The following is a 57,671-nucleotide window of genomic DNA, read 5'->3' on the forward strand; positions in this document are numbered from 1 at the left end:
ATTGTATCGAGTTTGCAATTGGGATTTTGTATATAATCCCCGTTCATATTCAGAGACAACTTGTCGTTTGAATGCCTCACTGTATTCTTGGACAGGGGACGATGTTTTTTTTAGATTCATAAGGATGACTAATTTTATGGTTTTTTAGTCAACCTTTTTCAGGACGAGACATCCATAAAAAAAACCTGCATTTCTGCAGGTTTTTCTTTTATTTCAGATTATTCTAGTTCTTTTTCTTCACTTTACTGGCTTTTACCTTTTTCACCTCATCTTTAATGAAAGGATATTTTTTCTGCATATCCTTCGCTAAAGAAGCGTCAAGTTCCAATGCTTTTTGAAGAGATTCAAAACCTTTATCCTGATCTTTCAGATTGTAGTAGCAATTGCTCAGCTGATAAAAAAGTTCTGCTCTGTAATGCTTTTTTATGGCTCTGTTCAAGACTGTTACCGCATCTTCATACTCTCCTACCAACATCAAAACTTCTGAATAGGCATACCAGTTGTAAAACCTTGAAGGTTCTGCATCTACCAGTTTTTTAAGACAGGAAAGGCTTTCTTCAAATTTTCCTGAATCAATGAATAAGAACGCTAATCTCTTTTGATAATCAAGATTGTTTTCATTCAGCTGGGTAGCTTCTTTGGCAAAATGCAATGCTTCAGACATTCCGCCCATTTCTTCGTAAAGATAAGATTGTTCCATCATGGCAAGATAAAACTGAGGGTCTTCTCTTAATGATTTCTGGAATGCATTTAAAGCCAAAATAGGCTGTTTTAAGGCCTTATTACATAATCCGATCTTATAAAAAGTAAATGCCTTTGTGTATTCCAGCTCCAGCATTTCTTCATACGTTTCGATCGCCTTCTGGTATTGTCCCAAAGCTTCATAACAAGCTGCTTTATTGGCATATACTCCTACAGAGTTTGAGTTGATTGCCAGTAAATAGTCGTAGCCTCTTATCGCTTCATCATAATTTTTTCTGTTAAAATAGAATTGTCCGTATTCAAACCAGGCGGTTTCAGAATAAGGGAATTCATCTAAATATTCATTAAGAAAGGCAATAGCCTCCTCACTCTTATTCAGGTCACTGAAGCACACCATAGCATTTTCCAGCGAATATTCATCCGTAGGATCTTCCTTCAGTGCTTTCCTGTAATGTTTAAGAGCGTTAAAAGGATCTCCGAGATTCACATATTCGTCCGCAATAAAGTTGTGGAGAAAGTTTTCTTCTTCCTCTAATGTCAAAGCTTTTTTGCAGATTTCAATGGATTTTCTGGGATTTCCTAGGTTCGAATAATACTTGGCGTAACAAACCAAAAAGTCTGTATTCTCCATAGAAGCGCCTTTCAGTTCGTCAATAAGTTCTTTCGCCGTATTATAGTCTTCCCATTCCAGAAGGATTTCAAGTCTTTTGATCTTAATATCCAACGAATTAGGGTGAAGCTTCAGTCCATAATTAACAGCCATGTCAGCGTAATTAAAATCACCAAGCTCCAAATAATAAACAATGATATCTTCCAACTCTTCTGTATCAAAGTAGAATTCGTCATTGTTTTCCATCATTTCCTCGAACTTTTTTACAAGTTCATTTCCAAAATACTCTTCCAATAGTGTCCTCTTTGTCGGCCTGATGTCTGAATTTGCTTACAAACCTCGGCAAACGTTTAATTAATAATATATCTGAAACTGATATTCAAATATTTATGCAAAGTTGCAACTTTTTTTTGAATATTCCATTTCATAAATTTCTATTATAAAAATAGTAAAAAAAGAAAACCGATAAAAGGATTGTGGATAAAAAAACGGAAATTGGGGTTAAATTCTTATGACCAGGCGTTTTCCACTTTGTATCTCAGCATTCCATACGGTTTCGATATTTTTAATATCAACATCCTGTGTTTCCATTTTAATTTTTCCTTCTGCTGCTGCCTGAAACATTTCAGGGATGATTTTTGAGAACAGGAGGTGAGATTCTTCTTTCGTCCAACTTCCCAATCCTGATCCGGAAATCTGAATATCCGTTCCTCTGAGAATCTGTGAAGACAGCTGTATAGTATCTCCGCTCATCCCTCCGATCGTTACAAGTTTTGTTTTGTGGGAGAAGGTTCCGTCACCTTTAAGGGCAGACAATAACACTTCTACAGAATGTCCCCAGATATAGTCTATGATAGCATCTATAGGGGTTACCTTATGAATTTCTTTTATTTTTTGCTTAAAATCATGATCTTCCAGTCTGAGTGAAATCACCTCATCGGCACCTAATTCAAGTAAAGACTGCAAAGATTCTTCATTTCTTCCGGTAACGATGATCTTACCAGCTCCGTATAATCTGGCCATCTGAACAGCTATTCTTCCTGTAATTCCTGTTGCTCCGTTAATCAGAATGGTATTTCCCGGCTGCAATCCTGCTTTGAACTTCAAGGCCATTGCAGATCCCATTACTGCATTGGGTAAGGCTGCTGCTAAAGAAAAATCCAGTTCTTCAGGAATTGGAATGATCATTTTTTTATCAGCCACGGCCTTTTCCGCTATCGTCCCTTTTTTGCTGAAAAAATACACTTTATCTCCGTTTTGAAGATATCCTGCTCCATCTGTTCCGATAACTGTCGGCTGGTGTTCCTGGTTTTCAGTTGAATAGTGATTTCCACCTGCTCTGGCCCTGTCGAGGTTTTTAATCGACGCTGCTTTTACAGAAATCAAAATTTCATTGTCCTTTACTTCAGGGGGCGGAAAATCTGCATATTGTGGAATACTTCCTTTTTCAAATACTACTGCTGCTTTCATTCTTTTTAATTTTTACGTAAAATTAGGAGGGAAGAAGGCTGCGAAGCGATAACATTTGTTATGAGTTTTGGATTTTGGGAAAGGAAGCTGGGGGTTTATAAAGACGGTAATAGAGTTAAAACAGTTAAAACGCTGCGGTCGCTAGGAAACATGATATTGTTATTATTTGCGAACATTGCATTTAAGATGAGTCAGAATTTATGCAGTTTCTTTTTAAACTTCCGGCTTCCGGCTTCCATCTTCCCGCTTATTTCAATCTTTCTTTCAATATTTTACTTTTGATTCTGCTGAGATGTACGGTTGTAATCCCAAGATAGGAAGCTATATAATGCTGCGGAACTCTTTTGATAATTTCCGGTTTTTGCCTGACAAGGTTCAGGTATCGCTGCTGTGGTGAGTCTTTAATGAATGAAAAGAAATGTTTCATATAATCGAATACTCTTTCAAAAAGAGCATCCATAAAGAAATTTCTGAGCTCTGGATTTTCATAAACTTCTTCTAAGAAAGCTTCCACATCAGGTTTGTTGATTCTGTATAAAATACATAGTTCTATGGTCTCAAATGACACCATACTCGGCAGGCCTTTTTTAAAACTTTCAAGGGATGAAAACATGGTACTTTCAAGAAAAAACTGGAATGTTATATCTTTTCCGTCGTTATTGTACCAGGCTCTTACCATACCTTTTTCAATATAATAGGCATTACAGGACACCTCGCCTTCTTTTAAAAGCAAAGTTTTGGAAGGAACTTCCATGCGTTCGAAACTGCCCAGAAATTTTCTCCACTTTTCTTTGGGGAAAGGAAATCTGTCTTTGATATGTTCAAACATTTCTGATATAAAAAAGAACGGACAATATGCCCGTTCTTCCTATATTATTAGATTAAACTCTTGATTTTAGCAATGATATCATCTCCCAACTGATCGGCTTCTTCCTGAGATTGAGCTTCAGTATAAATTCTGATGATTGGCTCTGTATTGGATTTTCTAAGGTGAACCCAGTTGTTTTCAAAGTCTATTTTTACACCATCTACTGTAGAAACTTCTTCATTCTTGTATTCCTGCTCCATTTTGCTTAAGATCGCATCTACATCAATCTCCGGTGTCAGCTCTATTTTCTTTTTACCCATGAAATAGCCCGGATATCCTGCTCTCAGTTCAGAGACAGTTTTATTTTCTTTGGCTAGATGCGTTAAGAACAGTGCAACCCCCACTAAAGAATCTCTTCCGTAATGTAAATCAGGGTAGATAATTCCTCCGTTTCCTTCTCCTCCAATGACTGCATTTTTCTCTTTCATCAAAGTAACAACGTTTACTTCTCCTACAGCACTTGCAAAGTATTCTGAGTTGTGAGTCTGTGCCACATCTCTCAAAGCACGGCTTGAAGAAAGATTGGAAACAGCTACTCCATTTTTATGTTTCAGTAAGTAATCTGCAACGGCAACCAGGGTGTATTCTTCCCCAAACATTTCTCCTTTTTCATCAATAAGGGCCAATCTGTCTACATCCGGATCTACAACGATTCCCAAATCTGCATTTTCTTTCTTCACCAATTCGCAGATATCTCCCAAATGTTCTTTTAAAGGCTCAGGATTGTGTGGGAAGTGGCCTGTAGGCTCACAATACAATTTAACGGTTTCACAACCTAATTTATCTAAAAGCATTGGAATAGCAATCCCTCCTGTAGAGTTTACCGCATCCAGAACAACCTTAAAGTTCTTCGCTTTGATCGCATCCACATCTACCATTGGCAAATCCAGGATCTGCTGAATATGGATATCGAAAGCATCGTCTCTTGTTTCATATTTTCCAAGATCATCAACTTCTGCATAGTTGAAGTCTTCACTTTCTGCCAGCGCCAGAACTTCAGCACCGTTTTCACCGCTGATGAATTCTCCTTTTTCGTTTAATAATTTAAGGGCATTCCATTGTTTTGGATTATGAGAAGCGGTAAGGATAATTCCTCCGTCTGCATTCAGCTCAGGCACCATTACTTCAACAGTCGGAGTTGTAGAAAGGCCAAGATCTATCACATTAATCCCCAATCCCTGTAATGTAGCTGTAACTAAGGAAGAAACCATTTGGCCGGAAATTCTGGCATCTCTTCCGATGATAAGAGTAAGATCTTTTTTGTTTTTATTATTTTGAAGCCAGGTTCCGAAAGCGGATGCGAATTTTACAACATCCAGGGGTGTTAAGTTATCATTTACTTTACCACCAATGGTTCCGCGAATTCCGGAAATAGATTTTATTAATGACATGATGTTTTTTAATTTATTTTGTTTTCTCTAAATTTTCCAACGCAAAGATACTTAAAAGACCCTTCAACTTATAAAACCGGAATCTTTTTTTGGACTTTATCATAGGTATTTTTCACAACTTTCGGTGGCGCAAAACGATACCCTATATATAACAGTCCATAAAGGTTATTATTCTCTACACTCTGGCTGTTTTTCTGATCGTAGGCATAGCTTTTAAAATTTATTTTACCTCCGAACAGAAACCGGTCAGTATTATAACCCACATGAAGACCGCCCTGCATTCTTATAGTTGCATATTGGGCATTTTGTTTTGTTGATCCGTTATCAAGCTCTCTGTAACTGGAGAATTTACCTCCAATCCCAATAGCCAGATGAGGCGAAATATTTACTTTTTTTCCAATAACCCAATTATAGAAATATCCCATGTTTCCTCCTATATTGTATTGTATTTCTTTGTTTTTTACTCCGTCAATCATATTTCTGAAAATGGTAAGATCATAATCTATAAACGGTACCCAGCTTCCGCTGCTTTTCTTCTGCCATTCTCCTTGTGTATAGATACTTCTTGCTGAAAAATTTTTATTAAGAACATAGGATGTAGACCCACCAAAGGTTTGTACCCTTAAATCCGGAAACTGAATATAGGGATCTCGTCCTTCCTGCCATTCCGGAGACAAGTCTTTCATGTTTTCCACATAAAAGCCTTTTACATTTTTATAATAAACATTTTGAATAAATCTTCCCGGAAAAAATCTGAAGCTTAAGTCGGAGTAAGAACTTTTCCCTTTCATTTCATCATCATTATTTCCCTCTAAAAATCTGGGAGCAAATGATACTGTCGCACTTATTATTCTATAATCAATTGAAAACGATGTTTTCGTTTTATTGTTGATGGACAGGTCCATATTGAATGCATTCTTACCTTCTCCTGATGAGAAAACATAGCTTTCAATATTGGTATCAAGATTCACACGGATCATTACCTGGTCTGCGTAAGACTTGGTATTTATGGTATCTGTTTGTGCCTTTCCGAAAATGGCCAGTAAAGAAAATACTATTAATAATCCTGCTTTTAAAAAGTTCAACCCGAATAATTTATATTAGAAAAATGAAATTACTACATTTTTTTCAATATCCGTAGAACCCAATATTAAGAACAGCCGCAATCTTTATCGCAGTGAGTTCTTTTGGAGCTGAATTTCTTTGGAGCGAAATTCTTTTTAAGTACTTTAAATAAAGAGTAACAGGCGAATGCTACAATTAAAAAAATAAGTACGTACTGAATAATTAATGATGAGTCCATTACTTTAAAATCTGATATACTATCATCGACACAAAATATGCCAAACCTGTCATCATGACTACCTGAAAACTGGTCCATTTCCAGCTTTTGGTTTCTCTGTAGACTACTGCAAGTGTAGAAACACACTGCATTGCAAATGCGTAGAAAAGAAGCACCGAAATTCCGGTTGCAAAACTGAAGACTTTTTCTCCGTTGGGTTTTACATCTCTTCTCATTTTATCAATTACTTTCACTTCCGGAGCATCATCTTCCAGGCTATAGAGCGTAGACATTGTTCCCACAAAGACTTCTCTTGCCACGAAACTTGTAAGAATTCCTACACCCATTTTCCAGTCGTAACCAAGAGGAGCAATTACAGGTTCTATTCCTTTACCCATTTTAGCAAGGTAAGAATGATCCAGGTGAACGTCTGTGGCTACAAACTCGTTTGTTTTTTGGCTTGGCCCGAAATAGCTTAAAAACCAGATAATGATACTTACGATGAAAATTATTTTTCCGGCTCCCGTAATGAATTCCCATACTTTTCCTAAAACCATTTTAAAATCATATCCGAAAAGCGGCTTTTTATAAGCAGGAAGATCCATTACGAGATATGTTTTTCCTTTGCTTTTAATAAATCTTTTGAGAATTGATGCGGAGAATAAAGCGACCAGGAAGCCAAGAAGATACATCCCCATCAATACCAGTGCCTTATATTTTATTCCTAAAAATGTTCCTTCTGAAATAATCAGTCCGATAATAATACTGTATACCGGAAGTCTCGCAGAGCATGTCATAAAAGGCGTTACCAATATCGTAAGCAATCTTTCTTTTACATTTTCAATATTTCTTGTAGAGATCACCGCCGGGATCGCACAGGCAGTCCCTGACACAAGGGGAACGATACTTTTTCCGTTAAGCCCAAAAGGACGAAGTAATCTGTCCATCAGGAATACTACTCTTGCCATATATCCTGAATCTTCAAGCAGATAAAGGAAATACAGGAGAATTCCAATCTGTGGAGCAAAAACCACAATTCCTCCGATTCCGGGAACAATTCCATTTGAAATTAATGAATTAATGGGGCCTTCAGGAAGATGTTCGCTGGTAAAAGCAGCCAGCCAGGAGAATGCATCTTCAATCCAGGTCATCGGGTATTCCGCAAGGAAGAAAACACTTTGGAAAATAATCAGCAGAATTGCTAAAAAGACTACATAACCCCAGAATTTATGAACTAAAACTTTATCCAGTTTTTCGGTTAATAATTCTTTGAACTGAGCCTTTTTAGAGATGACATCAGCCAGAATTTTGTCCACATTCTGATACCTTCTTACGGTTTCCTGAACCTGCAGCCTTTTCGGTACTAAGCTTTTAGAATCAGGTTCATTCAGCTGTTCCATTACTCCGCTGATTCTTCCAAGATCAGTTCCCAATGAAAGGCTCATCCAGGCTTTATATTCATTATCGAAACCTTTATGTGCCGCCAGTTTCTGAATAAAATCTCTGTGTTCATTCGGGGTTTCGAAAGAAACTTGATCTGTTTTTACAAACTCGTTATTATAAACAGCTTCCCTTACTGTATCAATTCCGATCTGTTCTTTGGCATTGGTCTGAATAATTTTTATCCCTAATGCTTCGGAAAATTTTTGAATATCGATGGTAATTCCTCTTCTTTCTGCCTGGTCAATCTGATTAACAATCAATATCATAGGAATTCCAAGATCCTGAATCTGCTGAAACAGAAGCAGTCCTCTTTTTAAACTTAATGCTTCAAGAATATAAACAACTCCTGCATAGTTTTTCTGCTCATCAATAAGGTATTTGGAAAAAATAGCCTCATCCTCTGAACTCGGGTATACACTGTAAGAACCTGGAAGGTCTATCACCTCTACTTCTTCGTTTTTGTAAACATAGTTCCCCGAATGACTTGCAACGGTAACGCCGGCGTAGTTCCCGGTCTTCTGCTTTTTGTTGCAAAGCGTGTTGAAAACCGTTGACTTTCCTACATTAGGATTCCCGACTAAAAGTATCTGTTTTTTCTTGTTTTCCTGCATTAATTCAATTCTTCAACAATGATGTAATCTCCTTCTTCCTCACGAAGAGCAATCCGGCTTTTTTCTGCTCCAAATTCTACATACATTGGCCCGCTGAACGGAGCCTGATACAAAATTCTGAAAATGGTCTCCGGAAGAAGTCCCATTTCAATAATTTTATTGGGCATTTTAAGATGGTCGTTATCATATCCCAATATCTTCCCCATTTTGTTTTTAGGGAATCCACTTAATTTATGTAATCCTTTCTCTTTCAAAGCCTAATTTTTAGTCCTGCAAATATACGCTATTTAAATTTAATCTAAATAACGTTTTAGCATAAAAGAAATCACCCCAAACACATTGCTGTATCTGGGGTGATTCAAAATATAATTTAGTTGATATGAAGTCTTATTTTTTCTTCTTGTCAGAAGGCTGTTCTTTTTCTATTGGATTGTCGTTAGCATTGTAAAAATCCTTATACTGCTTTTCCTGCTTTTTCATCATATCTCCTACCGTCCCATCCATTCCAGGGATGGTTTTAGACATCATTTCCTGTGTCATCATAGGTCTTACAGAAGAAAACGGATCTTTTTTAAAGTCATTAAAAGTTTTTTCAAATTTTTCTCTTGTTAACTCATTTACTTTTCCTCCTGAAGCATGCATTAAGTTTTCAATGTAAGAGAATTCCGTATAATCTTTCACTTTTTTATTTCCCTGCAATACCCAAGAGTAATTTTTATCAGCATCTTCAATTTTTACAATTAAACCGGGAAGCCCGTAAAACTTATAAGGTCCGTCCTGAAATGGAATATCTGTACTAAACCAAGCAGTCCAAGTTCTTCCTCCAAAATCAGTTGTCGCCTTTTGTGCGTTATATTCTCCTATTTTTTGTTTATCAGCCAAGATATTCCAATTGAATTTTAATTCTTCACTATAACCAATATTTGTTGGAGTAAATCCGTTAGCTATCTTATCCACGTATTGTACTTTCATACTTGGGTAAGACTTATATATTCTGGATGAAATTTTTGGTGTTTTAAGAGATTTTGAAAAGTCTCTCATCATTCCTGATTTCTTAATTGCTTCCATTTCAATTTTCATGATAGAATCTTGAGCAATCACTGTATAATCCTGATAAATAGATCTGTTTTTATCTGTAATATCTAAAATTGTAATGACTTTATCCAATTTTGCTGAATCTTTCTTAGGCTTAAAAGTCAGTTCATAAAAGAAACGGTTGGCTGTTTCTTTCGACTCCTGAGCGCCTGCAAAAGCAAACAGAGTGATCAAAAATATAGAGAATAACTTTTTCATTGTAACAAGTTTATATAATTAGTAATCATATGTCTTCTTTTGTTACAGTTTTTTTCAAATTTTATTTTCCAGTAAAAATATTCTTCCTTTTCAATCTTTACTACTTAAAAAATTATGATTCTGTTAGAACAGTTTCATTTTTAAAACGCTTACCTTTAAGTTTCTAAAAAACAAAATATTATGGACACTTTATCTCAATTAAAATCCGAACTGGAGGGAGAATTTCAAACCACAAAAAAATTTATTGAACTATTCCCTGAAGGGAAAAATGATTATGCTCCGCATGAAAAAAGTATGAAAATGATGCCCCTTGCCACCCATCTTGTAGAAGTTTTTGAATGGCCGAACACAATTTTAAAAACTTCTGAACTGGATTTTGCCAAAGGAGACTACAAACCTACCGTTCTTTCTACAAGAGATGAACTGATGAAAAAACTGGAAGATGATTACCAGTCAGCAAAAACAGCATTAGAAAACAGTACAGAAAACGATCTGAATCCCAGCTGGACGATTAAAAATGACGGCCATGAGCTGGCAAGCTGGAGCAAATATGGGGCAATACGCCATGCCTTAAACCAGATTACTCATCACAGGGCTCAGCTGGGAGTGTATTACAGATTGAACAATATTCCTTTGCCGGGAAGCTATGGGCCTTCAGCAGACCAGCAAAGTTTTTAATTAACATCTCAATATATCTCAACAAAAAACCAATCCACATGGATTGGTTTTTATTTTATTTAAAGTTGAATTTTACAGTAAACATCACTTGACTAGGGCGGAGTTGCATACTTCTTTGTGTGATATTTGTATTATCAATATCGATTCTTTCAAACACTTTCTTGTCTGCAATATTCATCCATTTTAGTTCAAAGTCAACTTTCTTTTTAGTCCATGAGAACTGATACGAAAGATCAAAGAAACCATTGTTATATTTTACATCTGCAGATTTTGAATTGATCTGATCCCAGTAAAATCCTATAGTATGATTCTCTAACGGATAAAAGAAAATGTTCAGGTTATGGTTATACCCTTCTGTCTTTCCTTGATTTCCTGTAAGGAAGATGTTAGATGTTTTATTCCATGTTTTAGAAGCATTAAAATCTACACTCATCCAAGAGAAATAGGTATTATTAAATTTAAATCCTAATGTGTTGCCATTATTTTTGTTATCAATAAGATCTGTATTTCTTATAGATTGAGATTTCGTTGTGGTATTATTATAACTGAATGATGCATTTGTTTTAAACTTCGGAAAATATTTTCCAATTTCTGCATAAAAACTGTTATTTATTCTTTTGTTTTCTTTTTCTATATATTCAATTTCACTAAATCCTGATTCATTAACTATGCTTGAGGCCAACAGGTTATTTTTTGCATCACTTAGTCTATAGCCTACATTAAAAAACAGATTGTTCAGCGGATTTCTGTACTCCAATCGTAATCCTCCATTTTTTGTATTGGTTTCCGGTATCGGATTTTTAGGATTCATTTTATTAAATCCTCCCGGACTTGTCAGAATATACCCTGCATAAGCGGTCTGAATATCTCCGAAATTATTGCTGATTCCTCCATTCAAACTGGCTTTAAAGAATGAAGCAAATGAATATTGCGCAAAAACATTAGGGGTAAATGTAACCTTGTTTAAAGATTTTGAAACATTTCTAAATGCATCTTCGGCTTTAATATTATTAAAATTAACAGGAAAACTTGAAAATAAGCTCCATGATTCAGATTTATAATTAATTCCCACAGAAGCAGATGGATTCATTCTCGTAAATTTCAAATCATTTTCATAAATGTTCTGATTAAAATTTGGTGGAACATCATTTTGAACAGAAGGATTTGGAATTGCTTGTCCATCAAAGTTTGTCGTCAGTTTATCTGTAGAAAAGTCAAATCCTACCTGCGGAGTAAATGTCCACCCTTTTGAGGAGAAACTGACATTGGCAGAATGCGATGTATCTAAAGATTTTATTCTGAACTGTTGTAATACTGAAGTGCCCGGTGCAAAATTTACAATACCATATTGATCTTTTTCATTCGGGTCATTGGGGTTTGCCTTTGGAAGTTTGTATGGCAACTGTAAATAACTCGCAGGAGAAATTTCTAAAATCTGCTTATCATTCTGATAGCTGATATAGGATTTAAAATTTACCATCTTTTCTTTCCAGGGAATAATCGTACTTAAAGAGTTCTGGAAAGATGTTGTAGGTGATTCTAAAGCTTCGTTTCCTATTCTGTAACCTTGCTTATCATTTCTTTCAGCAAAAGCCCTATCTGCATTCCAGAATTGAGAGAATGTTGTTGTGTTTTTGAAAAATCCTTTTTTTGCATTTTTTGTAAAGATTAATTCTCCTTTCAGCTTATCTGTATAAAAATTGTTCAAGAATCTGGTAGTATATTGTGTTCCTTGCTGGATATCTCTGGTAACACTGTTCGATTCTCTTTCTACCGCATTATTAGTATAGTTTGCGTTAGCTTTAAGCTCCCATTCTTTCTTCTTATCAATATTTGTTAAATAATTAGCTGACAAATAATGAACGCTGTTCATCAAATATCTTTTTACTGGAAGATCAGGCACGGATGCATTCTCTACACTCAGCCAGTTATTTTGAGAAATATTACTTCTTCTTCCTTCCCATGAGCTTCCGAATGCCAGAATATTCCCCTCATTTTCCACCTGTTCACCCATGTTATTGGTTTTATAATTGACTACCCATTGGCTTTTTTGTCCGAAAAACATGGGAGTCAGTTTTACATTCCAAAGCCATGGATCTCCAAAACCGGTTCCTACCTCACCTCTCCCGGTCATGGTGACAGAGTTTTTAAGCTTGATATTGATAGCTGCCTGGTCAGAAGGCACTTTGTCCTGAAGTATTTTTACCGGCTGGTGGTTCTCCAGAACTTCTACTTTCTGTACGGCATCTTTTGGAAGAGAGTTGTTGATGGTTCCATAGCCTCCTTCCATAAGGTCTTTTCCATTGACGTAGAATTTATTGATGGCATTTCCCTGATAAAGAATTGTTCCGTCCTTGTTTACTTCAATTCCCGGAATCTTCTTCATTACATCCGCAAGGGTTCGGTCATTTTTACTATTGAAAGCCTTAAGATCATAAGAAATGGTGTCACCTCTTGCGGTGATCATTTTGGTTTTCAGCTGTACTTCTTTAATTTCTGTAGCTTCAGACTGCATTTTAAAGTTCAGAGTCTGGTCGCTGTTACTGATTTGCTTTGTAAGAGGTTTCTGATTGAATGCTTTCACTTTCAGATCCACATTGGATTCAGCGGAAGTGAAGGTTACTTTATATTCTCCTTTGGAGTTCGTAATAGCGTAAGCAAGAATAGCGTCTTTGCCGGGCTCTTCGATCGTCACACTGGCACTGGGTATCGCGACCCCATCATCATCGGTGATCTTTCCTGAAACCGTTTTCTGCGCAAAAGTAAGCACAGTAAAGAATAGCATCAGAAATAAAGAAATATTTTTTTTCATACTTATTATTTGCTCAATTAGTTAATGGTTATTGTTTTTTGTTACACTTTTTATAAAGATGAGTTTTACGATTAAAGGTTAAATTTTTATCACTACAAACATAGTGATAATTTTTAAATTTTTGTTTTCCTATGAAAAAGAAATATATTAAAAAAGAATCAAAACGATTCGCCCTTTTTTTTATGAATATCTATTTCATGGTAAGATAATCTTTGGCATAAATATTCTGCAAAAGAAGAGTGAAATTAATTTTTGATTTTGTGTAACATAATCTGAATAGATTTTGTCTTATTGAAGGCATAAACAACAATTTTAAAGGGAAGTAAGAAAATTGATATTCTTACTTATTCTAAATAGGAAAATCTGATTTGAATCATAGATTAAAAAAAAATTAAACTCTGGTACATATATATATATTTAATAATTTTGTAACATAAAATTTATAAAATGGGAATTATTTTAAAGCCTATAGATGTTGTAGAAGACATTTCTAAAGAAGATTTCTACGAAAAATATCTGAAGCCAAGAAGGCCCGTTGTCATCAGAAATATGGCAAAAAAGTGGCCTGCTTATCAAAAATGGACGATGGAATATATGAAGGAAGTTGTAGGAGATGTGGAGGTACCGCTATACGACAGCTCAAAGGCAGATCCTTCGGCTCCCATCAATGCATCTGCAGCAAAAATGAAGTTTGGAGATTATATAGATCTTATCCAGCGAGAGCCAACCGATCTTAGAATTTTTCTCTTCGACCCTATAAAATATGCCCCGAAACTTTTGGAAGATTATATTTCTCCTAAAGACCTGATGGGAGGATTCCTGGATAAGTATCCGAATATGTTCTTTGGTGGAAAAGGATCAGTGACATTCCTTCACTTTGACATTGATATGGCTCATATTTTCCATACTCACTTCAACGGAAGAAAACATATTCTTCTTTTTGATTACAAATGGAAAGAAAGACTGTATCAGATTCCATACGCAACCTATGCCCTGGAAGATTATGATATTGAAAATCCTGACTTCACCAAGTTCCCTGCACTGGATGGTGTGGAAGGAATTGAGTGTTTCCTTGAACATGGAGATACCTTATTCATGCCTACCGGATGGTGGCATTGGATGAAGTATCTGGACGGAAGTTTCTCAATTTCTTTAAGAGCCTGGGACAAATCATGGGCTGTAAAAGCACATTCTCTATGGAATCTTACTGTACAGCGTAAATTTGACGATATTATGAAGTCTAATTTCAAAAAGAAATACATGGACTGGAAGGAGAAAATGGCGATCAAAAGAGCAGAAATAGCTTTGAAAAGAGGCTTACCAAGATAAACTAAAACAGGCGTTTCCATGGAAACGCCTGTTTTAGTTTATTTATTATCAATTGATTACAACACTCTGTAAACCGGATACTGCCTGAAAGTTTTCTCTTCAAAATAAGGAGAATGCCTGTAGATCCAATCCAGTTGTGCAGTTCCATCTTCGGACAGTTTTTTGTCGGACGCTTTCGCTGCTTCAAAGGCTTCTTTCAGCTTTTTATCTTTTTTCAGGAGTTCGGCAGCTGTATCTTCGAAAATATAAGCAGAATAGTATTCTTTCTGCGCCAGAATTCCATCGAAGAAATTCCAGTTGAAAAATGAATCTAATGCCTCAGGCTCAAGAGTTTCTATAATATATTTTACCCCTGGCTGATCGGTAGTAACTAGATAATCTCCTGCCGAAAACAGCAAACTTTTACGGGAAGCATCAACCGTCGTTTCAAAGTGCAGATAATGGCCTTCATAAGGGTTTTTAACGGTTTTAAAATCTTTGATTTTATAGGACTCAACAGACAAAGTGCTGTCTTTCTGCAAAGGACTCATCTGAATATTGTTTCTCTTCAATTCTTCAATTACACGATATTGTGATTGTGGAATGACATAATACTTCGGAATGGTAATATATCCCGTTGGAACAGCTGTTGTAAAAAGCTTGATGTTCTTTGTAAAAGGCTTATTACGGTCATAATACAGCCTTGGCTTCCCCGAAACTTCACTAGGTTTGTACTTTCCTTCGTAGCCCTTAAAATCCATCGTTGAAAATTTTGTGGAGTCTATTTTCCAACGGATTCCATATTGTTTTCCGGCCTGATACTGTTTTAAATTTTCAATGCGGAGCTGCTTTATGGTATGATAATCTTTATCCAAATTCTGCAGGTTCACCAACATATATTTGTAGGTAGCATCTACCCTTTTATCGTAAGGCTTCAACATATGGGTTTCCGGAACGGTTCCTAAGGAATTGAAAAGTGAAGTATATCCTGTAGAATATCTGGGAGAATCTTCAAATGAGGCAAATCCTACTTCCGGAACATCTCCGTGAATGTTGACATAAGGAGTACTTTCATAGCCCAGCTTCTTCATATCTTCAAGATTTTTAGCCTGATAATCATTGTAGAAGTAATTCCCCAGAGTATTGCCCAGACGTTCTTTAAAAGTAGAAATATAGGTGAATGTATATTGATAATCCGCTCCGTTGCTGACGTGATTATCAATAAAAACATCCGGTTTTAACCATTGGTAGATTTCCTGAAAGCTTCTGGCATTTTTGGAATCTGCCTTGATAAAATCTCTGTTCAGATCATAATTTCTTGCATTTCCTCTGAAACCATACTGCTCCGGTCCATTCTGATTGGCTCTCGAGTAAGCCCCTCTGTTCAGCATTCCACTGACATTGTAAGCGGAAATAGCAGCAATAACAAAATTCTGCGGAGTTTTAATTTTTTTAGCCGCAAGATCTCTCATCAGCATCATGGTAGCGTCTATTCCATCCGGCTCTCCCGGGTGAATTCCATTGTTGACAAAAAGAATGGCTTTGTTTTTTCTTAATTTTTCAAGGTCTTTTTCAGGAAAAGGATTATAAACCACTACATAAATGGGTTTTCCATTGTCATCTTCTCCTTTTTTAAGGTATTGAATGGTATTGAAATTTTTAGCCAGATTCTGGTAATAGCTATTCATTTCATCGTAGGTAACAGTTTGATTGCCGTTCCCTTTTTCAAAAGGGGTCTGAAATGATTTTTGAGCCAAAAACAAGGTAGAACTTAATGTGAATAAAAGATATTTCAGTTTCATTGAAGTCATATTTTCAGACTTTAAAATTAATCATCTTTTATGAGAAACGGGGATGTCTTGGCAGTCAAAATTGCAAAAGATTGAAAAGGTAAAGTTGTTTTGCAGATAAAAACCAAACAGGTTTTGAAAACCTGTTTGGTTTGTTCTCAACAGTATTAATTTCGCCCTTTTTCTTTTGGATATAAGAAAGGAAGCGGATCGCTTTGCCAGAATTGCTTGGAGTCAATATCCATGATGGATAAAGATCCGGTATAGGCTGCTCCGGTATCCATATTCCAGATATTAGCTTTATTGGCTGGTATTTTGATCCCAATATCAAGAGTAGGCGTATGTCCGATGAATATTTCTTTATACAATAGCAGTCTTTTAGGATATAATTCAGAATTTTTCGACAGGTTTTTATCCATTGCCACGGCAGTTTCCCAAAGCGTTCTGTCCCAACGGTAATTGCTTGAGTACACTTCTTTTTCAGGACCGTGCATGGAAGCGTATCCGGCATGAATAAACAACCGGTTCTGATCATCAATATGATAATTTTTCATCCTTTGAAAGAATTCGAGATGAATATCCAGATCTTCAAGAGAATACTCAGCATAACTTTCTACTGTACTTTTTCCCCCATTGAAAAGCCATACATCAGGTTTTTGTCCTAAATTCAACCAATCTTCACACCATGCATCATGATTCCCTTTGATAAAAATACATTCCTGTCTTTCAGAAAGCTCCAGTAAGAACTGTACGACTTGTGAAGATTCGCTCCAACCATCTACATAATCTCCGAGGAAAATCAGTTGATCATTTTTCATCACTCCTGCTCTTTCCAGAACCTGCTGTAAGGCTTTAAATCCTCCGTGGATATCTCCTATGACTAATGTTCTGCTCATTTTACTTCGAAATATATTTTGCATCTACGAAATCTGTTAACCAAACCCCGTTTGCAGACTGAAAGAAAGATAATCCTTCCTGATGCATTGTTCCGGTTCTGATGGTCAAAATCACAGGTTTACCGTGTCTCATTCCAACCTTGGTAGCAGTCTCTTTATCAGCACTTAAGTGTACATGCTGACGGCTTCTTTTTTCAATTCCTTTTTCTAAAATAGAAGAAATATTGGCTTCTGCTGTTCCATGGTACAGAAATTCCGGAGGCTGTTTGGCTTCCAAAGCCAGGTCAATATCAATAGAGTGTCCCTGACTTGCTCTGATCATTGTTTTATCTTCATTAAAAGCAAAACGCTTTTTGTTGTTTGTTTCTACCACCTCATCTAATTCTTCGGGAGTAAAATATATTCTCTTTTGGGCTGATTTTGCTCTCAGCTCTTCCACATCTGCCCAACCATTTTCATCCAAGGTAAGACCTATACTATCCGGCTGATGACGTAAGATCAGGCTTAAAAATTTACTTATTTTTTTCTTTTCTATTTCGTTCATGGATTGTGTTTTAATTCATTAATTTTTGGTGTAATTTCTCACACAATGCTTCAATATCATCCTTTCTCACCAGCTCAGAAATCCATTCTTGTGGAATATTTTCATATCCATAATAAATTCCGGCAATTCCTCCTGTGATAGCTCCAGTTGTATCGGTATCTTCCCCGAGATTGACGGCCTTCAAAACAGCTTCAGAATAGCTTTCTGAGTTTAAAAAACACCATAGAGAGGCTTCCAGGCTGTGAAGAACATAGCCGCCGCTCTTAATTTCATCTTCAGGATATTTGGAAATATCATTTTTTAAGATCCTTCTGAAAAGTTCAATTTCATTAGGATTAAATCCTTGTTCTTCAGCATATTTTAAAGTGATATTCTGTGTTTGCTCATATGCTTCTTTTTTATTCTTTCCTTTCAACAGTTGAATGGCAAAAATGACATAGATGAAACAGGCAAAAACAGAACGGAAATGGCCGTGAGTTATTGCAGAAACCTCTTTTACCGTCAGATAGAGTTTCTGAATATCATTTTCCTTCTCAAGATAGAAAGCGAGGGGAAGAATTCTCATCAGAGAACCATTCCCGTTATCTTCTTCAAAAATATTTCCTGAAAATCGTGCACTCTCACCTTTGATTAATCTCGCCAGAGAATGTCTTGTCGTTCCTCCAATGTCAAAAAGCCTTCCATGGGCAGTCCAGTGACCGTATTTATTCCATTTTACGAAACTCTGTCCGATTTTTTCCAGATCATATCTTTTGGAAAGTTCATCAGCAAGGCAAAGTGTAAGAGAGCTGTCATCACTCCAGGTTCCTTTGGGCTGGTTCCATGACATATACTCCAGCATTTTTGTTACCGGAAAACGTTTTAAATCTTCTCTTTTTTTGAATTCTACAGGAACGCCAAGAGCATCTCCAATACAAACACCCATAATTCCAGCTTTTACCTTATTTTCCATCAGGCTAAATTGACTAATTTATCAAATAATATTTTCATTCCCTGAGTGGCTGTTTCCTTCATTACTACAGCTCTCTGTCCGTATCCGAATCCCGTTTCATTAGGATTGATGACAATTAAAAGGCAGTCATCTTTGATATCATGAATGAGCCCTGCTGCGGGATATACCTGCAAAGAAGTCCCGATTACCAACAGAATATCCGATTCTTTTACAATTTCTCTAGCGGTCTGATATAAAGGAACATCTTCTCCAAACCAAACGATAAATGGTCTTAATTGTGCCCCATCTTCTGCTTTATCTCCAATTTTAATATCATCTTTCTGTTGATAAATCAGGTTTTTATTGTTGCATGAGCATGATTTGAACAGTTCTCCGTGAATATGAAGAATCTTAGTAGATCCTGCTCTTTCGTGAAGGTCATCAATATTCTGGGTAATGATCTGAACATCAAAATATTTTTCCAGCTCCGCCAGTAATTGATGCGCTTCGTTAGGTTGTACTTCATGCAGCTGGCGTCTTCTCTGATTGTAAAATTCCAGAACCAAAGCTCTGTCTTTTTTCCAGCCTTCCGGACTTGCTACATCCGTTACATTATGATTTTCCCAGAGACCGTCTCCGTCTCTGAAGGTTTTTATTCCGCTTTCGGCACTGATTCCTGCACCGCTTAATATGGTTAGTTTTTTCATGGGTTTAATCTAAAAGTTTTTGGTAAATTATCTCATTTTCATCATCAAAACAAACAAATATAACTTTCTCAATGATATCCGATTTAAAATTTCTGACCGCATCTACAGCAATTTTTCCAGCCAGTTCTTTTGGAAACCTATAAACTCCCGTACTGATATTAGGAAAAGCAATGGTTTTCACACCAAGGCTTTCCGCTAATTTCAAAGAATTATGATAACAGTTTGCAAGAAGTTTTGATTCTTTCTCAGCATGACCATTCCAAACCGGGCCTACCGTATGAATAACATACTTTGCCGAAAGATTTCCAGCAGTAGTTACGACAGCTTCGCCAGTATTACACTTTCCTTGTCTGTTTCTAATTGCCCTGCATTCTTCCAATATCTTAGAACCTCCTGCCCGATGGATGGCACCATCAACTCCACCTCCACCAAGTAAGGAAGAATTGGCTGCGTTGACAATAGCATCGGCCTGGATTTTTGTGATATCCCCTTTTATTAATTCAATTTTCATTGTATTTCTTCAAATGGTTTCAGCATTTCTTCTTTCTTGGTAAGCACTGCGAAAACCACTCTTTTAAATTTATTTTTATATTTTCCCTGAAGATGCTTTTTAAATAATCCTGCAATTTCTTTTGGATCATTTTTGAAGACACCGCATCCCCAGGCTCCTAAAATCAGGACTTCATTTCCTTGTTGTAAAGCCAGTGAAAGCATTTTATCCATTCTAAGATCCATTGCATCAAGAATTTCATGTGCTCTTTCTGGTTCCTGACGTTTTACCACGCCTGCATTGACTGCCGGAGACGTGATGAAATTACACAGAACAGGCTTAGGAAGCAACTCTCCCTTATCTATCCTGAAAACAGGAACTTTAGGGCTGTAAATCATTGTATCCGTATAAAAACAGGATTCCATTGCACGGTGAATGATATAATAATCCCATGCCTGAAGTAAGCTTTCATAAAGTCCGGAAGTTCTTGCCAGGCTTTCTTCCTGAGCTTCCGCACCGTTGATAAATCCTCCGCCTGGATTTTTTGCTGATGCAAAATTCAGACACATAATCTTCTCCTGATTTTCTTCTTCGGCTAATTGTAAAATTGCTTTTAAAGAACTGCACTTCCATGCTTCAATTTTTGTTTCAAAACTGATTTCCGGCAACGGAGATTCTATCAATTCAGAAAGCTGTTCCGTAGTGAAAAGAACGGTTTCTTTCTTACTGATTTCCAGCTCGTTTTCTATATTTATTTTTTCGTTATGTTCGTTAATATAATATTTTTTAGCTAAGATATCCAAAGTATCTTTTGCCATTCCTTTATTTGTCATCGTTAGTTTTTTTTATGTTGATCATCAAATCTTCCAACTCAACACTTGCAGCTTTCTTAAAGTCATCTCCTATAAAGACTCTGATTACTTTGATATCTCCTACAATTGCCTTATTAAAGCTGTTAAGATCCTCAGAAGGAACCCATAATTCATTGTGATTTCTAGCTCCGACATTCTGTGCAGGATATTGGTCCGTCACTTTTTCCAACACCTCAAACCGGGTTACAAAACCAAGATAGTTTCCGGCTTCATCTCTTGTGTTCCATTTTTCTGCAATCTCTGAAGCATATTCTTCATTAAGAACTGGGTAAAAAATGGGCTGCCATTCCAGTCTTGGAGGAAATTTTTTAAATCCGCCTTCCATAATCAAGATCATTTCTTTTTCTCCTACCGGTCTGTATAATGTTGTTGTTTTCATGACGTTCGTTATTTAGTTATACTGTGGCTCCAATTCTGTAAGCCAGTACTTTTGACAAAGGATAATTTTTTTCTACCGGCAGCAGTTTCTTTGCCTTATCAAATTCTCCCGACCTGGTAAGATTCAGAATCTTCTTAACCAAAGGAGAATAATCTTCTATTTTTACAATCCATTCTTCATTGAACTCCTCAATCAGTGAGCGGCTGATTCCTACCTGAATGGAACGGTAATTCAGTTTTGCTCCTTTAATATTCCTTTCAGGATCCCATTGCACATATATTCCGGCATTTTCAAAATCTTTTTCCCATTTTCGGGGATCGGGATAGACCCTTTTTTCAGGTGAAGTAAGAATTGCTTTGCCTAAAGCTTTCTCCCAGGCTTCTCTTTTAATATGTAAGGCCAGGGTACATTCCTGATTGGGTTTCTGTCCATAATTGCTGCGCTCCATCATCCAAAGAAAAGAGGGCTTTATCCAGGTCATTCTGTTGAATGAAAAAGGAGCTGTAAATTTCTGATTCTCTACGGCTGATTTTGCAATTGCTTCATTATAGGCTTGATAGACAATCAGCGTGTCATTTTTATAATCTGCTCTTATTTCAAATTCTTTCATTGTTAGTTAATTTATTCAAAATCATACACATATACCTCCACATTCTTTACAAGCAATGTTCTTTCGATAATAGGTTCAATTTTTTCCCATTTTCCTCCTGCCAGTCCACATCCGATTCTTGGCATGTGAACGCTTGCGTTCAGCAGCAAAGCTTCATTGGAAAGTTTTTCCAGAGCTTTTACAATGGCATCATACCGAACAGGGACACCATTACTTCCGGTTTTTATTCCTTTTTGCCCGATTATATTGGCTACAAAAATGTATTTTTCAACCTGAACCAATTGAATTTCTCCTAATGCAAAATTATTTTTACTTCTGAAACGGTGCCAGTTTCTATATTCTTTTTCCGGCTCTTCCCATCTTTTGGAAACTGCCAGTACAAAACCTTTTCCCCAACCTCCGATATCATTGCAGATGTGGGCGATGATCTTTATTCCTTTCGCCTGTGGGACCGTAGCATCCCCTTTTAAATATTGTATCGTTTTCATGGTTATTTACTTTTATTCTCTATCATTTCCTCCTCTCCTAATAAAATTAACATTTTTAACTGCTGAATTTAAAAAATCCGTTTAAAATCTTTAGAATACGGAGAATAGGATCCATAGACAACATCAAATTCCTCATCAAGATTTTCTACTTTAAATTGTTCATCAATCTGATCCAGACAGGTAATGACAAGATTTTTTTTAACCGGAAATGCATAAGCTCCATCCAATTTTAAGGCATAATTCAGCAGTTTGTAATCTATTTCTCCGGTTCTTAGCTCCTTTTGATATTCATTGAATATACAGGTTTCTTCTTCATTGTTTTTCAGATTCATTTCTTTTTCATTGCTCATCCAGCCGTTTCCATGACGGGTAGAATAGCTTCTGGTGACATAATACATTTCAATATCTTCAATCTTTAAAAGCTTACAAATCTCACAGGCATTTTTTGAAGTCGTATATGCATAAGTCACATTGGGAAAAACGCCATGGTCCATATCGAGTAAAATACCCTGGCTTCCTTCAAAAACAAGGTGATCGAAGTTAGCCAGATAGTTATAGTCACTTATTTTCCAATCAATACTGTCAATAGCATCTAAAAAAGGCTGTAAAAGTTCACTAATTTCGTTTTCATCTATAAAGCCATAATAATAGGCAATTCCTTTCAACTTTTCCATCAGCATCTCTCTGGGCGCAATCATGTCTGCAGCAAATAGTTTGTAAGGACTTTCGTGTCTTTTCATGGTAGCTCCCACTCCTTTTCCGCAGGTTCCGTGTTCCAGATTACGGGCATTTGTTCTGTTCTGCCATACATCGAAAGGAGTTGTCAGCTTTGCCAATGGATGGATATGCAGCTCAATGTTTCCGTTCTTTGCTTTTAACTCTTCTCTTTCATTCAGAAGAAAAACCGGATGAATCGTACAATGCTCGGTAAAGTAAGAAGGCAGACCACGAAGTGCACCACTAGAAAAACTGGAATGCACATGCTTTCTTTCATCAATCATTACAGTATGAGCAGCCTGCTGACCTCCTGAAAATCTGATCACAACAGCCTCCGGATTCTGAGAAGCCAGGAAATCTGTAGTAATTCCTTTTCCTTCATCACCAAAACCAAGTCCTATGACTATTTGCGCCTTTTTCATCTCTTTTTATTTTTTTTAACCTTAATCACCACTTTATCAATTTACTACTGGTATTCAGAAATTCTAAAGCATCTGAAACTGATCCAATCCTCCTGTTCCTGTTGTTCCGATGCTTTTGTTTTTAAACTTATCACAGATAATGTTTTTAATAACATTCGGAATGTCCCTGTGATCTGCTATGGAAATACAGTTTTGTCCTAATAATTCTTTCCAGCCTCTGTCTGCTCTCAGTGCCTGATCGGAATGTAAAACACTGATGTGGAATACTTCATATTTTTTTTGTGCTTCTTCCAGGAGTTCAAAATGAGTATAGGTTTGCTGCCCTTTTCCCATAATTTCCCTGATGGCGGAAGCAGGAAGTGTTTTTAAACAAGGTTCATCACCTACGGTAAACAGTAATCCTTTTTGTCCTCTTTTTTCAAACGCATCGGTTCTGGTGTGAAATGCTGCAAAATACCATGCTAAAAGATAACTTTCACCTGCATTTCCACCTCCTCCGGATTCAATATAGGTTCGGGTAAGCCACATATCCAGTTCTGCATCTCCTGATTCGAACTGTCCCACCTGAAGCGGATAACCATCACATTCATGATCTCCGATTCCAAGGAACAATAAGGCCGGATCGGGAACGCCCCCCTGGATTATTCCGCCCATCAGTTTTGGCAATCCATCTCTGATTAACTCGTGAGGGATATGGCCCATACTTCCGGTAACATCTAATCCTAAAATAATGGGAACTGAATTGGGGTGAACTTCCGAATCCCGGGATTCCCTGAAAGAAATTCCATATGGATTCATCGATTCATGAGCCATTCTTTTGGCATTCTGGGTGAAAATTTCCCCTGCGGATTTTGTTCCGTAACCTGCTTTTCTTGCTCTGTCATAACGAGCGTCTAAATCATATCTTGTACTTCCCATGCCTATAATTTTTTTCCAAATAAATATTCAAATCTCTTTTGGGTAACTTCGAGCTGAATATTCAGATTTCTGATTGTTAATGATAATTCCATGTCTTTCTGAACGAATATTTCGGGATTGAAATCCGCAAAAGTCAGACTGTTCCTGTCCAAAGGGCTGATATCAATAAGCCCTTCCTGTTCGCGCTCTAGCCTTTTGATTTTTAGTTCGATATCTTCCACTCTGCGCCTGTAGATCAGTTCGGAATCTGCTCCGATGATCCTTGCCCGGTCTTCTCTTATCTGATCATTATTTCTCTGCAATGATTCGATAAATCTGGGTTTTAATTCATCTTCCATGATCAATATTTTATTTGTGTTGATATTACGCTAATTAAACAAGACATAGCAATGCCTTTCTCCGATCCGGTTGACTTATACTTTTGAATACATTATGTCTGTTCTCAAAACGTATTTCAAGCCACTGATCAGTGTTTTTCCTTCGTGTCTTAAGGGGTGGTGAAAAACAAGAGCGGTTCCTTTCTTCGGAGCTACTGTAAACAGGTTTTCAAATTCTGTTTCTCCGCCTTCAAAATCATCATTCAGATAGATCATAAAGGTATAAAAGCTCTTTTCTCTTTCATTCCGGATATAACTTCCGTCTCTGTGCATTTTGAACTGCTGCCCGGGAGCATATTTATAAACTCTGAGCATTTCATTAAAGTTAAGAATCTGATATCCATCATGTTCCTGAGGTAAAAAATCTACAGCCTTGTTAAAAAGCTCTTCAGCGATTGCTGTATCAAAAATCATCAGCCGGTCGTTATTTCTGATTCCTTTATTCATCTGCTGGCGTCCGAATACATTGATCTTTGCTTCTTCAAAGACTTTTTCCTGTGAAAGACTGATATAATGATCACATTCAGACTCAATCAGAAAATCTTCAATCAGAAATATTTGTGGGTGTAATTCTATTTTTTCCATAATTAATATTTTGTGCCTGGTTGTGTTTTTACCTTCTTAATTCATCCCTTACTTCCATCAAAGCAAATCCTAACAGGTTTTCTCCGTTCCATAGTAAAGGATTTTCTGCTCTGCTGTCCTTTTCCAGCATCCCGATTCCCCAGATTCTATCATAAGGACTCGCTTCTACCAGAACTTTGTCTCCGGTTGACAAAAGAAAGTCTTTAAATTTCTGATTTTGAGAGAATTTCAAAAAATTTCCCCTGGTAACAATTTCAAATTTATGCTCGTCCCACTGTTTCGGATCAAAGTTTTTTACTTTTCTACCCAGAGCTTTTGCCTGATTCGGAGTAGCGGCTTTTAAAATTTCCTTTTCCATTTCAGCATCATTAAATAATCTTGCTTTTATAGCCATCATATAATGTTCTGCTGTTCTATAGGTAATTCCGTTTTCTTCAAAACTTCCTGGAAACCATTGGCTGAAACATGATTTGGTAACAATATCTTTTGCCGTGTGTCCCCAGAAAAAGAGATATTTTATCTTTTCCTTTTTTTGAAAGCGTTCTATAATATTTTGTAAGGTATATTTCATGATTGCGTTATTTTGACACAAATTTAAAAGAATATCAGCGTTTGGACCAAATTTATTTGTGTTAATTTTACGCTAATAAATATAATTAATTGATTTCCAGCAATAAAAATTTAATCTTAACAAACACCAATAACACAAATTTTAATCACATATGACACAAATTTGATAGGTTTCAGCTAAAACTGGTGGAATTTGATCTTAAAAATTGTTATTACATCAATGTCATTCTGAACACAGACTGAAGGTCTGCGAACGTAGTTCAACAGTGTTGTGAAGAATCTAACCAATTACGAGATTCTTCCTCCGTCAGAATGACAGAAGACCGATAATACAATTGGGAGTCAAAGACATTTGTGAAATTTGTGTTTAAAACAAACTATTTGATTTCAAAATAAAAGCCCTGCTCTTCCAGCTCTTTATATTTTTCTTTATTGAAAGTAAAAAGTTTCCCGGGTCTGCCGCTACCCTCTTTTTTAACGTTATTGGTTTCGTTCAGGAGTCCGTAGCTCATGATTTTCTTGCGGAAGTTTCTTCTGTCAATTTCCTGTCCGACAATTGTTTTATAAAGGTTTTCAAGATCTGAAAAAGGGAATTCTTCATTGAGAAGATTGAAGCCGATCGGCTGGTATTGAATTTTTGTGCGAAGTCTTTTTAATGCTGTCTCAATAATGGTTTTGTGATCAAATGCTACTGATGGAAGTTTATTAATACTAAACCATTGTGCGTCATCGGCATCTGAATCGGCAAACAGTTCATGATAAGAAGGGTTTACAAGCCCCAAATAAGCCACAGAAACCACTCTGTTTCTCGGATCGCGACCGAGATTACCAAATGTATAGAGCTGCTCTAAAAAATCGGGTTTTATGCCGGCTTCTTCGTAAAGTTCTCTTTTTACGGCATCATCTACACTTTCATCATCAAGAACAAGACCTCCCGGAAGGGCCCAACCTCCTTTAAAAGGTTCAATATTTCTTTTAATCAGAAGGATCTGAAGATCTTTTTTATCAAAATATCCAAAGATAACGGCATCTACAGCCACTTTTATATCCTGTAATTTTTTTGGAGACTCCATAATTTGATTTGCGTTATGAATACACAAAGTTACAATTTATGCCTGTATTAAAAAAAATTTTAATTAACATAAAAGTTCTTACCTTTAAGTTATCTTTCTAACCATCTTAAAACTAAATTATTATGAAAAATTTATTAGCAATTCTTTCTGCAGCTTTCCTGTTAACAGCTTGCGAGAAAGGAAAAACGACAGCTTCCACTGGTTCTGATAAAACAGATTCAGCTTCTACATCTGAATGGAAACCTGTAGATTCCGCAACCGCCATGAAAGACTGGATGGCGTACTCAACTCCGGGAGAAATGCAGAAAATGCTTGCAAAATCTGATGGAACCTGGACTGGTGAAACAACAATGTGGATGGAAAACGGGGCAAAACCTATGATAAGTAAATCCGAGGCTACCAATAAAATGATGTTTGGCGGACGTTATCAGATCACAAATCATAAAGGCGACTTTATGGGGATGCCTTTTGAAGGAATGAGCATTGTGGGATATGATAACGCAAAGAAAAAGTTTGTCAGTACATGGATCGACAATATGGGAACCGGAATCATGCATAGCGAAGGCGACTGGAACCCTTCCACAAAATCAGTTGAATTCAAAGGGAAAATGACAGATCCTTCAAGACCTGGAAATGATTGTAATTTCAGAGAAGTATTCACTTTTGTGGATGATAATACTCAAAAGCTTGAAATGTACGGCCCTGATTCCAAGACCGGAAAGGAATATAAAACCATGGAAATAAAATATACGCGCAAAAAATAATCCATAAAAAAAACCGCTTCATCAGAAGCGGTTTTTACTTTATAATACATTAATAATTAATCATTTAACTTTAGTACAGCCATGAACGCTGATTGCGGTACTTCTACTCTACCAATCTGTTTCATTTTCTTCTTACCTTCTTTCTGCTTTTCCAATAGTTTACGTTTTCTGGAAATATCTCCTCCATAACATTTTGCGGTAACGTCCTTTCTTAAGGCTTTAATCGTTTCTCTCGCGATAACTTTCGTACCTAATGCTGCCTGAACAGCAATATCAAACTGTTGTCTAGGAATCAGCTCACGAAGCTTTTCACACATCCTTTTACCGATATAATAAGCATTAGAATCGTGAATCAATGAAGATAAGGCATCTACCATATCACCATTGATCAGGATATCCATTTTTACAAGCTTGGAAGCCCTGAATCCGATTGGATGATAATCGAATGAAGCATATCCTTTAGAGATAGATTTTAATCTGTCATAGAAGTCGAATACCACCTCAGCAAGAGGCATATTGAAAATTAACTCTACTCTTTCTGATGTCAGATAACTCTGGTTAACAATTTCTCCTCTCTTTTCAATACATAAAGTCATTACTGCTCCTACGAAATCGGATTTTGTAATGATAGACGCCTTGATGAATGGTTCTTCTACTCTGTCCATCGTTGAAGGATCCATCATTTCAGACGGGTTGTTGATCAAAATCGGAACTTCAGGCTCTTTTTTAGTATATCCAAAATAAGATACGTTCGGTACCGTAGTGATGACGTTCATATTAAACTCTCTGTCAAGACGTTCCTGAACGATTTCCATGTGTAGCATTCCTAAGAATCCGCAACGGAAACCAAAACCAAGGGCGGCAGAACTTTCAGGTTCAAAAACCAGAGAAGCATCATTCAGTCTTAATTTTTCAAGAGAGAATCTTAATTCTTCAAAATCTTCAGAATCAATTGGGTAGATCCCGGCAAATACCATTGGTTTTACTTCCTCAAATCCATCAATCGGAGCATCTGCAGGTTTTTCAAATGAAGTGATGGTGTCTCCTACTTTTACCTCACGGGCATCTTTAATACCCGATACGAGATATCCTACATCTCCGCAATGGATCGTTTTCTTGGGAACCTGCTTCAGTTTTAAGGTACCCACTTCATCAGCACCATATTCCTTTCCTGTAGCGAAGAATTTGATCTTTTCATTTTTGGTGATGCTTCCGTTCACTACTTTAAAATAAGCTTCAATACCTCTGAACGGGTTGTATACAGAGTCAAAGATCAAAGCCTGCAGTGGACCGTCAGGATCTCCTACCGGTGCAGGAATTCTTTCAACAATCTGCTCTAAAAGGTTATGAACACCTTCTCCTGTTTTACCGGAAACTCTCAATACATCTTCATATTCGCATCCGATAAGGTTCATGATCTCATCGGTTACTTCTTCCGGGTTCGCAGACGGAAGGTCAATTTTATTCAGAATCGGAATGATCGTTAAATCATTTTCCAATGCAAGATACAGGTTACTAATGGTCTGTGCCTGAATACTCTGTGCAGCATCTACAATAAGAAGTGCACCTTCACAGGCAGCAATAGAACGGGAAACTTCATAAGAGAAGTCAACGTGTCCCGGGGTATCAATAAGGTTTAAAATATATTTTTCTCCTTTATACTCATAATCCATCTGGATCGCATGTGACTTAATGGTAATCCCACGTTCTTTCTCCAGATCCATATCATCCAGCGTCTGAGACTGCAATTCTCTTTGGGTAACGGTATTCGTGTACTCCAATAGACGGTCTGCCAGGGTACTTTTACCATGGTCGATATGAGCGATTATGCAAAAATTTCGTATGTTTTTCATTTAAGAATCTTGTAATTTGCAAAGATAAGAAAATGCAGGAGAATTTTTCATTCTTAATTCTTTCTTTTAACTGAAACACAGATAACAATAAGAAGAGAAGTAAAATTTTCCCTCTTTTTAAATATTATTTTGTTTTGCCAAAGTCTTCCGGTAACACATAATTTCCGGTAAAAGGATCAAGATAAACTTTAGGTCCTGCAGTATTCTTTCTTTTGCCTGATAAACTGACATCTATCACTGCACCAATAACGCCACCAATCAGACCTCCTGCTGCTGCACCAATTGTAACCCCGGTTGTAGCAGTTTCAGGAAATAATTCTGCTTTTGTTACCTCAATAAAAACACCCTTATCATCTTTAAAAATCTCAGTGTAACCCACAGGGATATTTTTGTAGGCAATGCCCTTATATACAAAAGCATAAAAATGTCTTATTGCCGATTTTTCATCTCCTTTTACAGCCTTTGTAATGATTCCCTTATCATTAGCCTGCAAAGTAAATCCGGGTTCAGGATTATGAGTAAAAAAGCTATAATAGTCTTTGTAAACCCCTTCTTTAAGTTCATTTGCTTTTAGAATACTCAATTTTTCTTTTAATACAGAGGCATAATCAGGAAACTCATTTTCTGAAATGCTAAGTTCCCAAGGGGTTGCTTTATAGGAGTCTTTAAAAAGATCAGTAAGAATTAAAGTCACTTTTCTTGCCAGACTTTGTGCCAGATAAGGTGTTATACGTGATGAGACTGTTGCCACAGTATCTATTCTATCCATAAAATGATATCCGTCTTCTTTTTTAATAAATATACCTGCCTTTAATTCAAGCTTTCCAATAGAATACTTTTCCTTTTTATCTTCTGAAATATTTAAATTTTCAAGCAAAAAAACCATATCATTATTTCCTCGTGACGGATTGTACTTATAAAACCAATCCTGTATGTCTTTGCTGGCATTATTTTCGAAAACAACTTTTACCTCGTCCTTGTGGTGCATAACAATTCCAATTTCTTGATTTGCCCTTTGATCTATTACCGTAAGACTCTTGATAGAATTTTTGCCATCTTTAATGGATTTTGAAAGATCAATGGTTTCTATTTTCTGTGCTGATGCAAAAACTGAAATCAATAAAAAGAAAAAAATGTTTCTCATAATTTATGTTTTAACTTCAACAAAAATAGGAATTTACAGCAAAATTAAACGGCTCTCACAGAAAGATCTGTAAGAGCCGTCCAACATTAAAAAAATAAACTATTATGGGTTCTGTTTAGGTCCCGAAGCATTGTTATGGTTTCCGTGAGGTCTTCTTTCGTCCATTTTATCCTTCATCATTTTCTCGGATTGAAACAGCTTCAAAACTTTCTGGCAGGGAATTACCTGCTGCATTTTATCTGCGTATTTCTTTCTGTTATCCAATAACTTCTGTCCCAATTCAAAACTTTGCTGCAATTTTGCTTTAGCCTCGTCATCCGTTAAGGATTCAGGATCAAAGTTTGAATTAAACTGACTTTTTATCTGCCTCTGGCTATCGAGATATTCGTTATACAATTGTGTAAATTCGGCTTTATCGTCTGGATCAACATTAAGATTATCCATGATCATATTGTCCCTGAATTTCTTCAGGAGTTCTTTTCTCTCTTCCGGAGAAAGATTATTGATGACTTCTTTCCTTTGTTTAGGATCCATCTTTTTCCAATCATAATCCGTTCTTTGGGCATTCAATCCAAAGCCATAAATAATCAAAAACGTCAATAATATATTTTTCATTTTCTTTTAATTATAAATATCCAAATAAACGTCCTGAGTCGAATTACTTGCTAATTCTGCAATTTCAGAATTAGAAAACGAGTCAAGATATTCATTCATTCGTGTTTCTTCTTTTTTCTTTACAGTTTTCACCGGTTCAGGGGTCTCTGCAGTTTTTTTGGTTTCGTTTAAACTTTTAGAAGCGTAGACATTGTTATTTTTTTGATTGTCAACTGTTTGATCATTATTTTCAACAGAAGTTAAATCAGATTTTAAAGTTTCGTAAGCCAGCTCGCTTTCTGTTTTCGGCGCTCCGTCATTGGCAGCATAAGCTGTTTTAGAGTTCAGTATCTGTTCAGGGGAATCATTATCTGAATTAAAAACATAAGTTGCTCCAAAAATCAAAGCCAGTGATGCTGCAGCAGCATACATCCAGTTCAGCTTAAAGACAGGTGCTTTTTTACTTGCCTTTATATCATTCATAACGTTCTCCTGAATATTTTGAAACAAATCATCAGGAACTGTGTAAATGTTTTTACGCTCTAATTTTTCTATGTCGAACTCTTTCATCTTTGTTGGTCAAAAATTATTTTTCGTAATTTTCTTTAATATACTCTTCTATTTTCTGTTTGGCATAATGATAATTTGTTTTCAAAGTGCCTACCGACATATCCACAATTTTTGATATTTCTTCGTAGGGCAAATCATCATAATACCGCATCATAAATACCAGTTTCTGCTTTTCGGGCAGGCTCTGTATAGCGTTCTGCAGTAAAATCTGTATTTCTTCAGCATCTCCTTCCGTATTATCTGCGACGAGATTCTGCATATGATACTCCGGATCCTCATCCGTTTTCTGCATTTTTTTCATTTTGTTGACCTGTTGTAGTGCTTCGTTGGTAGCGATTCTGTACAACCAGGTATACAACTGGCTATCATTTTTAAACTGATGAAAATTCTGATATGCTTTAATAAAAGTTTCCTGCAAAGTATCCTGTGCAAGATCTCCGTCCACAATAATTCTTCGTATGTGCCAGTACAATCTGCTTTGATAGGCATCCATCAAGGCACGAACCCCTTTATCCTGGGTTCGTGGATTTTGCATCAACGAAATAATTTCCGCGTCCTTAATCTTCATAAGATGCCTTCATTGTTTTGGATTACAAAAATAGCTGAAAGTTAAATTAAAAATTCAATTTTCATTTTAAATATTAAAAATAATATGAGACACTTACGCAATAAACGTGCCTATATTGAAGTACAAGATTTCTGAAGTGTTCTTCCTTTCCCGGCTCAGCTTAAAATCTTATATTTGTTATATGCAAATTGTAATCATCGGTTCCGGAAATGTTGCCTATCATATGGCAAAAGCTTTCACGTTGAAAAGCATTCCTGTGGCGCAGCTATTTGGGAGGAACGAAAAAGAATTAAGTAAAATCTCTGAAGAATTAAATATTCCTTGCTCTACAGATCATCTGGAAGAAGCAGATCTTTATATTCTTTGTGTAAGCGATCATTCTGTGGAAGAAGTCTCAAAAATTATTACAAAAAAAGATTGTCTGGTGGCCCATACCTCAGGATCTCTTCCAAAAGAAGTTCTGGCTGGTGAGTATAGAAAATCCAGCTTCTACCCTTTACAGACTTTTTCAAAATCCAAGGAACTTGACTATGAAAAAATTCCGTTTTTCATAGAGGCGGAAAATGAAAAAGATCAAAAAATATTGTTTGATCTTGCTTCAAAGATTTCGGAAAGAGTAATGGAAAGCAATCACGAAAAAAGAAAATATATTCACCTGACGGCTGTATTTGCCTGCAATTTTGTGAATCATCTTTTTTCAAGGGCTAAAGAAATTTCAGATTCCCAGGATATTCCGTTTGATTATTTCTTGCCGCTGATTGATGAAACGGTTCAGAAAATTCATGAAATTGAGCCCAAAATGGCACAAACGGGCCCCGCAGTAAGAAATGATGTAAGGATTTTACAGCTGCATGAACAGTTATTAAAAGACGAAAGTCTTGAAATTTATAAAACAATGAATCATTCTATTCAGGAAATGTATGAGCTATAAAGAGAAATTAAAAGATATTAAAGCATTTGTATTTGATGTTGACGGAGTTTTCACAGACGGAAGCGTATATCTGCTTCCCGGAGGAAATATGTGCAGGGTAATGAATGTCCTGGACGGTTATGCAGTAGTAAAAGCTTTAAAAAACAATTATTTAATTGGGGTTATTACGGGAGGAAATGATGAAATGGTAAAGCACAGAATCAATTATCTGGGTATTCAGGACTACTATCCGAAGTCTCACAATAAAATGAATGATTTTGAAGATTTTAAGAAGAAATACAATCTTAAAAATGAAGAAATTCTGACCATGGGTGATGATCTTCCGGATATTCACATCATGGAAAGTTCAGCCATTGCGGCATGTCCTGAAAATGCGGTTCCTGAAGTAAAAGGAATTTCCGATTATATTTCCCCGAAAAAAGGTGGAACAGGGGCGGTTCGTGATGTCATTGAACAGGTAATGAAAGTTCAGGGAAACTGGCATGACGATAATACTCAATCTGTATAAGTATCTGTATGAAATTACTTTTAGCATCACAATCCCCAAGAAGAAAAGAACTTCTTTCGAGTTTAGGCTTTGAATTTGAAGTCGTAAAAATAGACTGTGAAGAAATTATTCCGGAAACTATCAAAATACAGGAAGCGGCCGCTTATCTTTCTGACTTAAAAGCAGATGCTTTCAGAAGTCTGGAGGAAGATGAAGTACTTCTGACTGCCGATACGGTAGTTGCTATCGACAATCAGATCCTTGGTAAACCTAAAGATGAAGCGGATGCCTTTAAAATGCTTCAAAACCTTTCAGGAAGAACGCATCAGGTGTATACGGGAATTACCATCAAAACCGCCGGAAAATCGATCACTGAAACCGATGTGGCTGATGTTACTCTGGACAAGCTTTCGGATGAAGAAATAAACTATTATATTCAGAACTATAAGCCTTTCGACAAAGCCGGAAGTTATGGTGTCCAGGAATGGCTGGGAATGGCAAAGATCACAAGTCTTACCGGAAGTTATTATACCATTATGGGGCTTCCTACCCATCTTGTTTATAAAATACTGAAAGAATCTTCTCTGATTTAAAAGATTATCAGGGTCAAAACTCCCATTAAAGAAGAAATAAAATATTTCCGCCAGAAATATAAATATTATTCATTATAAAATTTTATTATTTTTACAAAATCATCAAACTGCTGATAATAAAAAGCAGATTAGCGAGTTATATTGAATAATGAAAAAGAATATATTATTCCTTTTAGTCATATGTCTTGTTGCTTCCTGTGCTACCAAAACAAAAAAGCCGGAGCAGCGTTCAAGAGTATTGAAAGGATTTTCCACATATTACAACACTCTCTTTAATGCAAAAGATGCGTTAAACAGTGAGTTTACAGCCAGAGATAAAGGGCATAAAGACAATTTCTATGCTCCCTATATTCCCATTCTTACTTACGAAGAACAACCTTTGGGCAGTGATCTCGGGCAGACTGAAGCTTTTGCTGAAAACTCTATGAAGATGGCAGAAGTAGCCAACAGACCTTCAGGAAGAGGCAATTCAGGAATTCCGAATATTCCCGGCGGACCTCAGGGAAACGGTCCTTCAAGACCTGACGGAGAAGAGAATAAAGGAGCCACTACTCTGGAAATTGCAGAAGCTAAAGCTTTAAAAGCAATTAATAAATATTCTGTAACCAGAAATGGTGAAGAGAAAAACAAGCAGATTTTTGATGCCTACATGATCCTTGCGCAGGCAAGAATTTACCGTGGTAAATCTCTGGAGGCCCTGGATGCTCTCAATTATGTTTTCACCCGTATGAAGGATGATAAGAGAATTGCACTTGCAAGGATTTATCAGGGTCTTGCTTATGATCAGATCAAAGATTATCACAGAGCGCATGAAACATTTGCGAAACTGAAAAGTGAAGATATCAGTAAAAGTTATGCAAAACTGCTAAGCATTTACTATTCCGAATCTCTTCTTGATGCCGGTAAGAAAGAAGAAGCTGCCAAGGAACTTGACAATGCTTTTGAGCTCAATACAAACAGAAAACTGAAGAGCAGAATTGCTTATCTGAGAGGCCAGGTTCTGGAAAATCTGAATCAGAATGATAAAGCAAGAGAAAGCTATGCTGCAGCGTATAAATATGCCAGTGATTTCGAATTTGAAGTAAAATCTCAGGTTGCCATCGCTAAAACTTTTAACGGTAAAGGTGATTATGCAGGAGCCAAAAATTATCTGGAAGGAATCAGTAAAAAAGGGATGTATGGATCCAGAAAGAACGAATTTTACTATGCCTTAGGTTTGATGGCCAATAAAGCAGGCAAAAAAGATGAGGCTCAGCAATTCTTCAGAAAATCGCTTTTTGAAAAGGTTTCCGATCCTCAGATCCGTGGATTGGCTTATTATGAAATAGGAAAAAGCTATCTTGATAAGAATGATTATATCGGAGCCGGAAGTTATTATGATTCTGCACTTGCTGTAATGACTTATGAGCCTTCAAAAATACTGTTAAAAGACCAGTCTGAATACATTAAAAAGATTTCCAAAAACTACTATCTGATCAAAAAGAATGACAGTATTCTTTCTCTGGCAAAAATGAATGATGCTCAGAAAACAGACTATTTCACAAAATATATTGCCAAATTAAAGATTAAAGAAGAGAAAGAGGAACAGGAAAGAAGACGTGCAGAAAGAAGTAAAGGTTTTGATACCGGTGATTACAGTGCCAATTCTATTTTTGCCAATAGTGGCAATTCTTTTGAGGACTTTGGAGTCACGACAAAAGGTTTTTATTTCAGCAATTCAGGAACGGTAAGCAAAGGAACCTCTTCATTTAAGCAGATCTGGGGAGACCGTGCCCTGGCCGATAACTGGCGTTCTTCCAAGAAAATGGCCTCTATTGAAGATATGAAAAATGAAGCGTTGGGAGTAGCCTCAGCGCCTAATCCAAGACGTTTTGAGCCTGCGTACTATATTGAACAGATTCCTACGGATCAGGGGAAATTATCTCAGTTAAAAAAGGACAGAGATACCGCTTCATTAGGTCTGGGAATTATGTATCAGAATTATTTTACCAATACTCCACTGGCCACGAAAACGCTTTATGATCTTGTGGATGTAAAGCCGGAAGAAAAAGTGATGTTACAGGCATTGTATGAGATTTTTGCCATGAATTATGAGAAAAATCCACAGGCTTCTGAAAGAGCAAAACAAATTCTCCTGGCAGATTATCCATATACTTCTTATGCAGAATTTGCCAGAAATCCTAAGAATAAATCATTTGTAAAATCAACCGAAGAAGTTGAAAACGAATACAAAAAGGCATATGCGCTATTTGAATCCGAAAAATTTGCAGAAAGTAAAGATCTGATCGATCAGACGATTCAGAAGTATCCGAAAGATGCTCTGGTTCCCAAGCTGTATTTATTAAATGCTTTCAATGCAGGAAAATCAAGTGGAAAGGAAGTTATGATTCTGCAGCTTGAACAGATTGCCCTGAATTATTCCAAGACACCTGAAGGCATACGAGCCAAAGAAATGTTGAATTACCTGAAAAGTGATTTGAGCTTCCAGGCAACGGATAATAAAGGAAATTCTATTCCTCAGCAGCCGTCAGGAGCACCAGTACAGCCTAGCAGCCAAAATACGGGAGTTCCACAAATGAACAGCGGAAAAGTACAGAAGCTGGATACGATGCAGAACATTAATACGAATACTGCTCCACAAAATCCTAAAAAGCCGAACGAAACAAAATCGGGTTCCAAGATCCCGCCAAGGCCACAATAAAATAAAAAAGCGAAGATTATTCTTCGCTTTTATTTTTCTTTACTCCGTGGAAGTCCTTCAGATAGAAAGGTTCAAAATAAGCCATATCTTCAAATTCTTTATTTTCTATTTTTTCCAGCGTCTTTCTGATCAGATATTGAGAAGAAGGATAAACGTTTTCATTAAAAACTGCCTCCGGAAGATTCAGAATCTCTTTTGCTTTTTTAGCACCATCCCCTACAAACAGAACTTTTTTATCTTTAAATTCTTCAAAAGAAGTCTCATCTAAAATCTTCGCTTCTGTCTTGGATAACTCCTCCCCTGTTCTACCATCATAAACGGCCGTATAAACCTCCATTCTCCTTGCATCGATCAAAGGTATTATAAAATCGAAGTTATCGCCTAAAAAAGGCTCTATCATACTTTCAAGAGAATTCACTGCTATCAAAGGAACTCTGAGTCCATAACAAAACCCTTTTGCAGAGGCCGCTCCGATTCGTAGGCCGGTATAAGATCCGGGGCCTTTTCCTAAAGAAACAGCTTCAATATCTTTAAGCGTAATCCCCGCTCCTTCCAATGCCCACTCTACGTACGTGTGAAGGCTTTCAGACTGTTTATAGTTTTCAGAAACTTCTTCACAAAGGCATAATAGCTTCTCATTGTCTGATATAGCTACTGAACAGTTCTTGGATGATGTTTCCAGATATAGAATTTTCATTTTTTTATTTTAAGCTAAACAGCAAAATTGCAAAAGCAAAACCGCATTTAATTTTGTGCAAATTTACTCCATTATTTTGGACTATTTTCTATAAATCGTTCTTGGCTCCGCCTGAGCACTCGGATAGATAGTCATATCTGAAATAGTAACGTGTTTCGGAGCATTTACACAGTAAGCAATGGCATCAGCAATATCTTCCGCTTTCAGGGCATCATAGCCTGCATACACCGTTGAAGCCTTTTCACTGTCGCCTTTGAACCTTACCAGAGAGAAATCGGTTTCTACAGCTCCCGGCTGGATGTTGGTTACTTTGATTCCAAATTCGGTAAGTTCCAGTCTCATACCTTCCGAAATAACGTCTACCGCTTTCTTTGTTGCACAGTACACTACTCCATTCGCATAGGTTTGTCTTGCTGCTACAGAACTGATGTTTACAATATGACCTAAGCTTTTAGTTTTCATCGTCGGAATAATCATTTTGGAAACATAGAGTAATCCCTTCACATTTCCGTCAATCATAGAATCCCAATCATCCGTCTTACCAGCAGAGAGAGGATCTAACCCATGAGCATTGCCGGCATTATTAATCAGAACATCAATATCTTTCCAGTTTTCAGGAAGGGAATTAATGGCCGCTTCCACTTCTTCAAGATTCCTTACATCAAATACTAAACTAAATATTTCGGTGTATTGAGAAAGTTCTGTTTTTACAGATTCAAGCACCTCACTTCTCCTTCCACAAATAATAATTCTGTTTCCTTGTTTTGCAAGAAGCTCTGCAGTGGCTTTACCTATACCGGAAGTTGCACCGGTGATCAATATTGTCTTCATAAAATTGGTTGTTAAATGTCCGAATGCACTCCTCTATCAATGTCATGATTCTGTTACATTCAAACATTGTTGTATTGATATATTAATTCGCATCAAAAGACTGAAAAGCATCTTTGATATGGTCAATTACTAAATTTTTATTTTCATCGGGAAGAACAGAAATAATATCAAACCTGGCTTCCTGACCGTTATTACATTCCTCCAGATAATGATTAGCTGCAGAAACAATAGATTTTATCTTTGTTTTGGTTACAGCTTCCTGAGGAAGGATGAAGGCATCGGTGGATCTTGCTTTCACTTCCACGATAATAATCAGATTATCTTTTTCAGCAATGATATCAATTTCGTTTTGCTTAAAACGAAAGTTTCTGGCCTTAATGGTATAGCCGTTTTTCTGAAGATAATCAGCAGCGAGATTCTCTGCTATTTTTCCAAAATCATTGTGATGAGCCATAGTGTATAATTAAGAGTTTGGAGATAGGAGAGTAGTAGTGCCTTAAAAATCTATTTTTACATTAGCATCCACTTTCATTTTCACGTTGGCACCGATTAAAAGGGGTCTGTTGTCCTTAATATGTCCATTCGGGAAAGCAAACACTACGGGAAATTTATATTTTGAAATTCTGTCTGAGATCAGTTTATAAACGAACTCATCAAAACTTTCATCATAGCTTTGATTTTCCTTTTCATCCCCCATATTGGTCATTCCACCAACAATCAATCCTTTGATTTTATTGAAAACACCTGCCAGTTCCAGACTCATGATCATACGATCCAGTGCATAGAAGTTTTCCCCGATATCTTCGATAAACAGAATCTTGTCTTTAAAGTCAAATGAATATTTGGTTCCAAGAAGGGCATAGATAAGGGCTAAATTCCCTCCGACCAGTTCTCCCTGAATATTCCCCTTTTTATTGAATGGGTGAGGTTTAAGGCTGTATTTTGGCTTTTTCCCTTTCAGGATATCGAAAATAAGATCATAACTTTCATCAGTAACTCCAAAGCTGGATGTTTTAACAGTCTGCCCGTGAATGGAAACGAAACCTTTTTTCATCAGATAACTTTGGATAACTGTATTATCGGAATATCCAATATACCATTTCGGGTTTTCTGAGAAATTTTTCAGCTTCAGATGCTGAAGCAGATGCTGGCAACCGTAGCCTCCTCTGGAAGCCCATACAGCTTTTATTTCCTTATCATTAAAAGCCCAGTTGATATCTTTTGCTCTTTCCTTTTCTGTTCCGGCGTAATTATATCCGTTTGAAAATTTAGTGTAGAGATGTTCTCCGGGAACGGGTTCAAAACCTCTGCTTTTAATCATTTCTATTCCTTTTTCCAGTTGAGTGGCATCTACAGCTCCTGCAGGGGAAATAACAGCTATTTTGTCTCCTTTTTTAAGAGACTTTGGAAAGATCATTTTTTTCATTTTGCTTTTTGATATTTTACTTCTTTCTTTTCTGCTTCCTCCAGTTGTCTTTCAAACTGATTGAATTTTTTGAAACTCTGCAGGAAAATAAAGAAACTGAAGATAATAAGAATACAGCCAACAACTCTTCTGATCTGGTTGGCCAGTTTTTGTGTTAATTTATCATGAAACTGCTTGGCAAGAAATATCTTGGCAAGATCTATAGAAAGGTAAGTGGCCAGTACTATGCTGATGTATAAAATAAAACTGCTGGTGTCCGGATATTGATTCCTTACGGAAATTACCGTTACCAGCCAGAAAAGGATGACTCCCACATTGAGAAGGTTAAAGAAAAAACCATTGAAAAATGTCTTAATATAATTCTGTCCAATAATCCTTTCTTCGCCGGGCATATGCATTTTTGTTTTGGTAACCAGCATCACAATCCCGTAAACAAAAATAAGAATAGAAGTGATCCTGTAGAATCCCGGATGTTTATCTATTAACGTTACAATATCTGTACTGGCATAATAGGCTGCTACAATGCATAATAAATCTGCTGTAATGACGCCAAGATCCAGTGACAAGGCATGTCTGGGGCCTCTGGAAAAGCTGGTTTCAATAAGCAGGAAAAAAATAGGTCCTATGAAAACCAGGCTTAGCATAAATCCTAATATGACGGCAGATAGTACAAGTTCTAGCATTAAGTAGTGTTTTAAAATGAATAAAAATTCATTTCGTTTAATACAAAGTTAGACTTTATGATTTAATTATTCAATAAAGTTGTGATATATCAAGTGGATTTTAATAACACTTTAATGTAATTTTTTATTAAGGAATAGGAGAGGAGTGGAGAGTACATTTCATACTTTTTATATTTAGAAAATAAAAGGCTGACGGTTCGGTAACACATCAGCCTTTATAATTTTATCAACAGTCTTCTTAAAGAATTAATTCTTTACTTCACAATCTGGAAGTCAAGCTGCTTCTGAATCAGATTGGCTTTCACCACCTTAATCTGAACTTCATCTCCAAGCTGGTATTTATTTCCATGTCTTATTCCGTATACAGCATGAGTTTTCGCATCATACATATAGGAATCATCCACAAGGTCTCTCAACTTGATCAAACCTTCAGCACCATTCTCAGGAATTTCAACCCAGAAACCAAACTCTGCTACTCCGGAAATCACTCCTCTGAATGTTTCTCCCAGATGTTTTTCCATGAATTTCACCTGCATGTACTTGATGGAATCTCTTTCCGCATCAGCTGCCAATCTTTCCATAGCACTGCAGTGTTTTGCTTTTTCTTCAAGCTCACCTCTGTTTGGAGATTTTCCTCCATCCAGATAATGCTGAAGAAGACGGTGTGCCAGCAAATCCGGATAACGACGGATAGGAGAGGTGAAGTGACTGTAATACTCAAAACCTAAACCATAGTGGCCGATTGGTTCCGTAGAGTATACCGCCTTACTCATACTTCTCATAGCAAGCGTTTCAATCATATTTTCTTCCCCTTTTCCTTTTACATCATGAAGAAGTTTATTCAAAGACGCAGCCACTTTTTTGGTATTGGCCAAATCCATTTTATATCCGAAAGTAGCAACGAAGTCTCTCAACGATTCCAGTTTTGCAGGATCCGGATCATCGTGTACCCTGTAAATAAATGTATTATTGGTGATCTCACCTTTTCTTGAAAGGGATACAAATTCTGATACTTTTTTATTGGCTAAGAGCATGAATTCTTCGATCAGGTGATTGGAATCTTTACTGATTTTAAAGTAAACCCCAACCGGCTCATTATTTTCATCAAGATTGAATCTTACTTCACTTCTGTCAAAAGTAATGGCTCCTTTTCGGACACGTTCATGACGCATTATTTTGGCCAGCTTATCAAGCGTATTGATCTCTTCAGCCAGATCTCCCTGTCCGGTTTCGATACGCTCCTGCGCTTCCTCATAAGTAAATCTTCTGTCTGAATGAATAACCGTTCTTCCGAACCACTGCTTTTGAATTTCAGCATTGTCATTCAGTTCGAAAACTGCAGAAAAAGTATATTTATCTTCATGTGGACGAAGTGAACAGACATCATTACTCAATACTTCCGGCAGCATCGGCACAACCCTGTCAACAAGGTATACCGAAGTGGCCCTCTGATAAGCTTCATCATCCAGAATAGTTCCCGGAACTACATAATGGGATACGTCTGCAATATGAACCCCGATTTCCCAGTTTCCGTTTTCCAGCTTTCTTATGGATAAAGCATCATCAAAATCCTTAGCATCCTTAGGGTCAATCGTAAACGTACAGATATCACGCATATCCCAGCGTTTTGCAACTTCTTCATCTGTGATGCTTCTGTCGATTTTATCTGCGTCAGCTTCTACTTCCGGTGGAAACTCATAAGGAAGACCATATTCAGCAAGGATAGAGTGGATTTCTGTTTCATGTTCTCCCGGAGCACCCAGCACCTGAATGATCTCTCCTTCCGGATTTTTGTCACCCGGTCTCCACTCTGTCATTTTTACAATGACCTTATCACCATCTTCAGCATTGTTGAACTTTCCTTTCGGAATAAAGATATCTGTGTTGATTGTTTTTTTATCACAAACCACAAATCCAAATTCCTTGTGGGTAACCTTCTGAAATGTTCCTACAAATTCCGTTCTGGTACGCTCCAAAACTTCCAGGACAGAGCCTTCCAGCTTCTTTCCTTTATAATGATAAGTTATAATAAGAACCTTATCTCCCTGCAGCGCATCCTTCACATTTTTGGAATGAACGAAGACATCATCTTCCAATCCTTCCACACTTACATAAGCATTTCCACTTTGGTTGAAGTCTATAGTTCCGGTAAGCGTTCCTGCGATTTTCAGGTTCACGATATACTTTCCTTTTTCTACTTCTTTAATCTTTTCAGATCCCTGAAGTTTGTGCAGTGCCTGGATCACAAGTTCTCTTTGTCTTGGATTTTTGTAATCTATTCCGTCAGCGATCTGCTTATAATTATAAATTTTGGATGAATTTGCATTCATAAAACGGAGGATCATTCTTCCGATCTCCATCATTTTTAAATCATTTTTATGACTTATATATTTTCTTTTTTTTGGCATTTTAATTTTCTTTTAATTGTTTTGATCTTTCTCAACTAAGACCATTTTCTAAATCTTCCTTATTCGTCCTTTGTATAAGGTCATTCAATTTCAGCATTAGAATCTTTCCGTAAATCATCAGAAATTATCTTTCAGTTTACTTACAACGGGAGCTTTAGTTTTGTATAAATTTAATACAATTCTGGAGAAGAAAAGAGAAAAACCTTCTATTAATATATTTCAAATATAAGAAAGGCTTTGGAGAAAAATAGAGTATAAATTTCTATCGGACACTGCAAATGTACGAATAAAAAATAAATAAGGCTTGCAAAGTGATTTACAAGCCTTATTTTATTTATTTAGCAAAATGCAATTTTGTCAACTCTGTTCTGGTGTCTTCCACCTTCGAAGTCTGTTGAAAGAAATTGATCTACAATTTCCAGCGCCAGTTCTTTAGCTATAAATCTTGCCGGCAGTGAAATCATATTGGCATCATTATGCTGTCTTGCCAGTGTTGCAATGTCCGGCATCCAGCACAAAGCACATCTTATTTTCTGGTGTTTGTTCGCAGTGATCTGAACTCCGTTTCCGCTTCCACAGATCAGGATTCCCAGCTCATTTTCTCCGTTTTCCACAGAGGTTGCGGCAGGGTGTACAAAGTCCGGATAATCCACACTGTTTGTGGAAAACGTTCCAAAATCCTGAACTTCAAACCTTTCTGAAAGATAGTTCTTAACAATCTCCTTATATTCATAGCCGGCATGGTCCGCTGCGATCGCAATTTTTCTTTTCATAATACTCTTATTAAGCTTTATTAGATTCTATTTCCTTACAAAGGTAAGAATAATAACAATTCGTGTTAGTAAACCCTGAGTTAATTGTGAAAAGGTATGTGAATAACTGTGGAAAACTTTTCTCAACTTTCTATTTTTAAAGATCAATTTATTTCGTAATAGAAATTCTTTCCGAAGATTTTTACTACAACTTTCCAGATGTTTTCTTCAGCTATCCCCAGATTTTTCCATAATAAAATAACTAATAATGGCTTCATTTCAAAGTTATCAACATTTGTTAATAAGTGTGTGAAATAGCGGGTTTACAGGAATTTATATTGTGAGTTAAATATGAATTGGATACAAGTTGAATGTTATCAATTATTATCATAAAACTTATCCCCGAAATTCACAACACTCAACAACAACTACATTATTCTTTTTTTTAAAAGAGAAAAAATTGTTGATTAATGGGTGATTGGGTTCGGGGAAAGTTTTTGAAAACTTTTATTTTAATCAAACTGTTGAAAAAGTTTAAAACCTTACATTTGTGAAACAAAAATTCAATGAGATTTATGAAATTGTTCTTGCGAGATTTTACCAAAAGCTAAAACGGATTTCTGCAGGACGGTCTCATAAGGCTTAGCAAAAAATAAATCTATTTATGAAAACAATCAATGATCTTAATTTTAAAGATAAGAAGGCTCTGGTAAGAGTGGACTTCAATGTTCCGCAGGATGATCAACTGAAAGTGACAGACAATACAAGAATTGTTGCTGTGAAACCTACAGTGGAGAAAATCCTTAATGATGGTGGTTCTGTCATCTTAATTACGCACCTTGGAAGACCTAAGGGAGAGGTTAAAGATGAATTTTCCCTTAAACATATTGTAGGCGAAGTTTCTTCTGTTTTAGGACAGGAAGTAAAGTTTGTGGATGAATGTATCGGAGAGAAAGCAGAGCAGGCAGCTGCCGATTTAAAACCGGGGGAAATCTTATTATTGGAAAATGTACGTTTTCATAATGAAGAAGAAAAAGGGGATGCTGCATTTGCAGAGAAACTTGCAAAGTTAGGAGATGCTTATGTAAATGACGCATTTGGTACGGCGCACAGAGCTCATGCTTCCACAGCAGTGATCGCTCAGTATTTTCCATCAACTAAATATTTCGGTTTATTGATGGCTAAAGAGCTCCAGGCTATCGATAAAGTTTTGAAAAGTGGGGAAAGACCTGTTACAGCTATTTTAGGAGGTTCTAAAGTTTCAACTAAAATTACCATTATAGAAAATATTCTTCCTGCAGTAGATAATCTGATCATTGGTGGAGGTATGGCATTTACTTTTATTAAGGCACTTGGCGGAAAAATTGGTAATTCTCTTGTTGAAGAAGATAAGCTTCCTTTGGCACTTGAGATTTTAGGAAAAGCTAAAGAACATAAAGTAAAAGTATATCTTCCTTCTGATGCTATCATTGCTGAAAGCTTTAATAATGATGTGGAGAGAAAAGAAGCTGACATCTATGCAATCCCTGAAGGATGGATGGGACTTGACGCGGGTCACAAATCGAGAGATCAGTTTAATGATGTATTGTTGAATTCAAGAACTATTCTTTGGAACGGACCTATCGGGGTTTTTGAAATGTCAAATTTTGCTGGTGGTACAGTTGCCTTAGGAGAGAGTATTGCTGAAGCAACAAGACTTGGTGCTTTCTCTTTAGTTGGAGGAGGTGACAGTGTTGCTTTTGTTAAGCAATTCGGATATGCTGATCAGGTAAGTTATGTTTCTACCGGCGGTGGAGCAATGCTTGAAAGTCTTGAAGGACTTGAGTTACCAGGGGTAGCTGCCATCAATAATTAATAGAAAAGATAAGATATTGTAAGGCCTGCTAATATAATTAGCAGGCTTTTTTTATTTCTGAAATATATAGAAAATCCTTTATTGATCGGTATTTCCATTGTATTATAGATATAACTTATAGTTATATGTGATTAAGTTGAATTCTCTTTCAACTGCTTAAGCTTTTAAAGTATTTTTTCTTATCAGAATCTTCCTTTATATCTCCGTAATTTTAGTGTTTTTTTCTGTTCTTTAAACAGACTTTTTGGAGATCATAGGCTCATTTTTTTGCTTTGTAATTTTGAAATAGTAGAAAGGTTAATGAATTTTATTCATCAATTTTCTGGTAAATTTTACCTGGTTGAAGATCTCTATTTTAAAAGCAGTTTTGATAGTTTTTTATTTTGAGATTATTTTTCAGGTAGTTTTTTCATAGGTGTAGGTAACCTATTACTGAACTTATAGATTTTATTTTTGAAATAGGGTAGATTTACTTTTTCTTGCTTAAAACAATCTGATAGTTATTTTAAAACAATATTTTATATCTAATTTATTTCATATAAGTGTGAATACTTTGTAATTTAGTGAATTTCAATAAATAAGCTTATTAATTTTGTTTTTTAAATGGTTTGATTTATCTTTGATTATTCCTTAAGTATTATAAAATGAACAAGTTACCAGCTTTTCGTATGATACATTATTGTAAGAAAAAATTAGGTAGTTTTTTGAAATACTTTTAGCATTGAATTTTTTTTAAGAATTAATTTCTGATAAAATTTTACAAACTCACTTTATTGTTTTCTGATATTTTTATATTTTGTCATTATTCTTGATGAGAAGGGTAGGGCAGTTCTTATTTTCATTTCCTGCATCTTTTGAATCAATTTGAAAAAATGTCTTGTCTGACTGTTGGTTTTTATTTTGTCTGAGATACTGAAAAATTGACCTTAATAAATACCTTTAAAATCGATTTTCTGGTTTTTTCCGGGAATTTATATACTGATTTATTTTTAGTAGGAAATGCTATTGTTTTTGTGAAAATTTATTTTATAATTCTCTTTTTTATATTTTTTTTCTTTTGATGCTTTTTAAGAAGCTTGTATAATGTTCAGGTATAATTTTCAGCTTAAGAAAGATTATGCATTATCCTCTTTGAATATTTTAAAAATAGGGTAGGGGATAGGTGTGTTAATTTTAATAAAAAGATAATCAGATTAAAAATTGCATTTAAAGTTGGTAAAGAAATTATTGATTGAATAGATATAAAAAAATAAAACCCAGGAGAAAAAATCCTGAGTTTTTTATTTTTCTAGCTAAATTTGCTAAAAATTGACCTTCATAAATAGGTCAAAAATCAATTTTCTATCTTTTTTCGATAATGTATATCAAACTTGAAAATTCGTTCGAAAATAACGCCTTTACGTTGGAAATTGTTCCAAAGATCACTGCTTTTAGCCAAAATAAGGGTGATTTTTTGTATTTTTCGCTCAACATAGAGATATAATATGAATCAAGTACCAAAGGTTTAATCTTTCTCATTTTCCAGTCGGGATTTTTAGAAATCAAGTTTTCCATACCTTTTTTTGAAAAATGATAGATATGTCTTGGAACATCATAAGCGGCCCAATATTCTTTATAATGTTTCGCATCATAGGAAGTAGGGTTGGGAACTGCAATGACAAGAATTCCTTTTTCTTTTAATTTTTCATGAAAAGCAGTAAGCATTTCATCCTGATTCTCGATGTGTTCAAATACATGCCATAGTGTAATAGCATCTAAGGTGTTACCTTCAATTTTATGAATATCATCTAAAATAGAAGCCTTGGTTATTTTTCCCTGTGCTGCTTTTCTGGCATCAGAATCCGGTTCAAATCCATAGGTTTCAAAATCACTTTCAATATATTTTACAAATTCTCCTGCACCGCATCCGTAGTCCAGAACTTTTGATCCTTTTTTTATTCTGTCTATCAGGATATTTTTTTTGTACTGAAGATTGAATGATTGAAGAAATTTATAAAGCTTTTCCTTCAAACTTCCGGAATCCTGATGGTGGGAAATATAATCTTCACTTTCATAATATCTGGAAATATTGGATGGAATAGGAGTGGTTTTAAAAACTCCTTTTGTTTCAGTCTCTTTAATCTCAAATATTTCCTGTGAAAGAAAATGATCTTTTATTTTCATTGTAAGTAAATATCTTTAGTATGATAAAAAAATTAAGATATTCAGAAGTGTTTTACGCTTATAAATACCTTAATTTTTGTTTTTTATTTTTTAATGTTTCACGTGAAACATTTTTATTAACGACCTAAATAAACCAATAAAACATTGATATCAGCAGGGGAAACCCCGCTAATTCTTCCAGCTTGTGCAATAGTCTTCGGACGTACATTAGACATCTTTTGTTTTGCTTCTGCAGATAGGCTGGAAAGCTTTGTGTAATCAAAATCTTCAGGGATTTTAATATTTTCCAGACGATTCAGCTTAGCTACATTTTCCTTTTCTTTTTCAATATAACCTTTATATTTGATATTGATTTCAGCCTGCTCTCTTACTTCATCGTTATATTGGGTAGAAACTTCTTTAATAAAATCGATTTCATCCAGTTTTTCTAACGTCATATTAGGTCTGGTAAGGATTTGTGCTGCTCTGTACGCCTGATCAACAGGGCTGCTTTCGATAGATTCCAGGACAGGGTTAATAATACCTGGTTTTAAAGAAGTTTCTCGAAGGAATTCTTCAAGTGATTGACTTTCAGATACTTTAGTTTCGACGCGTCTTAATCTGTCTTCTTTTGCCAGTCCTAGCTGATATGCTTTTTCTGTTAATCTGATATCGGCATTATCCTGTCTTAAAAGGAGTCTGTATTCTGCACGTGAAGTAAACATTCTGTAAGGTTCTTCAGTTCCCTTTGTGATTAAGTCATCAATCAATACTCCAATATAAGCTTCATCTCTGTTTAAAATAAAGTCTCCTTTTTTATGTACTTTATTATGTGCATTGATTCCGGCAATTAATCCCTGGCCAGCTGCTTCTTCATATCCGGTTGTTCCATTGATCTGTCCTGCGAAATATAAATTATCTATTAATTTAGTTTCCAGCGTATGTTTCAATTGGGTAGGAGGGAAGTAATCATATTCAATAGCGTAACCCGGACGGAAAACTTTTACATTTTCAAATCCTGGTATATGTTTCATCGCTTTGATCTGTACATCTTCCGGGAGAGAAGAACTGAATCCGTTGACATAGATTTCCACAGTTTTCCATCCTTCCGGTTCTACGAAAAGCTGGTGTCTGTTTCTTTCTGCGAAACGGTTAATTTTATCTTCAATGCTTGGACAGTATCTTGGGCCTAAACTTTGAATCGTTCCATTAAACATTGGACTTCTGTCAAAGCCTTCTCTTAAAATATCGTGTACCGTTTCATTAGTATATACGATATGACAGCTTAGTTGTTTGGTGAGTTTTGGTGTATCAAGATAGCTGAACTTTTGAGGATTTTCATCTCCTTTCTGTTCTTCCATTTTTGAATAATCCAAACTTCTTCCGTCTACTCTCGGTGGAGTACCGGTTTTCATTCTTCCTGCCTCAAAACCTAAAGTGACCAGTTGTTCTGTAATTCCAAAAGCTCTTGGTTCACCCATTCTTCCTCCTCCTAATTGTTTATCTCCAACATGGATTAATCCGTTAAGAAAAGTTCCGTTTGTAAGAACTACAGATTTTGCTTTAATCTCAATTCCTAAAGAAGTAACCACTCCGGCTACTTTATTATTTTCAACAATCAGTTGTTTCACCATATCCTGAAAGAAATCAAGATTGGGAGTATTCTCTAATGCTAAACGCCATTCTTCGGCAAAAAGCATTCTGTCATTTTGGGTTCTCGGAGACCACATCGCAGGACCTTTTGAAAGATTCAGCATTTTGAATTGGATCGCAGATTTGTCTGCCACAATTCCGGAATATCCTCCCATTGCATCAATCTCTCTTACGATCTGTCCTTTTGCGATTCCGCCCATTGCCGGGTTGCAACTCATCTGTCCGATGGTCTGCATATTCATTGTAATAAGCAGTGTTTTTGAACCCAGGTTAGCTGCTGCTGCTGCTGCCTCACAACCTGCATGTCCTGCACCTACTACTATTACATCATATATTTCTGAAATCATTTTTATCTCGCTTGTTTTAAGCTTTAAACCTTATCTTTATAACCAATGTTTCACGTGAAACATTTTTGGAGAATGCACTCTAGGTAAACTCATATTGTTGCTAGAATAGAGTACTTTAGATATGGGACTTTAAGTGATTCTTCAATTTTAAAACTTTAAATCCCTGTATTTATCCAGGTACAGATCTTCCATTCTCCGCATCTCTTTTTCTTCCTCTTCCGTCTTATCTTTATAGCCTGCAAGATGTAAAATACCATGGGCTAAAACCCTTCTTAATTCTTCTTCATAATCTCGGGAAAGGGTAGAGGCGTTATCAGAAATGCGCTGCAAAGATACGAAAATCTCAGCGCTTATTGTCTTACCTTTTACATAATCAAAAGTGATGATATCTGTATAATAATCATGCTGCAAATAATCCTGATTAATCTTAAGAAGATATTCGTCATCACAGAAAATGTAATTGATTTCTCCTAATTTTTTTCCTTCTGAAAGAATAAGATCTTCCAGCCATTTTTTGTAATCTGTACTTACCGACTCTGGTAAGTTTTCGTAAAAGAACTGTATCATTTTTTTAAAACCAGTGTCCTAAAATAACACTGAATATACCTTTTTGGTTATTTTTTAGGGAGTGGCTGAAGTTTACTTTTATCTGCCCGAAAGGAGATTTGTAACCAGCTGTAATTCCCAGTGAGCTATAATTTACTTTAACTGCATCTTCAAACTTGATATCGTTTGATAAGTTGGCAAAGGTAAAGTTTCCGCTGATAAAATAGTTTTTATTAAACTTAAACTGGATATCATTTGATGCCAGTATTACATTGTTTGTATACAACTGGGCGAAATAAAATCCACCAAAGCTTTTAAAATTGATGAGATTCTGCTCAAAAATTCCGCCTAATCTGTATTGGTAATAGCCTGGAAGGTTTTCACCGATAGTAACTCCTCCAAACAGATTGAGACGATAGCTGAATTGTTTGCTAAGCGGAATATTAAGCTTAAGGTCCGCTTTGATCTGAATAATTCTTTTATCAACTTCAGACTTTAAAAGATCTACAACCTTTCCTTCTGCTGCAAAATAAACCCCTTTTGTAGGGAATTCCTTATCATCCTGAGTGTCGGTCTTAATAAAAACATAAGGATTCAGAAAACGGCTGTATCGCCTGTTATCTCCATTGCTGTTTTCTGCTTTAAAATAATCGTGGCTAATACCGCCGCCAATGGCAAATTTATCCTTCCACGTAGACTGTATATAAGCTTCATTTCTGATCCATTCCCAGCGGTCTACTACATAATTATCTACATTCTTTATATCAAAGCTCATTCCTGACGAATAGAGACCAACTCCCGGAATGTATCCGTTATCTACAAAATAATTAAGGTAATATCTGAGACGGTCTCCTACAACAAGATCCACCGAAAGGTTTGAATTTTTGAATAAAAGTCTTTTGGCAGAATAATTCAAAAGAAGTCCTGTTTTAAAAACTTCGTCATAATGTAATCCGAATTTTAAAAAATGACGGGCATCATCTTCAGTCACGTAAAGCTTCAGATAGTTGGCGTCATTCTCCTGAACGATATCATAATTGATAAATTTGTAGTTGTTGGTAGCAACAAGTTTATCTATCATTTTATTAATGCTTCCATAGGTCTGCAAAGAGGGAAGGCGTAATCCCATTTTTCCCAGCGTGTAGTTTTTACCATAAATTTTGCTTCCTTCAATGGAAATACTGTCTATTTTATAAACATTGGAATATATAGGGTTCACCTGTTGTCTGAGACGGTCAAATGATCTCTTTGGCAGTTGGTCTAATACCTGGGAATATTTCATACCTTCCACATATCCGCTGTCGAGAATTTTCTTTTTATCATCGTAGCTTGTAGCGGACATTCCTTTCAGATTGGGTTTAATATTGATATCTGTATATCTGTATTGTCTTCGGGTATCTCTTTTGATACCGAAATCTATGACCTGGTTCAGAATGGCTATAATATTGTTTAAATCTTCTCTTTTAGAAAGATCCTGATTAAGGTCCACACCAATGACGATGTCAATTCCTTTGTCCTTTAGAGGCTTTGACGGATAGTTTACCGTCATTGCTCCGTCTATATAAATGCTGTCACCAATTTTTACGGGATCCATTAAAGAAGGAAACGCAGAACTTGCCATAATAGACTGTACGAGATCTCCTTTTTCAAAAATCTGCATATTTCCGCTTTCAAGATTGGTGGCAACACATAGGAATGGGATAGGCATTTTAGAAAAGTCTTCAATATTGGAAACGTTTTTGAAAAGTTCTTTCAGAAGATAAACGTTTCTCTGGCCGGTGCTGATGGAAGAGGGAAGTGTAATTTTTCCGTTTTTAAGCGGAATGGATAAAAGATATTTGTCTACGGATTTGTTGAAAAAGCTTGCTTCCTGCCGGGACTTCGGATCCATAATCAGAGAATAGAAATCCGTATCCATGACTATTTTTTCTATTTCTTTTCCGGAATAGCCTGCGGCGTACAATCCGCCTACGATGGCTCCCATACTCGTTCCGGAAATGTAATCCACTTTCACTCCCAATGAATCCAGCACTTTAAGAACTCCAACATGTGAAAATCCTTTGGCTCCGCCACCGGCCAGAGACAGGCCTATTTTTGGATTCTTCGGAATTACCAGATTTTTTTTTACCTGAGAATGGATCAATAACAGTGGGAATATGAAAAGCAGAATCAGGAGTTTTCTCATAGTTAATCTTTTATATAAATCCGTTTCACCCGCGGGGAAATGGAGGTTAATACTTCATAGGTTATCGTTTTGCAGTATCCTGCGAATTCTTTTAAGCTTGGTTTGGCGTTGAAAACAGTTACGGTATCACCTTCTTTTACGTTGGGAATATGGTCTACATTAATCATCATCATATCCATGCAGATATTTCCAACTATGGGTGCCAGTGTTTTATTAATTCCGACATTTCCTACCTGATTTCCGATCAGTCTTGGAATTCCGTCTGCATATCCTACAGGAATCGTTGCAATTCTTGTAGGATGATCTGCTTTATATCTTCTGCTGTAGCCTACAGATTCACCATTTTCAACGGTTGATATCTGTGAAATTACGGTTTTAAAGCTTACCACAGATCGTAATTGTTTCTGAATTTCAGGATCTGCAGATTCTCCAAGCATTCCGATACCAATTCTTACCATGTCATGCTGATGATCTTTATAGCTTGTGATTCCTGCTGAATTCAGGATGTGGCGTATAGGAGTGTAGCCTAATTTTTCAATAAGATAGCTGGAATTTTTTTCGAAAACCTCCAGTTGTTTTAAAGTGAATTCTTTTTCTTCAGGCATATCAGAAGAAGATAGATGACTGAACATACTTTGAACCTTTACATTTTTATGGCTTAAAGTTTCGTTTAATTGATCCAGCTCAAAGTCTTTAAAACCAAGACGGTGCATTCCCGTTTCCAACTTGATATGGATTGGATACTTCTTATCATATCCGGATTTCTGAACCGCTTCATAGAATAATTCCAAAACTCTGAAACTGTAGATTTCAGGTTCAAGGTTGTATTCAATAATTGTCTGATAACTGTGCTGTTCGGGATTCATCACAATAATAGGAGTAGTGATTCCTTTTTTTCTGAGCTCTACACCTTCATCTGCATAGGCTACCCCAAGATAATCTATATGATGATGCTGAAGAAATTCTGATACTTCAAAGCTTCCCAGCCCGTAAGCGTTGGCTTTCACCATTGCCATCATTTTAGTTCCCGGTTTCAGCAATGATTTATGATAGTTGATATTGTGAAGAATTGCATTAAGGTTTACTTCCAATACCGTATCATGCTTTCTGAGTTCAAGAATATCTTTCAGTTTTTCGATCTCAAATTTTCTGGCTCCTTTGAGCAGAATAATCTGATTTTCTATTTCAGTAAGATGTTTGCTTTCAATGAGCTCTTTAGTATCAATAAAAGTATATGTTTTAGTTTTAAATAATTCACTAAAGTTTGATATTTCATCACCAATTAAGAAGACAGAGTCAAAATTTTGCTCATTCACCAGTTCAGAAACTTCTTCATATAATTCTTTGGCGTTGGAGTTTACTCCTACAATATCTGTTAAGACCAGTGATTTTTTAGATTTGTTGTATTCATTCAAAAACTGCAGGGCAGTCTTCAAAGAGTCGAGGTCAAGATTAAAAAAATCATTGATGATAATATTGCCTTTAATTCCTTCAATGGCTTCAAGCCTCATTTCAACGGCTTTTAAAAGGTTGATTTTTTCAACGATCTTTTTATTTTCGATATTCAGTTCCTTAAGCACGGAGATAAGCGCCATAGCATTGGTTAATGTCGCTTCGTCTCTCTGATGCGCAGGAAAACTGATTTCTTCACCCAAATATTCAACAATGATGTTTTCATCTTTGGAAATATTGTTTTTGATGAAAACCTGATTCTCTTTTTTAAAACCGTAAGCAATTAATTTTTTATCAGAATAGGATTTTTTAATTTTTTGATCAACCAAAAAATTATCTCCATTATAAATGATCACTTCAGAATTTTTGAAAAGAATAATTTTTTCATTAATCAATTCTTCCTCGGAAGAAAAGTTGGCCGCGTGAGCAGTTCCGATATGCGTGAGCAGTCCGATCTGAGGGTGGAAAATATTTTCAAGTTTTTCCATTTCATGCGGTTTTGAAATTCCCACTTCAAAAATTCCCAGTTGATGAGAATTGTTGATTTGAAGAAGAGACAGCGGAAGGCCGATCTGGGAATTAAAACTCTTAGGGCTTTTCACTGTAGGAAATTCATTCCACAGACATTGATAGAGCCATTCTTTTAATATAGTTTTACCATTACTTCCCGTAATCCCGATGGATTGTAAATGAGAATGTTCAAAATGATACTTTGCTAACTTTTGAAGAAATTCTACAGAATTTTCAACAATGATCCAGGTTATATTTTCAAACGCCGGATAATGATGTTCAGAAATAATGACATTGATTCCCTTGTCCATTGCAGACTCAATAAATTTTTCACCGGAATTTTTGTGAGTATTGATCGCAATGAAAGCTGTATTCTTGATAGAATAAATAATCCTGCTGTCGTATGCTATATTTTTGATCAATAAACTTCCGTCACCAATGAACTGTGAATTGGTGATCTCTGCAATGTGTTGTACTGTATAATTCATTGGTACCCTTTCTGCTTTTTTTAGCGAAACGGCAAAAAGGTAAAATAGTAAAAGGGCTAAGATTTATGACATCATCCGGTTTTTCCTTTTTAAATATTTTACAGTGTAGCTTTTTCGCTTTTCATTTTATATTAGTGAATATATTTTACGGTTTATAGCAAACAGTTTTACAATTTAGTGATTTCGTCGTCTGCTTTATCCGATTATTTTCTTTTTGAAAGTACTTCGTCAATAAAAACACGGCGGCTTACTGCTTCATAACTTTCTGTTTCTCCCAGTTCCACCAGATTATCTCCCTGTGAAGTTCTCATCGAGTAGTTGGCAAGATTACCGGTTCTCTTACAAATAGCATGCACTTTTGTAACATACTCTGCAGTTGCCATCAAATTTGGCATTGGCCCGAACGGACGGCCTAAAAAGTCCATATCCAATCCTGCAATAACGACTCTGATCCCGCTATTGGCGAGCTGGTTGGCAACATCAACAATGCTTTCATCAAAAAACTGAGCTTCATCAATGGCTACTACATCACAATTGGAAGCCAGCAGAAGAATTTCATTAGGGTTTTCTACTGCTGTACTGCGGATTTTATTCTGATTATGGGAAACTACATCTTCTTCAGAATACCGTACATCCATTTTGGGTTTAAAAATTTCCACATTCTGTCCTGCCATTTCCGCTCTTCGCAATCTGCGGATAAGTTCCTCGGTTTTACCGGAAAACATAGAGCCACAAATTACTTCCATCCAACCACTTTGTTTGGAATGATTAATTGTATTTTCTAAAAACATTTGTTAAATTAGCCGTATATTTTTAACATCAAAAGTAAGCAATTTTAATAAGAATCTTATTATGCAGAATATCCAAGATTTAAAGGAAAAGATTTTTTTTGAATCCATGAATATCATTGATAATCTGGACAAAATAAGTAATATAGACGAATTACTTTCCAAGCAAGATCTTGTAGATGAGCTTGCTAACAGGATTTCTTTTTTGAAACTGCTGGAAAAAAATATCGAATACTTCGTAACAGATAATACGGCACAAAATCCGGAGCATCAGTATGTCTCTTTTGTTTCAGGAGAAACAGAACATCATGATACAGGAAGTGAAGTAACCGAAGAGGAGGCTATTTTCAATAATGAACTGAACGAAATTGATGAAAATGAAGTTTTTTCTGAGGAATCTGAAGAAGAAGCCGTTTTCAATAATCAGCTGAATGAAATTGTTGAAAACGAATTCCATGAAAATATCGTAAGCTTTGTAGAAGAAAATAAGACTGAAAACGCACCTGAAAATCAGGAACAGGATTTTGGAAATGAAACGCTGGAAGAAGAAGCAGTTTTTAATAATCAGCTGAATGAAATTGATGAAAATGAAATTTCAGAAGAACAAAGAGCTGTTCTGAGTTTTGTGGATGAGGATAAAATCCTTGCAGATTCTACACCGGATTCGGATGAAGATCTTAACGAAGATCTGTTTTATAATGAAGTCACAGAGGAAGAAGCTGTTTTCACTAATCAGCTCAATGAAATAGAAGAACAGGAAGATGAAATTATTGTGACGAAATCTGAAAAAGAAACGGATTCTGTTGTAGTAAATGATGTAAAATCTTCTGTAACGGAAACAATTCCGAGCATTTTTGATACAGAGACGCTGGATGATGAAATACTGATTGAAGAAAACGAAGAACAATTTGTGGCTTCAAACATTTCCATAGAACAGGGAGAAATGGCTACAGAGACTTCCAATGTAGAAAATATTCTGAGTGAGATCAAAAATGACCACTCTGAAGAACCTGTAAAAGAAGAAAGTATTCTTGCTGAAGTCTATGATCGCAGAAAGATTGTCGAAATCGACAAGCCTGTTCCCGAAGAAACAGATAAACATCGTTCCGATGAAAGCTTCGAAAATTTAGAAGAATACCATCGGGAGAAAAAAATAAAATTAGCCAATATCAAAGGAATGAAGGCTGTTCAGTCACTTTTTGATGACGACCACCTGGAACTTTCCAAGGAAGAAAAAACAGCTCCTGTTGTTAAAGAAGATACAGGAAGTATTCTGAAATCCAATATTCCAACCCAATTCATGGAAGCAGATAAGCTGAAACCTGAATTTAAGCTGGATCTGAATGACAGACTTGCCTTCACGAAGATGCTTTTTGAAGGAAGCCAGGCAGATCTGAATGATACCGTTTATCAGCTGAACCAATTCAGAACACTGGAAGAAGCCAAAGAATACCTGAGTGATCTGTACTATGACAGAAAATGGAATAAGGTGGATGAATATGCACAGAGACTTTGGATATTGGTGGAAAATAAATTCTTATAATTTTGAGCGGAATCCTATATTTTGTTCCCACACCCGTTGGGAATCTGGAAGATATGACATTCAGGGCAGTAAATGTTCTGAAAGAAGTAGATTATATTTTATGTGAAGACACCAGAACTTCAGGAATACTTTTAAAACATTTTGAGATTTCCAAGCCCTTAAAGTCTTATCATTTACATAATGAGCATCAGGCAACAGAGAAAGTGATTACAGACCTTAAAAACGGGCAGAATATTGCTATTATTACCGATGCAGGAACTCCCGGTATTTCAGATCCCGGATATTTGCTGGCCAAAGCAGGAGCAGATGATAATATTGACATG

Annotated in this window: 53 protein-coding genes (1 of these 53 running past the window's edge); 10 read left to right on the forward strand and 43 right to left on the reverse strand. The window is 36.2% G+C overall.

The window, feature by feature from the left end; genetic code table 11:
• Window positions 1-223 precede the first annotated feature (223 nt).
• The 8 genes from DEU40_RS05525 to DEU40_RS05560 form a co-directional block, all read right to left on the reverse strand.
• Window positions 224-1,606, reverse strand: a complete 1,383-nt coding sequence (locus DEU40_RS05525) for a tetratricopeptide repeat protein (protein WP_110008915.1) — start codon at window positions 1,604-1,606, stop codon at window positions 224-226.
• Between the two features lie 207 nt (window positions 1,607-1,813).
• Window positions 1,814-2,782 carry a zinc-binding alcohol dehydrogenase family protein gene (locus DEU40_RS05530; protein WP_110008916.1) on the reverse strand — a complete coding sequence of 323 codons (969 nt, stop codon included), beginning with the start codon at window positions 2,780-2,782 and terminating at the stop codon, window positions 1,814-1,816.
• Window positions 2,783-3,029: 247 nt separating this feature from the next.
• Window positions 3,030-3,611, reverse strand: a complete 582-nt coding sequence (locus DEU40_RS05535; protein ID WP_110008917.1) for a Crp/Fnr family transcriptional regulator — start codon at window positions 3,609-3,611, stop codon at window positions 3,030-3,032.
• A 47-nt stretch (window positions 3,612-3,658) separates the two neighbouring features.
• Window positions 3,659-5,041 carry a phosphoglucosamine mutase gene (glmM, locus tag DEU40_RS05540; RefSeq protein WP_110008918.1) on the reverse strand — a complete coding sequence of 461 codons (1,383 nt, stop codon included), beginning with the start codon at window positions 5,039-5,041 and terminating at the stop codon, window positions 3,659-3,661.
• Between the two features lie 68 nt (window positions 5,042-5,109).
• Complete coding sequence (locus DEU40_RS05545; protein ID WP_110008919.1) at window positions 5,110-6,126, reverse strand: DUF4421 family protein; 1,017 nt, start codon at window positions 6,124-6,126, stop codon at window positions 5,110-5,112.
• 217 nt (window positions 6,127-6,343) lie between these two features.
• A complete protein-coding gene (feoB, locus tag DEU40_RS05550) occupies window positions 6,344-8,377 on the reverse strand; it encodes a ferrous iron transport protein B (RefSeq protein WP_110008920.1) in 2,034 nt (677 codons plus the stop codon).
• The gene (locus DEU40_RS05555) at window positions 8,377-8,631 is read right to left on the reverse strand and encodes a ferrous iron transport protein A (RefSeq protein WP_082798751.1); all 255 of its coding nucleotides are present in this window, start codon (window positions 8,629-8,631) and stop codon (window positions 8,377-8,379) included. Before DEU40_RS05555 ends, feoB begins: the two co-directional genes overlap by 1 nt.
• A 133-nt stretch (window positions 8,632-8,764) precedes the next feature.
• Window positions 8,765-9,670: a GLPGLI family protein gene (locus DEU40_RS05560; RefSeq protein WP_110008921.1), complete on the reverse strand. Its 906-nt coding sequence runs from the start codon at window positions 9,668-9,670 to the stop codon at window positions 8,765-8,767.
• 180 nt (window positions 9,671-9,850) lie between these two features.
• Between DEU40_RS05560 and DEU40_RS05565 the strand changes: the two genes are divergently transcribed.
• Window positions 9,851-10,348, forward strand: a complete 498-nt coding sequence (locus DEU40_RS05565; protein WP_110008922.1) for a DinB family protein — start codon at window positions 9,851-9,853, stop codon at window positions 10,346-10,348.
• 55 nt (window positions 10,349-10,403) lie between these two features.
• Here DEU40_RS05565 and DEU40_RS05570 read toward each other — a convergent pair whose 3' ends face one another.
• The gene (locus DEU40_RS05570) at window positions 10,404-13,160 is read right to left on the reverse strand and encodes a carboxypeptidase-like regulatory domain-containing protein (RefSeq protein ID WP_110008923.1); all 2,757 of its coding nucleotides are present in this window, start codon (window positions 13,158-13,160) and stop codon (window positions 10,404-10,406) included.
• Window positions 13,161-13,607: 447 nt separating this feature from the next.
• On the opposite strand from DEU40_RS05570, the gene DEU40_RS05575 reads away from it, so the two are divergent.
• Complete coding sequence (locus DEU40_RS05575) at window positions 13,608-14,489, forward strand: cupin-like domain-containing protein (protein WP_110008924.1); 882 nt, start codon at window positions 13,608-13,610, stop codon at window positions 14,487-14,489.
• Window positions 14,490-14,545: 56 nt separating this feature from the next.
• On the opposite strand, the gene DEU40_RS05580 is transcribed toward DEU40_RS05575, so the two are convergent.
• From DEU40_RS05580 to DEU40_RS05655, 16 genes are all read right to left on the reverse strand, one after another.
• The gene (locus DEU40_RS05580) at window positions 14,546-16,270 is read right to left on the reverse strand and encodes a hypothetical protein (RefSeq protein ID WP_110008925.1); all 1,725 of its coding nucleotides are present in this window, start codon (window positions 16,268-16,270) and stop codon (window positions 14,546-14,548) included.
• Between the two features lie 155 nt (window positions 16,271-16,425).
• Window positions 16,426-17,154 carry a metallophosphoesterase family protein gene (locus DEU40_RS05585; protein ID WP_110008926.1) on the reverse strand — a complete coding sequence of 243 codons (729 nt, stop codon included), beginning with the start codon at window positions 17,152-17,154 and terminating at the stop codon, window positions 16,426-16,428.
• 1 nt (window position 17,155) lies between these two features.
• Window positions 17,156-17,698, reverse strand: coding sequence for an RNA 2'-phosphotransferase (locus DEU40_RS05590; protein WP_110008927.1), 543 nt, complete (start codon window positions 17,696-17,698; stop codon window positions 17,156-17,158).
• 10 nt (window positions 17,699-17,708) lie between these two features.
• On the reverse strand, window positions 17,709-18,650 hold the full coding sequence (locus DEU40_RS05595) for an ADP-ribosylglycohydrolase family protein (protein ID WP_110008928.1): 942 nt from the start codon (window positions 18,648-18,650) through the stop codon (window positions 17,709-17,711).
• Complete coding sequence (locus tag DEU40_RS05600; RefSeq protein ID WP_110008929.1) at window positions 18,650-19,336, reverse strand: SIR2 family NAD-dependent protein deacylase; 687 nt, start codon at window positions 19,334-19,336, stop codon at window positions 18,650-18,652. Before DEU40_RS05600 ends, DEU40_RS05595 begins: the two co-directional genes overlap by 1 nt.
• A 4-nt stretch (window positions 19,337-19,340) precedes the next feature.
• Complete coding sequence (locus DEU40_RS05605; protein WP_110008930.1) at window positions 19,341-19,847, reverse strand: O-acetyl-ADP-ribose deacetylase; 507 nt, start codon at window positions 19,845-19,847, stop codon at window positions 19,341-19,343.
• Window positions 19,844-20,659, reverse strand: a complete 816-nt coding sequence (locus DEU40_RS05610) for a TIGR02452 family protein (protein WP_110008931.1) — start codon at window positions 20,657-20,659, stop codon at window positions 19,844-19,846. The genes DEU40_RS05605 and DEU40_RS05610 overlap by 4 nt, the downstream gene beginning before the upstream one ends.
• Window positions 20,649-21,077: an ADP-ribosylation/crystallin J1 gene (locus DEU40_RS05615; protein ID WP_110008932.1), complete on the reverse strand. Its 429-nt coding sequence runs from the start codon at window positions 21,075-21,077 to the stop codon at window positions 20,649-20,651. Before DEU40_RS05615 ends, DEU40_RS05610 begins: the two co-directional genes overlap by 11 nt.
• Window positions 21,078-21,093: 16 nt before the next feature.
• Window positions 21,094-21,687 carry a DUF4291 domain-containing protein gene (locus DEU40_RS05620; RefSeq protein ID WP_110008933.1) on the reverse strand — a complete coding sequence of 198 codons (594 nt, stop codon included), beginning with the start codon at window positions 21,685-21,687 and terminating at the stop codon, window positions 21,094-21,096.
• 11 nt (window positions 21,688-21,698) lie between these two features.
• On the reverse strand, window positions 21,699-22,175 hold the full coding sequence (locus tag DEU40_RS05625; RefSeq protein WP_110008934.1) for a macro domain-containing protein: 477 nt from the start codon (window positions 22,173-22,175) through the stop codon (window positions 21,699-21,701).
• Between the two features lie 68 nt (window positions 22,176-22,243).
• Complete coding sequence (locus tag DEU40_RS05630; RefSeq protein ID WP_110008935.1) at window positions 22,244-23,314, reverse strand: adenylosuccinate synthetase; 1,071 nt, start codon at window positions 23,312-23,314, stop codon at window positions 22,244-22,246.
• Window positions 23,315-23,377: 63 nt separating this feature from the next.
• Window positions 23,378-24,232, reverse strand: a complete 855-nt coding sequence (locus tag DEU40_RS05635) for a hypothetical protein (RefSeq protein ID WP_110008936.1) — start codon at window positions 24,230-24,232, stop codon at window positions 23,378-23,380.
• Between the two features lie 2 nt (window positions 24,233-24,234).
• Window positions 24,235-24,570: a hypothetical protein gene (locus DEU40_RS05640; RefSeq protein ID WP_110008937.1), complete on the reverse strand. Its 336-nt coding sequence runs from the start codon at window positions 24,568-24,570 to the stop codon at window positions 24,235-24,237.
• Between the two features lie 75 nt (window positions 24,571-24,645).
• On the reverse strand, window positions 24,646-25,194 hold the full coding sequence (locus DEU40_RS05645; RefSeq protein WP_110008938.1) for a 2OG-Fe(II) oxygenase: 549 nt from the start codon (window positions 25,192-25,194) through the stop codon (window positions 24,646-24,648).
• 28 nt (window positions 25,195-25,222) lie between these two features.
• On the reverse strand, window positions 25,223-25,765 hold the full coding sequence (locus DEU40_RS05650; RefSeq protein ID WP_110008939.1) for an NADAR family protein: 543 nt from the start codon (window positions 25,763-25,765) through the stop codon (window positions 25,223-25,225).
• Between the two features lie 376 nt (window positions 25,766-26,141).
• Entirely contained in the window at window positions 26,142-26,837 is a 696-nt protein-coding gene (locus DEU40_RS05655; protein WP_110008940.1) for an NUDIX hydrolase, read from the reverse strand.
• A 122-nt stretch (window positions 26,838-26,959) separates the two neighbouring features.
• Here DEU40_RS05655 and DEU40_RS05660 point away from each other — a divergent pair, with 122 nt between their 5' ends.
• The gene (locus DEU40_RS05660) at window positions 26,960-27,601 is read left to right on the forward strand and encodes a DUF1579 domain-containing protein (protein WP_110008941.1); all 642 of its coding nucleotides are present in this window, start codon (window positions 26,960-26,962) and stop codon (window positions 27,599-27,601) included.
• Between the two features lie 56 nt (window positions 27,602-27,657).
• Here DEU40_RS05660 and lepA read toward each other — a convergent pair whose 3' ends face one another.
• The 5 genes from lepA to DEU40_RS05685 form a co-directional block, all read right to left on the reverse strand.
• Window positions 27,658-29,454, reverse strand: a complete 1,797-nt coding sequence (gene lepA, locus DEU40_RS05665; RefSeq protein WP_062672783.1) for a translation elongation factor 4 — start codon at window positions 29,452-29,454, stop codon at window positions 27,658-27,660.
• A gap of 124 nt (window positions 29,455-29,578) precedes the next feature.
• Window positions 29,579-30,598, reverse strand: a complete 1,020-nt coding sequence (locus DEU40_RS05670) for a hypothetical protein (RefSeq protein WP_110008942.1) — start codon at window positions 30,596-30,598, stop codon at window positions 29,579-29,581.
• A gap of 102 nt (window positions 30,599-30,700) precedes the next feature.
• On the reverse strand, window positions 30,701-31,213 hold the full coding sequence (locus DEU40_RS05675; protein WP_110008943.1) for a hypothetical protein: 513 nt from the start codon (window positions 31,211-31,213) through the stop codon (window positions 30,701-30,703).
• Between the two features lie 6 nt (window positions 31,214-31,219).
• Window positions 31,220-31,762: a hypothetical protein gene (locus tag DEU40_RS05680; protein WP_110008944.1), complete on the reverse strand. Its 543-nt coding sequence runs from the start codon at window positions 31,760-31,762 to the stop codon at window positions 31,220-31,222.
• 16 nt (window positions 31,763-31,778) lie between these two features.
• Entirely contained in the window at window positions 31,779-32,330 is a 552-nt protein-coding gene (locus DEU40_RS05685) for an RNA polymerase sigma factor (RefSeq protein WP_110008945.1), read from the reverse strand.
• A 181-nt stretch (window positions 32,331-32,511) separates the two neighbouring features.
• Between DEU40_RS05685 and DEU40_RS05690 the strand changes: the two genes are divergently transcribed.
• The 4 genes from DEU40_RS05690 (at window position 32,512) to DEU40_RS05705 (ending at window position 37,042) form a co-directional block, all read left to right on the forward strand.
• Window positions 32,512-33,261, forward strand: a complete 750-nt coding sequence (locus tag DEU40_RS05690; RefSeq protein WP_110008946.1) for a Rossmann-like and DUF2520 domain-containing protein — start codon at window positions 32,512-32,514, stop codon at window positions 33,259-33,261.
• On the forward strand, window positions 33,251-33,769 hold the full coding sequence (locus DEU40_RS05695; protein WP_062672795.1) for a KdsC family phosphatase: 519 nt from the start codon (window positions 33,251-33,253) through the stop codon (window positions 33,767-33,769). Before DEU40_RS05690 ends, DEU40_RS05695 begins: the two co-directional genes overlap by 11 nt.
• An 8-nt stretch (window positions 33,770-33,777) precedes the next feature.
• Window positions 33,778-34,341 (forward strand): Maf family protein, encoded by a 564-nt coding sequence (locus DEU40_RS05700; RefSeq protein WP_110008947.1) that lies wholly within the window; start codon window positions 33,778-33,780, stop codon window positions 34,339-34,341.
• 148 nt (window positions 34,342-34,489) lie between these two features.
• A complete protein-coding gene (locus tag DEU40_RS05705) occupies window positions 34,490-37,042 on the forward strand; it encodes a tetratricopeptide repeat protein (RefSeq protein WP_110008948.1) in 2,553 nt (850 codons plus the stop codon).
• A 16-nt stretch (window positions 37,043-37,058) separates the two neighbouring features.
• On the opposite strand, the gene tsaB is transcribed toward DEU40_RS05705, so the two are convergent.
• The 7 genes from tsaB to rpiB form a co-directional block, all read right to left on the reverse strand.
• On the reverse strand, window positions 37,059-37,739 hold the full coding sequence (tsaB, locus tag DEU40_RS05710) for a tRNA (adenosine(37)-N6)-threonylcarbamoyltransferase complex dimerization subunit type 1 TsaB (RefSeq protein WP_110008949.1): 681 nt from the start codon (window positions 37,737-37,739) through the stop codon (window positions 37,059-37,061).
• An 81-nt stretch (window positions 37,740-37,820) separates the two neighbouring features.
• Window positions 37,821-38,570 carry an SDR family NAD(P)-dependent oxidoreductase gene (locus DEU40_RS05715; protein ID WP_110008950.1) on the reverse strand — a complete coding sequence of 250 codons (750 nt, stop codon included), beginning with the start codon at window positions 38,568-38,570 and terminating at the stop codon, window positions 37,821-37,823.
• Window positions 38,571-38,652: 82 nt separating this feature from the next.
• Window positions 38,653-39,024 (reverse strand): YraN family protein, encoded by a 372-nt coding sequence (locus DEU40_RS05720; RefSeq protein ID WP_110008951.1) that lies wholly within the window; start codon window positions 39,022-39,024, stop codon window positions 38,653-38,655.
• 42 nt (window positions 39,025-39,066) lie between these two features.
• Window positions 39,067-39,996 carry an LD-carboxypeptidase gene (locus tag DEU40_RS05725; protein WP_110008952.1) on the reverse strand — a complete coding sequence of 310 codons (930 nt, stop codon included), beginning with the start codon at window positions 39,994-39,996 and terminating at the stop codon, window positions 39,067-39,069.
• Complete coding sequence (locus DEU40_RS05730; protein ID WP_110008953.1) at window positions 39,993-40,679, reverse strand: LysE family translocator; 687 nt, start codon at window positions 40,677-40,679, stop codon at window positions 39,993-39,995. Before DEU40_RS05730 ends, DEU40_RS05725 begins: the two co-directional genes overlap by 4 nt.
• A gap of 254 nt (window positions 40,680-40,933) precedes the next feature.
• Window positions 40,934-43,087 (reverse strand): ribonuclease R, encoded by a 2,154-nt coding sequence (gene rnr / locus DEU40_RS05735; protein ID WP_110008954.1) that lies wholly within the window; start codon window positions 43,085-43,087, stop codon window positions 40,934-40,936.
• 338 nt (window positions 43,088-43,425) lie between these two features.
• Complete coding sequence (gene rpiB / locus DEU40_RS05740; RefSeq protein WP_110008955.1) at window positions 43,426-43,860, reverse strand: ribose 5-phosphate isomerase B; 435 nt, start codon at window positions 43,858-43,860, stop codon at window positions 43,426-43,428.
• 643 nt (window positions 43,861-44,503) lie between these two features.
• On the opposite strand from rpiB, the gene DEU40_RS05745 reads away from it, so the two are divergent.
• Window positions 44,504-45,694, forward strand: a complete 1,191-nt coding sequence (locus DEU40_RS05745; protein ID WP_110008956.1) for a phosphoglycerate kinase — start codon at window positions 44,504-44,506, stop codon at window positions 45,692-45,694.
• 1,341 nt (window positions 45,695-47,035) lie between these two features.
• Here the strand turns inward: DEU40_RS05745 and DEU40_RS05750 are convergent.
• The 6 genes from DEU40_RS05750 to DEU40_RS05775 all read right to left on the reverse strand — a co-directional run bounded on the left by DEU40_RS05750 (window position 47,036) and on the right by DEU40_RS05775 (window position 55,808).
• Entirely contained in the window at window positions 47,036-47,857 is an 822-nt protein-coding gene (locus DEU40_RS05750; RefSeq protein WP_110008957.1) for a class I SAM-dependent methyltransferase, read from the reverse strand.
• Between the two features lie 116 nt (window positions 47,858-47,973).
• Window positions 47,974-49,836, reverse strand: a complete 1,863-nt coding sequence (gene mnmG / locus DEU40_RS05755; RefSeq protein ID WP_110008958.1) for a tRNA uridine-5-carboxymethylaminomethyl(34) synthesis enzyme MnmG — start codon at window positions 49,834-49,836, stop codon at window positions 47,974-47,976.
• Between the two features lie 147 nt (window positions 49,837-49,983).
• Window positions 49,984-50,403 carry an rRNA maturation RNase YbeY gene (gene ybeY / locus DEU40_RS05760; RefSeq protein WP_034694045.1) on the reverse strand — a complete coding sequence of 140 codons (420 nt, stop codon included), beginning with the start codon at window positions 50,401-50,403 and terminating at the stop codon, window positions 49,984-49,986.
• Window positions 50,404-50,407: 4 nt separating this feature from the next.
• Window positions 50,408-52,567, reverse strand: a complete 2,160-nt coding sequence (locus DEU40_RS05765) for a patatin-like phospholipase family protein (protein WP_110008959.1) — start codon at window positions 52,565-52,567, stop codon at window positions 50,408-50,410.
• Window positions 52,568-52,569: 2 nt separating this feature from the next.
• A complete protein-coding gene (locus DEU40_RS05770; RefSeq protein ID WP_110008960.1) occupies window positions 52,570-55,017 on the reverse strand; it encodes a bifunctional UDP-N-acetylmuramoyl-tripeptide:D-alanyl-D-alanine ligase/alanine racemase in 2,448 nt (815 codons plus the stop codon).
• 203 nt (window positions 55,018-55,220) lie between these two features.
• The gene (locus tag DEU40_RS05775; protein ID WP_062672824.1) at window positions 55,221-55,808 is read right to left on the reverse strand and encodes a thymidine kinase; all 588 of its coding nucleotides are present in this window, start codon (window positions 55,806-55,808) and stop codon (window positions 55,221-55,223) included.
• Window positions 55,809-55,869: 61 nt separating this feature from the next.
• Here DEU40_RS05775 and DEU40_RS05780 point away from each other — a divergent pair, with 61 nt between their 5' ends.
• The gene (locus DEU40_RS05780; protein ID WP_110008961.1) at window positions 55,870-57,348 is read left to right on the forward strand and encodes a hypothetical protein; all 1,479 of its coding nucleotides are present in this window, start codon (window positions 55,870-55,872) and stop codon (window positions 57,346-57,348) included.
• A gap of 2 nt (window positions 57,349-57,350) precedes the next feature.
• Window positions 57,351-57,671, forward strand: partial view of a 16S rRNA (cytidine(1402)-2'-O)-methyltransferase gene (rsmI, locus tag DEU40_RS05785; RefSeq protein WP_110008962.1) — the 5' portion only. It continues 354 nt past the right edge of the window; 321 of the gene's 675 nt are visible here — the first part of the coding sequence; it begins with the start codon at window positions 57,351-57,353; the stop codon falls past the right edge of the window.

It is taken from the genome of Chryseobacterium sp. AG844, from assembly GCF_003182335.1.
In the GTDB taxonomy this organism is placed as follows: domain Bacteria; phylum Bacteroidota; class Bacteroidia; order Flavobacteriales; family Weeksellaceae; genus Chryseobacterium; species Chryseobacterium cupriresistens.

Coding starts and splice junctions, on each gene's coding strand:
- DEU40_RS05530 (WP_110008916.1), bottom strand. CDS start 2,782: ATGAAAGCAGCAGTAGTATTTGAAAAAGGAAGTATTCCACAATATGCA.
- DEU40_RS05535 (WP_110008917.1), bottom strand. CDS start 3,611: ATGTTTGAACATATCAAAGACAGATTTCCTTTCCCCAAAGAAAAGTGG.
- glmM (WP_110008918.1), bottom strand. CDS start 5,041: ATGTCATTAATAAAATCTATTTCCGGAATTCGCGGAACCATTGGTGGT.
- feoB (WP_110008920.1), bottom strand. CDS start 8,377: ATGCAGGAAAACAAGAAAAAACAGATACTTTTAGTCGGGAATCCTAAT.
- DEU40_RS05560 (WP_110008921.1), bottom strand. CDS start 9,670: ATGAAAAAGTTATTCTCTATATTTTTGATCACTCTGTTTGCTTTTGCA.
- DEU40_RS05565 (WP_110008922.1), top strand. CDS start 9,851: ATGGACACTTTATCTCAATTAAAATCCGAACTGGAGGGAGAATTTCAA.
- DEU40_RS05570 (WP_110008923.1), bottom strand. CDS start 13,160: ATGAAAAAAAATATTTCTTTATTTCTGATGCTATTCTTTACTGTGCTT.
- DEU40_RS05575 (WP_110008924.1), top strand. CDS start 13,608: ATGGGAATTATTTTAAAGCCTATAGATGTTGTAGAAGACATTTCTAAA.
- DEU40_RS05580 (WP_110008925.1), bottom strand. CDS start 16,270: ATGAAACTGAAATATCTTTTATTCACATTAAGTTCTACCTTGTTTTTG.
- DEU40_RS05585 (WP_110008926.1), bottom strand. CDS start 17,154: ATGAGCAGAACATTAGTCATAGGAGATATCCACGGAGGATTTAAAGCC.
- DEU40_RS05590 (WP_110008927.1), bottom strand. CDS start 17,698: ATGAACGAAATAGAAAAGAAAAAAATAAGTAAATTTTTAAGCCTGATC.
- DEU40_RS05595 (WP_110008928.1), bottom strand. CDS start 18,650: ATGGAAAATAAGGTAAAAGCTGGAATTATGGGTGTTTGTATTGGAGAT.
- DEU40_RS05600 (WP_110008929.1), bottom strand. CDS start 19,336: ATGAAAAAACTAACCATATTAAGCGGTGCAGGAATCAGTGCCGAAAGC.
- DEU40_RS05605 (WP_110008930.1), bottom strand. CDS start 19,847: ATGAAAATTGAATTAATAAAAGGGGATATCACAAAAATCCAGGCCGAT.
- DEU40_RS05610 (WP_110008931.1), bottom strand. CDS start 20,659: ATGACAAATAAAGGAATGGCAAAAGATACTTTGGATATCTTAGCTAAA.
- DEU40_RS05615 (WP_110008932.1), bottom strand. CDS start 21,077: ATGAAAACAACAACATTATACAGACCGGTAGGAGAAAAAGAAATGATC.
- DEU40_RS05620 (WP_110008933.1), bottom strand. CDS start 21,687: ATGAAAGAATTTGAAATAAGAGCAGATTATAAAAATGACACGCTGATT.
- DEU40_RS05625 (WP_110008934.1), bottom strand. CDS start 22,175: ATGAAAACGATACAATATTTAAAAGGGGATGCTACGGTCCCACAGGCG.
- DEU40_RS05630 (WP_110008935.1), bottom strand. CDS start 23,314: ATGAAAAAGGCGCAAATAGTCATAGGACTTGGTTTTGGTGATGAAGGA.
- DEU40_RS05635 (WP_110008936.1), bottom strand. CDS start 24,232: ATGGGAAGTACAAGATATGATTTAGACGCTCGTTATGACAGAGCAAGA.
- DEU40_RS05640 (WP_110008937.1), bottom strand. CDS start 24,570: ATGGAAGATGAATTAAAACCCAGATTTATCGAATCATTGCAGAGAAAT.
- DEU40_RS05645 (WP_110008938.1), bottom strand. CDS start 25,194: ATGGAAAAAATAGAATTACACCCACAAATATTTCTGATTGAAGATTTT.
- DEU40_RS05650 (WP_110008939.1), bottom strand. CDS start 25,765: ATGAAATATACCTTACAAAATATTATAGAACGCTTTCAAAAAAAGGAA.
- DEU40_RS05655 (WP_110008940.1), bottom strand. CDS start 26,837: ATGGAGTCTCCAAAAAAATTACAGGATATAAAAGTGGCTGTAGATGCC.
- DEU40_RS05660 (WP_110008941.1), top strand. CDS start 26,960: ATGAAAAATTTATTAGCAATTCTTTCTGCAGCTTTCCTGTTAACAGCT.
- lepA (WP_062672783.1), bottom strand. CDS start 29,454: ATGAAAAACATACGAAATTTTTGCATAATCGCTCATATCGACCATGGT.
- DEU40_RS05670 (WP_110008942.1), bottom strand. CDS start 30,598: ATGAGAAACATTTTTTTCTTTTTATTGATTTCAGTTTTTGCATCAGCA.
- DEU40_RS05675 (WP_110008943.1), bottom strand. CDS start 31,213: ATGAAAAATATATTATTGACGTTTTTGATTATTTATGGCTTTGGATTG.
- DEU40_RS05680 (WP_110008944.1), bottom strand. CDS start 31,762: ATGAAAGAGTTCGACATAGAAAAATTAGAGCGTAAAAACATTTACACA.
- DEU40_RS05685 (WP_110008945.1), bottom strand. CDS start 32,330: ATGAAGATTAAGGACGCGGAAATTATTTCGTTGATGCAAAATCCACGA.
- DEU40_RS05690 (WP_110008946.1), top strand. CDS start 32,512: ATGCAAATTGTAATCATCGGTTCCGGAAATGTTGCCTATCATATGGCA.
- DEU40_RS05695 (WP_062672795.1), top strand. CDS start 33,251: ATGAGCTATAAAGAGAAATTAAAAGATATTAAAGCATTTGTATTTGAT.
- DEU40_RS05700 (WP_110008947.1), top strand. CDS start 33,778: ATGAAATTACTTTTAGCATCACAATCCCCAAGAAGAAAAGAACTTCTT.
- DEU40_RS05705 (WP_110008948.1), top strand. CDS start 34,490: ATGAAAAAGAATATATTATTCCTTTTAGTCATATGTCTTGTTGCTTCC.
- tsaB (WP_110008949.1), bottom strand. CDS start 37,739: ATGAAAATTCTATATCTGGAAACATCATCCAAGAACTGTTCAGTAGCT.
- DEU40_RS05715 (WP_110008950.1), bottom strand. CDS start 38,570: ATGAAGACAATATTGATCACCGGTGCAACTTCCGGTATAGGTAAAGCC.
- DEU40_RS05720 (WP_110008951.1), bottom strand. CDS start 39,024: ATGGCTCATCACAATGATTTTGGAAAAATAGCAGAGAATCTCGCTGCT.
- DEU40_RS05725 (WP_110008952.1), bottom strand. CDS start 39,996: ATGAAAAAAATGATCTTTCCAAAGTCTCTTAAAAAAGGAGACAAAATA.
- DEU40_RS05730 (WP_110008953.1), bottom strand. CDS start 40,679: ATGCTAGAACTTGTACTATCTGCCGTCATATTAGGATTTATGCTAAGC.
- rnr (WP_110008954.1), bottom strand. CDS start 43,087: ATGCCAAAAAAAAGAAAATATATAAGTCATAAAAATGATTTAAAAATG.
- rpiB (WP_110008955.1), bottom strand. CDS start 43,860: ATGAAAAGAAAAATTGCGATCGCAGCGGACCATGCCGGCTATGAATAT.
- DEU40_RS05745 (WP_110008956.1), top strand. CDS start 44,504: ATGAAAACAATCAATGATCTTAATTTTAAAGATAAGAAGGCTCTGGTA.
- DEU40_RS05750 (WP_110008957.1), bottom strand. CDS start 47,857: ATGAAAATAAAAGATCATTTTCTTTCACAGGAAATATTTGAGATTAAA.
- mnmG (WP_110008958.1), bottom strand. CDS start 49,836: ATGATTTCAGAAATATATGATGTAATAGTAGTAGGTGCAGGACATGCA.
- ybeY (WP_034694045.1), bottom strand. CDS start 50,403: ATGATACAGTTCTTTTACGAAAACTTACCAGAGTCGGTAAGTACAGAT.
- DEU40_RS05765 (WP_110008959.1), bottom strand. CDS start 52,567: ATGAGAAAACTCCTGATTCTGCTTTTCATATTCCCACTGTTATTGATC.
- DEU40_RS05770 (WP_110008960.1), bottom strand. CDS start 55,017: ATGAATTATACAGTACAACACATTGCAGAGATCACCAATTCACAGTTC.
- DEU40_RS05775 (WP_062672824.1), bottom strand. CDS start 55,808: ATGTTTTTAGAAAATACAATTAATCATTCCAAACAAAGTGGTTGGATG.
- DEU40_RS05780 (WP_110008961.1), top strand. CDS start 55,870: ATGCAGAATATCCAAGATTTAAAGGAAAAGATTTTTTTTGAATCCATG.